The sequence below is a fragment of the Eubacterium sp. MSJ-33 genome (assembly GCF_022174665.1).
In the GTDB taxonomy this organism is placed as follows: Bacteria; Bacillota; Clostridia; order Lachnospirales; family Lachnospiraceae; genus Coprococcus_C.
In genome coordinates, this window is record NZ_CP076562.1 from 980415 (window position 1) to 1038085 (window position 57671).

The 57671-nt window shown below is 43.7% G+C and carries 50 protein-coding genes and 10 tRNA genes (2 of these 60 cut by a window edge); 16 read left to right on the plus strand and 44 right to left on the minus strand.

The window, feature by feature from the left end:
- The 3 genes from KP625_RS04515 to ispF form a co-directional block, all read right to left on the minus strand.
- Positions 1 to 218: the 5' portion of a sulfide/dihydroorotate dehydrogenase-like FAD/NAD-binding protein gene (locus KP625_RS04515; RefSeq protein ID WP_118670837.1), read on the minus strand. The gene continues 628 nt to the left of window position 1, outside the view; 218 of the gene's 846 nt are visible here — the first part of the coding sequence; the start codon lies at positions 216 to 218; its stop codon lies beyond the left edge, outside the window.
- Between the two features lie 124 nt (positions 219 to 342).
- The gene (locus KP625_RS04520; protein WP_177970323.1) at positions 343 to 1353 is read right to left on the minus strand and encodes a GNAT family N-acetyltransferase; all 1011 of its coding nucleotides are present in this window, start codon (positions 1351 to 1353) and stop codon (positions 343 to 345) included.
- 36 nt (positions 1354 to 1389) lie between these two features.
- Entirely contained in the window at positions 1390 to 1956 is a 567-nt protein-coding gene (ispF, locus tag KP625_RS04525; protein ID WP_238299567.1) for a 2-C-methyl-D-erythritol 2,4-cyclodiphosphate synthase, read from the minus strand.
- A gap of 213 nt (positions 1957 to 2169) precedes the next feature.
- Here ispF and KP625_RS04530 point away from each other — a divergent pair, with 213 nt between their 5' ends.
- Entirely contained in the window at positions 2170 to 3333 is a 1164-nt protein-coding gene (locus KP625_RS04530) for a TPM domain-containing protein (protein ID WP_238299568.1), read from the plus strand.
- A 79-nt stretch (positions 3334 to 3412) separates the two neighbouring features.
- On the opposite strand, the gene KP625_RS04535 is transcribed toward KP625_RS04530, so the two are convergent.
- The 4 genes from KP625_RS04535 to KP625_RS04550 all read right to left on the minus strand — a co-directional run bounded on the left by KP625_RS04535 (position 3413) and on the right by KP625_RS04550 (position 5625).
- Positions 3413 to 4075, minus strand: a complete 663-nt coding sequence (locus tag KP625_RS04535; RefSeq protein WP_238299569.1) for a hypothetical protein — start codon at positions 4073 to 4075, stop codon at positions 3413 to 3415.
- 289 nt (positions 4076 to 4364) lie between these two features.
- A tRNA-Met gene (locus tag KP625_RS04540) sits at positions 4365 to 4438 on the minus strand.
- Between the two features lie 7 nt (positions 4439 to 4445).
- A tRNA-Val gene (locus KP625_RS04545) sits at positions 4446 to 4518 on the minus strand.
- Positions 4519 to 4674: 156 nt separating this feature from the next.
- Positions 4675 to 5625 carry an AEC family transporter gene (locus KP625_RS04550; RefSeq protein ID WP_370641416.1) on the minus strand — a complete coding sequence of 317 codons (951 nt, stop codon included), beginning with the start codon at positions 5623 to 5625 and terminating at the stop codon, positions 4675 to 4677.
- A gap of 207 nt (positions 5626 to 5832) precedes the next feature.
- Here KP625_RS04550 and KP625_RS04555 point away from each other — a divergent pair.
- From KP625_RS04555 to KP625_RS04585, 7 genes are all read left to right on the plus strand, one after another.
- Positions 5833 to 5907: transfer RNA gene (locus tag KP625_RS04555), tRNA-Pro, on the plus strand.
- Between the two features lie 31 nt (positions 5908 to 5938).
- A tRNA-Gly gene (locus tag KP625_RS04560) sits at positions 5939 to 6009 on the plus strand.
- Positions 6010 to 6049: 40 nt separating this feature from the next.
- Positions 6050 to 6123: transfer RNA gene (locus KP625_RS04565), tRNA-Arg, on the plus strand.
- A 15-nt stretch (positions 6124 to 6138) separates the two neighbouring features.
- A tRNA-His gene (locus tag KP625_RS04570) sits at positions 6139 to 6212 on the plus strand.
- 44 nt (positions 6213 to 6256) lie between these two features.
- Positions 6257 to 6328 (plus strand) — tRNA-Gln (locus KP625_RS04575).
- A 16-nt stretch (positions 6329 to 6344) separates the two neighbouring features.
- Positions 6345 to 6417: transfer RNA gene (locus KP625_RS04580), tRNA-Lys, on the plus strand.
- A 100-nt stretch (positions 6418 to 6517) separates the two neighbouring features.
- A tRNA-Leu gene (locus KP625_RS04585) sits at positions 6518 to 6599 on the plus strand.
- A 34-nt stretch (positions 6600 to 6633) separates the two neighbouring features.
- Here the strand turns inward: KP625_RS04585 and KP625_RS04590 are convergent.
- From KP625_RS04590 to KP625_RS04670, 17 genes are all read right to left on the minus strand, one after another.
- The gene (locus tag KP625_RS04590) at positions 6634 to 7578 is read right to left on the minus strand and encodes a tRNA dihydrouridine synthase (RefSeq protein ID WP_238299909.1); all 945 of its coding nucleotides are present in this window, start codon (positions 7576 to 7578) and stop codon (positions 6634 to 6636) included.
- A 49-nt stretch (positions 7579 to 7627) separates the two neighbouring features.
- Positions 7628 to 8938 carry an MATE family efflux transporter gene (locus tag KP625_RS04595; RefSeq protein WP_238299570.1) on the minus strand — a complete coding sequence of 437 codons (1311 nt, stop codon included), beginning with the start codon at positions 8936 to 8938 and terminating at the stop codon, positions 7628 to 7630.
- 194 nt (positions 8939 to 9132) lie between these two features.
- A complete protein-coding gene (locus tag KP625_RS04600) occupies positions 9133 to 14967 on the minus strand; it encodes a SpaA isopeptide-forming pilin-related protein (protein WP_238299571.1) in 5835 nt (1944 codons plus the stop codon).
- Between the two features lie 292 nt (positions 14968 to 15259).
- Positions 15260 to 15514 carry a hypothetical protein gene (locus tag KP625_RS04605; protein ID WP_177970122.1) on the minus strand — a complete coding sequence of 85 codons (255 nt, stop codon included), beginning with the start codon at positions 15512 to 15514 and terminating at the stop codon, positions 15260 to 15262.
- 73 nt (positions 15515 to 15587) lie between these two features.
- The gene (gene pcrA / locus KP625_RS04610) at positions 15588 to 17870 is read right to left on the minus strand and encodes a DNA helicase PcrA (protein ID WP_238299572.1); all 2283 of its coding nucleotides are present in this window, start codon (positions 17868 to 17870) and stop codon (positions 15588 to 15590) included.
- 4 nt (positions 17871 to 17874) lie between these two features.
- A complete protein-coding gene (locus KP625_RS04615) occupies positions 17875 to 18558 on the minus strand; it encodes a PspA/IM30 family protein (protein ID WP_177970124.1) in 684 nt (227 codons plus the stop codon).
- Between the two features lie 133 nt (positions 18559 to 18691).
- Positions 18692 to 19180, minus strand: coding sequence for a 5-(carboxyamino)imidazole ribonucleotide mutase (purE, locus tag KP625_RS04620; protein ID WP_177970125.1), 489 nt, complete (start codon positions 19178 to 19180; stop codon positions 18692 to 18694).
- Between the two features lie 96 nt (positions 19181 to 19276).
- Positions 19277 to 20761 (minus strand): thymidine phosphorylase, encoded by a 1485-nt coding sequence (locus KP625_RS04625; RefSeq protein WP_238299573.1) that lies wholly within the window; start codon positions 20759 to 20761, stop codon positions 19277 to 19279.
- 24 nt (positions 20762 to 20785) lie between these two features.
- Positions 20786 to 21976: a phosphopentomutase gene (locus tag KP625_RS04630; protein WP_238299574.1), complete on the minus strand. Its 1191-nt coding sequence runs from the start codon at positions 21974 to 21976 to the stop codon at positions 20786 to 20788.
- Between the two features lie 25 nt (positions 21977 to 22001).
- Positions 22002 to 22841 (minus strand): formate/nitrite transporter family protein, encoded by an 840-nt coding sequence (locus tag KP625_RS04635; RefSeq protein ID WP_177970128.1) that lies wholly within the window; start codon positions 22839 to 22841, stop codon positions 22002 to 22004.
- Positions 22842 to 22939: 98 nt separating this feature from the next.
- Complete coding sequence (locus KP625_RS04640; protein WP_238299575.1) at positions 22940 to 25036, minus strand: aminopeptidase; 2097 nt, start codon at positions 25034 to 25036, stop codon at positions 22940 to 22942.
- 26 nt (positions 25037 to 25062) lie between these two features.
- A complete protein-coding gene (locus KP625_RS04645; RefSeq protein ID WP_238299576.1) occupies positions 25063 to 25386 on the minus strand; it encodes a hypothetical protein in 324 nt (107 codons plus the stop codon).
- Between the two features lie 6 nt (positions 25387 to 25392).
- Complete coding sequence (locus KP625_RS04650; protein ID WP_177970207.1) at positions 25393 to 26295, minus strand: dihydroorotate dehydrogenase; 903 nt, start codon at positions 26293 to 26295, stop codon at positions 25393 to 25395.
- Positions 26295 to 27059 carry a dihydroorotate dehydrogenase electron transfer subunit gene (locus KP625_RS04655; protein ID WP_238299577.1) on the minus strand — a complete coding sequence of 255 codons (765 nt, stop codon included), beginning with the start codon at positions 27057 to 27059 and terminating at the stop codon, positions 26295 to 26297. The genes KP625_RS04650 and KP625_RS04655 overlap by 1 nt, the downstream gene beginning before the upstream one ends.
- Before the next feature lie 54 nt (positions 27060 to 27113).
- On the minus strand, positions 27114 to 28040 hold the full coding sequence (gene pyrF, locus KP625_RS04660; protein WP_238299578.1) for an orotidine-5'-phosphate decarboxylase: 927 nt from the start codon (positions 28038 to 28040) through the stop codon (positions 27114 to 27116).
- 72 nt (positions 28041 to 28112) lie between these two features.
- Entirely contained in the window at positions 28113 to 29432 is a 1320-nt protein-coding gene (locus KP625_RS04665; RefSeq protein ID WP_177970204.1) for a dihydroorotase, read from the minus strand.
- 44 nt (positions 29433 to 29476) lie between these two features.
- The gene (locus KP625_RS04670) at positions 29477 to 30046 is read right to left on the minus strand and encodes a chorismate mutase (protein WP_238299579.1); all 570 of its coding nucleotides are present in this window, start codon (positions 30044 to 30046) and stop codon (positions 29477 to 29479) included.
- 172 nt (positions 30047 to 30218) lie between these two features.
- Here KP625_RS04670 and KP625_RS04675 point away from each other — a divergent pair, with 172 nt between their 5' ends.
- From KP625_RS04675 to spoVAE, 5 genes are read left to right on the plus strand one after another with little or no spacing between them, the layout of a single operon-like run.
- Positions 30219 to 30875 carry a stage V sporulation protein AA gene (locus tag KP625_RS04675; protein ID WP_238299580.1) on the plus strand — a complete coding sequence of 219 codons (657 nt, stop codon included), beginning with the start codon at positions 30219 to 30221 and terminating at the stop codon, positions 30873 to 30875.
- On the plus strand, positions 30865 to 31284 hold the full coding sequence (locus tag KP625_RS04680) for a stage V sporulation protein AB (RefSeq protein WP_238299581.1): 420 nt from the start codon (positions 30865 to 30867) through the stop codon (positions 31282 to 31284). The genes KP625_RS04675 and KP625_RS04680 overlap by 11 nt, the downstream gene beginning before the upstream one ends.
- A 26-nt stretch (positions 31285 to 31310) precedes the next feature.
- Positions 31311 to 31763 carry a stage V sporulation protein AC gene (gene spoVAC, locus KP625_RS04685; protein WP_238299582.1) on the plus strand — a complete coding sequence of 151 codons (453 nt, stop codon included), beginning with the start codon at positions 31311 to 31313 and terminating at the stop codon, positions 31761 to 31763.
- Positions 31764 to 31787: 24 nt separating this feature from the next.
- Positions 31788 to 32843: a stage V sporulation protein AD gene (gene spoVAD / locus KP625_RS04690; RefSeq protein ID WP_238299583.1), complete on the plus strand. Its 1056-nt coding sequence runs from the start codon at positions 31788 to 31790 to the stop codon at positions 32841 to 32843.
- A 24-nt stretch (positions 32844 to 32867) separates the two neighbouring features.
- Positions 32868 to 33227 carry a stage V sporulation protein AE gene (gene spoVAE, locus KP625_RS04695; protein ID WP_238299584.1) on the plus strand — a complete coding sequence of 120 codons (360 nt, stop codon included), beginning with the start codon at positions 32868 to 32870 and terminating at the stop codon, positions 33225 to 33227.
- Positions 33228 to 33307: 80 nt separating this feature from the next.
- On the opposite strand, the gene KP625_RS04700 is transcribed toward spoVAE, so the two are convergent.
- On the minus strand, positions 33308 to 36202 hold the full coding sequence (locus KP625_RS04700; protein WP_238299585.1) for a transglycosylase domain-containing protein: 2895 nt from the start codon (positions 36200 to 36202) through the stop codon (positions 33308 to 33310).
- Positions 36203 to 36441: 239 nt separating this feature from the next.
- On the opposite strand from KP625_RS04700, the gene KP625_RS04705 reads away from it, so the two are divergent.
- On the plus strand, positions 36442 to 37524 hold the full coding sequence (locus KP625_RS04705) for an FIST N-terminal domain-containing protein (protein WP_238299586.1): 1083 nt from the start codon (positions 36442 to 36444) through the stop codon (positions 37522 to 37524).
- Positions 37525 to 37551: 27 nt separating this feature from the next.
- Entirely contained in the window at positions 37552 to 38520 is a 969-nt protein-coding gene (locus KP625_RS04710; RefSeq protein WP_238299587.1) for a methyl-accepting chemotaxis protein, read from the plus strand.
- Between the two features lie 35 nt (positions 38521 to 38555).
- Here KP625_RS04710 and KP625_RS04715 read toward each other — a convergent pair whose 3' ends face one another.
- From KP625_RS04715 to mtaB, 15 genes are all read right to left on the minus strand, one after another.
- On the minus strand, positions 38556 to 39260 hold the full coding sequence (locus tag KP625_RS04715; RefSeq protein ID WP_238299588.1) for a hypothetical protein: 705 nt from the start codon (positions 39258 to 39260) through the stop codon (positions 38556 to 38558).
- The gene (locus tag KP625_RS04720) at positions 39245 to 39979 is read right to left on the minus strand and encodes a hypothetical protein (RefSeq protein WP_238299589.1); all 735 of its coding nucleotides are present in this window, start codon (positions 39977 to 39979) and stop codon (positions 39245 to 39247) included. The genes KP625_RS04715 and KP625_RS04720 overlap by 16 nt, the downstream gene beginning before the upstream one ends.
- A gap of 18 nt (positions 39980 to 39997) precedes the next feature.
- Entirely contained in the window at positions 39998 to 40633 is a 636-nt protein-coding gene (locus KP625_RS04725) for a TetR/AcrR family transcriptional regulator (protein WP_177970498.1), read from the minus strand.
- A gap of 124 nt (positions 40634 to 40757) precedes the next feature.
- Positions 40758 to 41495: a SigB/SigF/SigG family RNA polymerase sigma factor gene (locus KP625_RS04730; protein WP_238299590.1), complete on the minus strand. Its 738-nt coding sequence runs from the start codon at positions 41493 to 41495 to the stop codon at positions 40758 to 40760.
- A complete protein-coding gene (spoIIAB, locus tag KP625_RS04735) occupies positions 41496 to 41939 on the minus strand; it encodes an anti-sigma F factor (protein WP_177970500.1) in 444 nt (147 codons plus the stop codon).
- The gene (locus KP625_RS04740) at positions 41932 to 42282 is read right to left on the minus strand and encodes an anti-sigma factor antagonist (protein WP_238299591.1); all 351 of its coding nucleotides are present in this window, start codon (positions 42280 to 42282) and stop codon (positions 41932 to 41934) included. Before KP625_RS04740 ends, spoIIAB begins: the two co-directional genes overlap by 8 nt.
- A gap of 96 nt (positions 42283 to 42378) precedes the next feature.
- Entirely contained in the window at positions 42379 to 43518 is a 1140-nt protein-coding gene (locus KP625_RS04745) for a tetratricopeptide repeat protein (RefSeq protein WP_177970502.1), read from the minus strand.
- Between the two features lies 1 nt (position 43519).
- Positions 43520 to 43705: a hypothetical protein gene (locus KP625_RS04750; protein WP_177970503.1), complete on the minus strand. Its 186-nt coding sequence runs from the start codon at positions 43703 to 43705 to the stop codon at positions 43520 to 43522.
- Positions 43702 to 45021: a bifunctional folylpolyglutamate synthase/dihydrofolate synthase gene (locus KP625_RS04755; protein ID WP_238299592.1), complete on the minus strand. Its 1320-nt coding sequence runs from the start codon at positions 45019 to 45021 to the stop codon at positions 43702 to 43704. Before KP625_RS04755 ends, KP625_RS04750 begins: the two co-directional genes overlap by 4 nt.
- Positions 45022 to 45061: 40 nt before the next feature.
- On the minus strand, positions 45062 to 45556 hold the full coding sequence (gene queF / locus KP625_RS04760) for a preQ(1) synthase (RefSeq protein WP_238299593.1): 495 nt from the start codon (positions 45554 to 45556) through the stop codon (positions 45062 to 45064).
- A gap of 10 nt (positions 45557 to 45566) precedes the next feature.
- Positions 45567 to 49265, minus strand: coding sequence for a helicase-exonuclease AddAB subunit AddA (addA, locus tag KP625_RS04765; protein ID WP_238299594.1), 3699 nt, complete (start codon positions 49263 to 49265; stop codon positions 45567 to 45569).
- Positions 49235 to 52492: a PD-(D/E)XK nuclease family protein gene (locus KP625_RS04770; RefSeq protein WP_238299595.1), complete on the minus strand. Its 3258-nt coding sequence runs from the start codon at positions 52490 to 52492 to the stop codon at positions 49235 to 49237. Before KP625_RS04770 ends, addA begins: the two co-directional genes overlap by 31 nt.
- Before the next feature lie 53 nt (positions 52493 to 52545).
- The gene (locus KP625_RS04775; protein WP_238299596.1) at positions 52546 to 53358 is read right to left on the minus strand and encodes a zinc ribbon domain-containing protein; all 813 of its coding nucleotides are present in this window, start codon (positions 53356 to 53358) and stop codon (positions 52546 to 52548) included.
- A gap of 99 nt (positions 53359 to 53457) precedes the next feature.
- Positions 53458 to 53529: transfer RNA gene (locus KP625_RS04780), tRNA-Glu, on the minus strand.
- Between the two features lie 120 nt (positions 53530 to 53649).
- The gene (gene mtaB, locus KP625_RS04785) at positions 53650 to 54966 is read right to left on the minus strand and encodes a tRNA (N(6)-L-threonylcarbamoyladenosine(37)-C(2))-methylthiotransferase MtaB (RefSeq protein WP_370641417.1); all 1317 of its coding nucleotides are present in this window, start codon (positions 54964 to 54966) and stop codon (positions 53650 to 53652) included.
- 141 nt (positions 54967 to 55107) lie between these two features.
- On the opposite strand from mtaB, the gene KP625_RS04790 reads away from it, so the two are divergent.
- Entirely contained in the window at positions 55108 to 55341 is a 234-nt protein-coding gene (locus tag KP625_RS04790) for an HPr family phosphocarrier protein (RefSeq protein WP_238299598.1), read from the plus strand.
- Between the two features lie 56 nt (positions 55342 to 55397).
- Here the strand turns inward: KP625_RS04790 and KP625_RS04795 are convergent, their stop codons facing one another.
- The 4 genes in view from KP625_RS04795 to KP625_RS04810 are tightly spaced (at most 44 nt apart) and all read right to left on the minus strand, a layout consistent with a single transcriptional unit that may run on beyond the window.
- Positions 55398 to 55820 carry a GNAT family N-acetyltransferase gene (locus KP625_RS04795; RefSeq protein WP_238299599.1) on the minus strand — a complete coding sequence of 141 codons (423 nt, stop codon included), beginning with the start codon at positions 55818 to 55820 and terminating at the stop codon, positions 55398 to 55400.
- Between the two features lie 32 nt (positions 55821 to 55852).
- Positions 55853 to 56614 (minus strand): imidazole glycerol phosphate synthase subunit HisF, encoded by a 762-nt coding sequence (hisF, locus tag KP625_RS04800; protein WP_238299600.1) that lies wholly within the window; start codon positions 56612 to 56614, stop codon positions 55853 to 55855.
- Between the two features lie 21 nt (positions 56615 to 56635).
- Positions 56636 to 57241, minus strand: a complete 606-nt coding sequence (gene hisH / locus KP625_RS04805) for an imidazole glycerol phosphate synthase subunit HisH (RefSeq protein WP_238299910.1) — start codon at positions 57239 to 57241, stop codon at positions 56636 to 56638.
- A gap of 44 nt (positions 57242 to 57285) precedes the next feature.
- Positions 57286 to 57671: the 3' end of a hypothetical protein gene (locus KP625_RS04810; RefSeq protein WP_238299601.1), read on the minus strand. It continues 1138 nt past the right edge of the window; the window shows 386 of its 1524 coding nt (coding positions 1139-1524); its start codon lies off the right edge, out of view; the stop codon is at positions 57286 to 57288.

Sequence of the window (57671 nt, forward strand, 5' to 3'; positions counted from 1 at the left end):
ATTAATGTTGTAGAATATCCAACCACCTGGAAAATAATCTCAACCGTATTGCGCTCACGGTCAAAATCTGCAATCGTAAGAGGAATACGTTCACCGTCCTCATCCACTCTGACAATGACAAACTGTCCCGCCTCACAACGTGCAGCTACATAAGGAGCTTCAATCTCCATCATGACAACAACCGAATTTAAGACTTCTTTTTTTACAATCTTATACATGGTCTACCCCTATCTCTTAAAAATATACTTTATACATACGCATCACTTATCATGCGCCATTATCTGATAAATTATATCACATATACTTTCATAATCAAAGTTTTTCTTAAAAAATCTTATTTTTTTATACAATTTCATCAAAAAAGCTTCCATCATGCAGCATTGGCATCAACACATCCCTGTCCTTCAGGGTAAGTGCCATAAATCCGTGCCCTTCGTTCATCCGCACAGACACACCCAGCATATTCACGATATCATCACAGAAATGTTTCTCCGACATCGTCACAACCAGTCTTCTGCAAAATGCTTGTTCTGCCAGACGCACCGCTGCATCCAGGACATACCGCACATGCTCATCAAAGCTTTCAAAACGTTCCACATACATCGTATCATCATAGATATCATATGAGAACAATCCTGCCAAGCGCTCTTCTACCTGACCGTCATCCATCCGCATGCCATCCTCATAGACAGCCACCACATCACCATTCTGACAGCGATGTTCCTTGCACATTTCTTCCAGATACTGTGGTGTCCGATATGCATAAATCTGATATTTCTTTGCGAGAGCCGCATTTACCTCGCCAGATAAATGCTCCAGTATATCTGTGCGTTCCTCATGCAAATCCCTCAGATTCCTCGTATAATACCCTTCCTCACCGGACAGATCATCCGGTACGACATCTTCATCTTCCAGTTCTTCAATATCAATATCCAGTTCCAATGTATGAAACACCTTTTCAAATCCAAGGCTTTCATAATACTCTTCCCGTTCCGGCATCAAAAAAGTAAATTTTCTGCCTTCCTGTTTCATATCCGCAAGCACACGATGCATCATACTACGCATGATACCCTGCTCCCGATATTCTGGTTTCACAGCCACTCCGACTATGTAATAACACAGTTCCTTCTTCCCATCTATCTGCATCTCATACGGGTTCAGATGGATCATGCCGGCAAGCACACCATCCTTATATGCAAGAAGAATCTTATTTTTCCTGCATATCTCTGTAAAATAATAATCCGCAAACTCCTCTGGATCGTCAAATATTTCATCCCACATCTGCCGAACCTGCGCGAGCACCTCCGGTTCACCTTCAAAATATTTGAGCCTGCAACTGTCTCCGTCACTCATGAAACTAAAATATCCTCCTATTACTCTTTGTTTTCTTTATCTCTTCGCACAGCCCATACATCCCATACACGGACTTGTGGCATTTTGAGCATCATCGTCCACTACCCTTGAACTGCGGTAATCAAAATTATCGATTGTCTCCAGCAGACAGATCGCCTGTGCGCTGATTCCCTGTCCCTGACCGGTAAATCCCAGACCTTCCTCTGTGGTTGCCTTGACATTCACCTGATTCTTATCAATCTGCAAACGCGCCGCAATATTCTCCCGCATCGTCTCAATATACGGTGCAAGCTTCGGTCTTTGTGCAATCACTGTCGCATCCACATTTCCTATCATAAAATTATGCGCGTCCAAAAGCTTGTGCACTTCCTCCAAAAGCTTCATACTGTCCGCCCCTTCATATGCAGGATCTGTATCCGGAAAATGTTTTCCGATATCGCCAAGTGCCGCCGCACCGAGCAATGCATCCATAATCGCATGCACAAGTACATCTGCATCCGAATGTCCAAGCAGGCCTTTTTCATACGGAATCTCTACACCGCCCAGAATCAGCCGGCGTCCTTCCGTCAATTTATGCACATCATACCCCATGCCAACTCTCATGGTTATCCGCTCCTTCATATCTTCAAATATTAAAGTATCGTATCTTAATTTATCATATTTATTCCGCAGATGCAAACCATTCCTGCCAGAAGTTTTTCATAATTTTCTCCTTTTTTATATATACAAAACCGGCTTTTCATTGTAAAATATTGCCATGGTGTGTATTTACACAATACACCATGCAAATTTATACATAACGAGGAGGATTTTTATATGGGAAGATCTATGGGCGGCGGTGGCAGCCGCGGAGGTGGAGCCAGCCGTGGCGGTGGCCGAAGCAGCGGTTCACATTCCATGGGTGGAAGCCGAAGCGGAACCAGCCGTGCGTTTGGATCCGGACATTCCGGCGGCAACTCACTTCGTGGATCCGGCCGGAGTTATAGCGGTCAGTCATCCAGCGGTAATCCAATGATGGGAGGGTTCAACAACAGCTCTCACAGACCGGGTGGACCAGGATTCGGTGGTCCGGGATACGGCGGTCCGGGGCATATGCCACCACCACCTCCACCACCACATCATCATCACCATCACTACTATGGCAGAAGAAGATATTACGATGATTCACATGTCTATGTACATACCGGACCAAGCTCACCGTTATCTTCTATCCTTGCATTTTTAATCTTGCTGATTGCTGTTGTTTTATCATTCTTTACATATCGTCAAAACAACCGCATGTACTATGATTACAGTGCACCAAGCTATCAGGACAGCTATTCCAAAGAACCGAGAGACAAATTCACCGGTACAGTAAACCTGAATGGTTTCTACAGCGATCCGGATGGTCTGTTGTACAACGATGAGATTCCGGTTTTAGAAAAAGGTCTGGAGCATTTCTATAAGACAACCGGTGTATGCGCTTATGTATATCTTGTGAATGAACTGGACGAAGGCGTTGACGGTAACAAATATGCATCTGATTTATATGATGAATTATTCAACGATGAAGGTCATATTCTTCTGGTATACGATTATACGAATGCCTATATGTATGATGCTGAAGGCTATGCGATTCAGACAACGATTGACTCTGAAGCACTTGATATGATTTACGATTATGTTGAAGCCGAATGGGCAAATGACAGCGAAAACCTTGGTGCAATCTTTGGAAACGGGTGTGCCAAGGCCGCAGATCGTATGATGTACAAGGAAAAGACATTTGTTCAGAAATATCAGACGATCATCATTATCATCATTGTTGCAGTCGCTCTTATTATCGTTGTAAATGTATTATTCAAATGGTGGAAGAAACGTACCGCACAGAAAAACAAAGAACAGGAAGACCTTGAACGTACACTTAATACCCCACTTGAGACATTCGGTACAACGCCTATGAATGATCTAAAGGCAAAATATGATAATCAGGATGAAAAGTAATGTCCCATTACTCTTCTCCTTATAAGCAATGACATGCAAAAAGAGCTGCGCACTAATTAGTGCGCAGCTCTTTTTTCTCTTACCATGAAGTAGCAATATCCAACTGATTTGGGTTAGAAGCAGCAAAGCTTCCCGTATCTACGACAATTGCAGTTCCAAGACTGCTCTCTACCAGGGTTCCTCTCGGATATGTATTCAGATCTGCAGCAACCATAACATAGTCGCCATACATCTTCACACCATCTTCACGAACCCAATACTCTGCATTGTACCCCAGGTTCTGCATCGTATCTATGACACCACTCATATTCAGGTTGTAATATGTCTCTTTCCCTGTCGGTCCGTAATTTACACCCTTTGACGCTGTCAGTTTGCCATCCCCAGTTATATTCTCATATGTATATGTCTGTGCCGTCTGTGTTGTATTCGTTGTCTCTTTTTCAGCTTTACACTGCTCAACCTTCTGCACAAACGCTTCCTGATTCTCCTGAACAGCCAACGCTTTTTCCCGTTCAACCTCCGGCATCAATGTCGGATTTGCAACCTTTGTTACCTGAACATTGTGTTCTATTATTTGTTCGGATACCGGATCTACCGATGCAGGTGCCTCGGCAAGTACCTCTGTTACCTTCTCTTCTGCAGCTTTTGAGGACTTATTATCCTCTAACATTGTCGGTGCGTATAAACATACGGCTAAGATCATCACAAATCCAATCATTAGCTTATCGATGCTTCGTCTCATCCAATCACTCCTTTTCGAAAATGTGTTTGTACGCAACAAACTTCCCCTATTTAACCCCATGTTTGTTAAATTGTCAATACATTTTTGAAATTTTTTTGAAATATTTGAAACATTTTTGTAACATTTTTCGTCTTTTTGTTACATTTTGATATCTGAGTCAACAGGAAAAATACGCATTCTCCGGGAAAAAACAAAAAACGTCATTTCATTTCGACAAAAAATACCGGGAATAAAAAAAGACGCGCACAGGCATCTTAGAAAATTGTTGCTGAAAAAACAAATAAAAAAATAGCGGAAGGGGGATTTGAACCCTCGACACCACGGGTATGAACCGTGTGCTCTAGCCAACTGAGCTATTCCGCCATAAAAATGGGACCTATAGGGCTCGAACCTATGACCCTCTGCTTGTAAGGCAGATGCTCTCCCAGCTGAGCTAAGATCCCATTCGTTTGTGTGTTGTATGCTCAACACTCTTGCTATTTTACATACCTTGCTATCATTTGTCAAGCATTTTTTGAAATTTTTTACATCATTTTTTTCAATTCTTTTTTTACGTCCGGATTGCCATATATCTACATGCGGTTCATCATATATCACGCTTAGATACATCCGAGAGATCGCAGAACGAATATCCATAATGTAAGTGTCACAGAGGATAATAATGTCGTAAGCACAATCACATTGGATGTCAAAATTTCATCATTATCCATATTCTTCGCCATAACATAACAACTTACCGTTGTCGGGGATGCCAGCATGATCAGGATTGCTACCATCTCACTCGGTCCAAATCCCAGCTTATATGCAAACGGAAGGAATACCAACGGTAATCCGATCAGCTTGATAAAGGTTGCCCCTAACGCAGGCTTTAATCTCGCAATTGCTTGTTTCGTATCAAATCCGGCACCAACTGCAAGCAAAGCAATCGGTGTCGCGGTCTGTGCAATATAATTGAATGTCCGTGCCGGAATCGTCGGGATCGGCAGATGTATCACAGATGCAATCAATCCGAGTACAATTCCTATGATAATCGGGTTCTTCGCTATGTTGATACAGGCATTCTTTATCTTTCCATAATCTTTGTCCGCCTCCGTATTGGCATTAAACACAAGAATAATAACAGACAATATATTAAAGAACGGAACGGCGGCAACGATCATCAGCGGCGTCATACCTATCTCACCGCAGATATTCTCCACAAAAGCCACACCCAATATTGCTGCACTTCCTCTTGCTCCTGCCTGCGCAAATGCCCCTACCATCGTCTTGTCCTTCATCGTAATCTTCGCGATTCCCCAGACTCCAAAAAACATAATGATCGTTACGAACATACAGAATAAGAAGAATTTGATATTCATATCCTTTTTCACATCAGAACCCGCGATATCCCGGAACAACATAACCGGGAGTGCTACTACAAATACATATTTATTGGCAACACGTACAAACTCATCTGTCAGAAAATGAATTCTTCTTAATATATATCCTAATAAAATAATCAAAAAAATCGGTATCGTTACATTTACGCTAAATATAAAATTATCCATCATTTTATCCTTTCCGGGCAGATTACAATGCTTAGTGTATCACACCCACCGTCAATTTCCAACAAAGGATATCAGATTCCCATCTTTTTCGTCTGAAAAATACTGTCGGAATTTTTTGAAATTTTTTTCAAAAAAGGTGTTGACAACCCTCCCTGCTTTATGTATAATAGCACTTGCGTTGAGACGAGGCAAACAAAACAAATGCCTTATCGGGGTGTGGCTCAGTTTGGCTAGAGCGCCTGATTTGGGATCAGGAGGTCGCAGGTTCGAGTCCTGTCACCCCGACTAATACTTCTCTTCGCCAAGCTCAGATTAAGCGGGTGTAGTTCAATGGTAGAACACTAGCCTTCCAAGCTAGATACGTGGGTTCGATTCCCATCACCCGCTCTTTATTTTGCAAATACATCCCATGTATGCAAGATATTATGTGTCCGTAGCTCAGCTGGATAGAGCAACGGCCTTCTAAGCCGTGGGTCGGGGGTTCGAATCCCTTCGGGCACATTTTTATATTATATGGTGGGTATGGCGCAGTTGGCTAGCGCGCCAGATTGTGGCTCTGGAGGCCGAGGGTTCGAGTCCCTCTATCCACCCTTTTTCTTTTTAGATTGCAGGCTTTGCAAGAGCAGGTTTTTATTGGGCTATCGCCAAGCGGTAAGGCACAGGACTTTGACTCCTGCATTCGTTGGTTCGAATCCAACTAGCCCAGCTTTTTATTTTTATATGGGCCACTAGCTCAGTCGGTAGAGCACTTGACTTTTAATCAAGTTGTCGGGGGTTCGATTCCCCCGTGGCTCACTTTTGGCAGATGAGATCATCTGCTAATTTTTTACTCCAATACATGGATATGGACGCTATATCACCGCTCCTCTTCCATCGTATATATAATTTTATACATGCGGGTGTGGCGGAATTGGCAGACGCGCTAGATTTAGGTTCTAGTGGGCACCCCCGTGCAGGTTCAAGTCCTGTCACCCGCACTCCACAAAAAAAGCAATCAATTGATTGCTTTTTTTATCCCCGAAATATACTTCTCACCGCAGCCAGATACTCCTCCGGTCTGTCCGCCTTCTTCACCTTCTTAAGCTCACGCTCTGCATCCGGGAACATCTTCCCAAGATAGAACCACACTTCCTTCATCTTGAATAATGCATCCCGCTCACAGTCCATCTCTTCCCGGTAACCGGCATACAACCGATCATGGTACTCCCTTAACTCTGCCATTGTTACAGACTGTCCTGTCCGTATCTCACGTACCAGTCCCGGATTCGCGATAACACCTCTGCCAAGCATGATTCGGTCTACCTGCGGGAACTTTTCACGGAACACATAGTAATCTTCCACTGTAAATATATCTCCATTGTAACACACCGGATGTACACACTGTTCCAGTGCTTCCGCAAATACCGCAAGATTCGGATGATTGTTGTAAAAATCCTTCTGCAGACGTGGATGGATGATCAGTTCGGAGATCGGATACCGATTATAGATCTGCAGGATATCCTCAAACTCTTCCGGGAATTCCATCCCGATCCGTGTCTTCACTGAGATACTGCATCTGCGATCCTCCGGCAGTCCGGACATCCCCTCAAACACCGCATCAAAGAACCGGTCTAACCGCTCCGGATCTTCTAGGAATCCACTTCCCTTTTTCTTCGATACGACCGTCGCCATCGGACAGCCCAGATTTAGATTCACTTCGCGATAGCCAAGCTCCGACAGCACATTACACGCCGTAAGAAACTGTTCTGCATCATTTGTCAGAATCTGCGGCACAACATACATGCCTTGGTTATTCTCCGGTGCTACATCCTTCCGTTCTCTTGTCTTCAATACTTTCTTCTTCGATGGCGCAATGAACGGCGTCACGTATTTATCCATATCTCCAAACATCGCATGATATACATTTCGATACACATACCCTGTCACGGATTCCATCGGTGCCAGATAAAATTGTATCGGATCAGATTCCATAATATTCACCGTAATTCTCCTTTATCACTTGCATTTATTCCACATGTTTCGGTCGAAATATATACAGCAAAACAGCCTTGCATATATTATCTGCTATCATACAAAGCCAGACTGCTTTTAATCCCAATCCAAATACATTTACACATAAAAATGTTCCTAATATCCGAATACCCCACATACTGAACGCCTCACAGGCAAAAACATGTTTTGTGCGCCCCATACCGTAGGAAATACCCTCCAAGACAATCATAAGACCAAAAAACGGCTCCGAGAACGATACCAGTCGCAGCATCTCGCTTCCGATCCTTGCTGCATGGACAGAATTCGTAAATAGACGCATAAACGGATAGGCAAATAGGTAAAGTCCGATTCCGTTTACTGCCATAATCAATAACGTGATCAGGATTGACACCTTCTCTGTTGCTTTTAACTTCGGAGTATCCTTCTCTCCAAGTGCATTTCCAACCAATGTGCTTGTTGCCACACGGAGTCCATACCCCGGAATATAGACAATCTGCTCCGCTGTAATGGCAATCGAATGCGCTGCAAATATCGTTGTTCCCATCCCGGATACCATCCGCGCAAATGCAATATAGCCAAAGCAGCTTACAAAGGTTGTTCCAAGTGCCGGCAGTCCGATTGTAAATGTCTCAGATAGGATCTCCCGGTCAAGTCTCATATCTTTTCCCGACGGATGCAGCTTTGTCTTACTGAGCATCAACAGAAACATGGCGATACCACCAATTCCAAAGCTGATGCAGGACGCGATTGCCGCACCTGCCACACCCAGGTCCAATCCATATATAAATACCATGTTCAACAAAATATTCAACACATTTTCACCCACACTGATAAACATCGGCGATTTCGTGTCCTTGATAGACCGTATCATAGCAGAAAAAATTCGGGAAGATGCCCGAAAGACAAGCGAAATACTTGTAATCATAAAATACACACCTGCCGGTCTGACAATATCCGGTTCCACTCCCATCCAGACCGGAATATATGGAGACAATATAAGCGCGATTACTTCCAGCAATGCACCAATTGTAAATGCATATAATATTGATTGTCCCGCCAATCTTTTCAGTTTCGTTTCATCCCCGGCTCCATTTGCTTTCGATGCAATTGCCAGCACAGCTACAGCAATTGCACTCGGAATTGAATGAAGCAGCCAGCCGACGGTTGTCGTCGCGCTGACTGCTGCTGTCGCTTTCTCGCCCAGATGTCCAACCATCGCTGTATCCACATATTGAAGCAAGGTTGAGAGGATTTCTTCCAACACTGTCGGAATTGATAATGTGATCAGCGACTGAAACGCTTCCTTATAATATGTTTGTTTCATCTATCATAAATCCTTCTGTTTCCTTTTGTCTCATATGCACAATTTCTATTTATTACAAATTGCACATACAAATCATGTTGTTATATTTATTTCTATTATACCTGCAAATATCACAGCCAGCAACCATACATTTTCCGTCCGTTATTTTGTATAAAAAGAAGGGCTTATAAAAAGCCCTTCTTCGAAACACTCATTTACTTATCATGTCTCTTCTTTCTGGAAACACCCAGAATCATAATTCCTGCCGCTGCCACAAGCATTATCACCGTAATCGGTGCAACCGGTGTTGCATCGCCAGTCTTTGTTGCTGTGTTCGTTGATGTTGATGTCGTTGTCTCCGTCGTCGTAGCGGTTGTAACTTCTGTGGTCGTAATCTCTGTGGTTGTAACTTCTGTGGTTGTATCAGTTGTCTCTGTCGATTCAGAAGTTTCTGACGAAGTAATATCTTCGCGCGCATCCTTCATTACAATCAAACGCTGATTTATATCACTTCCATATGCAAACTGAACATCAACCAGATTTCCATTTTTATCAATCTTAAATAAAATATCTCGAGCCAACTCATATCCTTCCGGAGCCAGTTTCTCATGAATTCGATAACTTGTTCCAATCTTAAGCGTTTTACCGGAGATAACTTCCGCGTTACTCGTTGATATCCACATCTTTATTGGTGACATATTATTTTCTTCATACAACTCCATGCTTGCGCCAGGAAGTTCATTTGCACTACCATTAGATATCTCAACCTTACTAATAGTTATAGACGAAATTACAGCATCTTTAATCGTAATCTCATTATCAACAGAATTAGCCATTGCCGTTCCTGTGGTAATTGCACTATTTGCATCACTTGCCAGAACTTCTATTGTTCCATCATCTTTAATTTTAAATGAAATATTTTTGGAACACAGATATCCATCTGGTGCTATCGTTTCAACCAACACATAAGTCTCTCCAAGTTTGATTTTCGAGCTAATATCGTAGGAGGCGTTCGTTGATACCCAGCTATCCAATGCAACGGCACCGGATTTTACATTTCCACTTCCATCAATATCCGTATTCCGATAAAGAGCAATCTTTGCACCAGGAAGGAAATTATCATCCAAATCCGTCTTATTAACCAGAACTTTAAATTTCTTATCTGTCATAGTCACCGTTTTGGATATATTATCCACATTTCCATCATTTCCCGACTTGGTTATGGATCCATCCACTGCAATCGTAAAAGCTATACTGTTCGCCTTCGTATATCCTGTTGGTGCCTCTGCTTCATCCAAGCGGTATTCCCCTGCTTCCAACGTAATGGACTTTTCATTTGCAGAGGATGTCCATTCTGATTTTAAAATAGCATTTGTTCCTTCTATTTTATATAATCGAAGCAAAGCCCCCGGCAACTCTGTCAAAGATGTTATATCCTTTTTACTGATTTTTACCGTTGTTCCAGAAGTATACGTATTTGTATATGCAATTTCTGAAAGTGCTCCATCTCTGACAGAAATCTCTGCACTTACTCCATCTTTTGCTGTCACTCCAAAACTATAAGAAGTTTTCACCGCCGCGCTGGTCAGAGTATTTTTCTCCGTAACAATATAATCGCCAATTGGAACATCAGCATCCAATTCCTTATAATATCGCCCATCTGCCAACTGGCTCATAGCAGCACCATCAATTGACCATAGAACCGTTTCAGGATTTGTTTTTTTAGCAATCTCAAATTTTAAATTCCGAACCGCATTTTCTTTCGTCAATCCTGTTATACCTGTCACATCAATTGTCTTATAGACAGCAATTCTTCCAGTTTTTACTTCATACTTATTTGTATATGTAATTGTAGAATCTGCATCATTGGCTATAGTTATGACACCACTGTCACCCGCAGTCTCTGCATTCGTTCCTACGTGATATGTCGTTTTCCTTGTGTAATTTGCACGATCAACATCACTTTCTATTACCGTATAATCACCGGCCTCCAAATTAGAAAGAACACACTCATATTTTCCACCATTATTAAGAGAAAAATCATTTGCTGTATATTCTCCAACAACCGTTGTCCCCTTCTTTACAGTGAATTTGATTGTATCTTTTATATCGTTCCAGCCAAGTGCAGAATCCGTTGGTATTTCCTTGACAATTTTCAGGCTTCCAAGCTTCTCATCAGTCATGATCAGAGTTTTTTGATCTGGTGATACCTGCCCGTTGCTTCCTGTTAATGTGATTTTTCCATCTGCACTCACATCAAAAGTTATCGCATTCGCTTTATCATAACCTGCCGGAGCAATCTTTTCTTTCAATGTATATCTGCCAGGGTTAATTGTTATTACTTTTGTTGCTGCATCCTGTGCAGGAGTTGTCACAGAATCATCCACTGCAATCTGTTGCGTTGCAGACTGGGAAGTCCACGACGCAAATGCGCTTCCAGTTGTTCCATCTCCTTTATATAACTCCAAAGAAGCCCCTGTCAGATTTGCACCAGCCGTCGTCCTCTTACTAATCGCAATAGTGGAAACTGTTGTATAGGTATTTTTAAACTCAACATTAGTTGTAGTTTCTTTTACAACATCAATATCCAGACTTTTTCCAGCAATCCACGTGGTTCCCGCATCTGTTGAATATTCTACTTTCTGTGCAATTTTAGATGTCGTATTTGATACAGTTTCTTCAACAGTGTAATTTCCCGCTTTCAGATTATCTAATGTTAATGTCCAGGTTTGCGTAGTCGGATCATATAGGAAGTTCGCATCGCCCAGCTTGTATGTTCCAATCAAATTTCCTGTTGTCTTATCCTTGACCTGAAACTCTACAACACCTTCCACCTCTGCCTTCGTTATAGAACCTGCGACTGATTTTTTGACAACCAATATTCCGGCTTTTTCATTTTCATAACCTAACACCGTGTTATTTTCATCGAATTTCTTAGTATTTGCTGGCACATCGAATGTACTATTTGTATCTCCTACATAGAAATAATAAGGTTCACGGTTCAATGCAAAACTGTCATCTGCATCAATTTCATATAATGCATACAACTGATTAACAAGTAAATTATCAATCACTACTTTTCCATCGTTTCCAAGCGTTATATTATCACGAACAATCGAATTACTATTTCCAGACAAAGTCACCGGTGATACAACATTTGTTAACTTATCATACTTAACAGACTCTAATCTGAATTTTGAACCGTGCAGTGCAAGCTGCTGATTTCCATCTGTCCAGAATTTTCGTATTGTAATACTACTGATATTACTTTCCGCTGTTCCAGTCGGTGTAAATGACATCTGATTAAAGGAAAATGAATCCTCCATATAATTATTGGAAAATCCACTCAATGTGAATTTATTTGTCGAATTTTCCGTGGTAAGCTGGGTTTTCTTCGGAGCAATCGCACTATACTTTATAATTACACATTTTCCGTCTGGTATAGTAAATGTAATCGTATGTTTATCTGAACTAATAACATAACTAGCACCTAATGGAGTCCCATTTTTATCTGTAACCACAATCGGGCACTTATCCTTATCAAACTGACTTTCATAATCATCCGGACTTGTAAATGTAAGCGCACTTCCAATCGTATCAACCGCTGTTAATGGATTTCCATTATTAAGCGTCAATCCATTCTCGTTCACCTTAATCGTATAATGGATAAACGGAGCTGAAATCTGCGTATACTCTGCGCTTTTAGAAACTATTTTCTTCGGTGTTAATGTCTTCTTATCCGAGGCAGTTCCTATTGATTTACTATCATAAGTTGCAGATGCAGTATTTGTAAATTCCTTTGCCTGTCCACCTTTTACAAAAGCTGCTTCATCCGAAATTTTAGCACTATATTGCAAATATACATATATCTTCTGATTTGCCGCTGCATTTTTCATTGCTTCCGTATATGGGACCGTAATAGAAAAGTCCTTATCGCCAGCCTTTGTTGTATTCGAACCAGTACCTGTCAAATCAGTAATAGAATACGTATATGGTCCATATCCTACTTTCACTGCATCGGTCAATTCCATGCCCTCCGGCAAAGTATCCTTAAATTCAAAATTCTTTCCAGATTCAAGTACATTTACCAGCGACGAAACAGTATAGTTTATAGTATTGCCACTATCATTTACCTCACCTGTCTTCGTAAGCAAATTAGATGAATCTTCAAAATCTGCTGTAACTTCACCAATTGTTTGTGTTTTATTTCCTGATGTATACTCAAGCGTAGCTCCATTTCTATATACTCGTCCCGATGTACTTGTATCAGTTATCTTCGTTGTTACAGTTGCCACAAAAGATTTTACATCTGAATTAGTAAGTACATATCTTCCGTTTGCAAATACGCCATTCTCCGTAAAGTCATTTTCCAAATAATTTTTTCCATTCAAGGTAATCGAAGATTCCAAACTGTGTTTTCCAACAGTTGCCCCTTGAATCCAATAATATACTGTATTTTCAACTAATGTTATGTTTGTTACACCTTGTGGTATATCCTTAGCAGTTATTTCCCAGGTGATTGTTTTTGTATTCGGATCATAAGACTTGAAAGTTTTTTCAATTGATGCTTTTGTTGCACTTATTGTATAGGTTGCATCTTTGGATAGTTGATCTCCATTTTTCAGAGTAGTTTTTACTGTATTTTTTACAGTTTGATCCACCAAAGAATTTTTTACATCATCTGTAACTGTAGTTGTATATGTATAAGTAAATGTTCCGTTTCCATCTGATATCCAATTTGGGTCATTTACACCAATGGTCGGTGCCGGATCTTTTAATCCTTCTCCTAATATATCTTCTATGTTAGTCACATAATTAGACAAGACAGGTTTTGAACTATCATACATATCTCCCACTTTAATCTCAATCTTCCACGTCACGTTTCCTGTAGACGAATCATAACTGAGCGCGCTCTTATTTACCTCCGGTTTTGTTAAATTCAATGTAACTTCAGACGGGTTTGTATTTTTTGTCTCATCTGAACGATTACTTGTATATGTACCACTTAATGTGTTTTTATAATTACTGCTTGATAATATAGCATCATCTGATACTGTGACCTTATACTCTATCGTTACATAGCCGTCTTTATAGAATGTTGCCCCCTTCACTGCATCCACTGCTTCACCCCAGGAATTATAATCGGTATTATTGTTTAATGTGTTTCCTGATGATTCTACAATTTTTACATCTGTAACAGCGCCAAATTTCCCAGCAGGTGTTGGTGTATCTTTCAAATTGATATTTGTTACAGTTCCGTTTGATGCTGAAACCCTTGCCCGATATGTTATTTGATATCCTGCATCCGTCCTTTTCTTTGCAGACTGATATTTTTGTACGCTTGCGCTGCTCTCCGTATCAGAAACATAATATTTCGGAGAAGAACTATACTCTCCAAAAATTAAATTTTGTTTTGTATTATCCTTCTTACTATCATTCAGGTTTTCTATTGTTCCTGAAAAAGATACCGTTCCTATTCGTCCATCTTTTGATGTAAGATATTCGGCGTCCGTAAATGTAATTGTAATACTTCCATCATTATTTACAACATAATATCCAACACTCTTTCCTTGCTGTGTATTTCTCGAATCATACAATCCGCCCGTTGCATTTGGTGGAATGTTTATACCACTTTTGTTTGTTGTCGCTGAAATTGTATACTGACTGTTTGCAGGAATTGCACCATTCTCCAATTTCCAGTTAAAAGTTAATTGAATGTCTTGTCCGGCATAAATACTATCTGAATCTTTAATCGACTCATACTTATTTCCTTTTTTTACTTGTATATCATATCCAGTTACCGAAAATTTATTTTCTCCGGATGTCATATTATTACCGGTTCCCTGCAATTCAATATCATTTGATTGCACAGCAATCACTGAATCTTCCTGCAATAACTGTAATGTTTCTGCATCGCTCTCCGATGCAACACTCTCTGTCTCCCCACCTTCCGCAACCGGTGTGTAGCTGATGTTCTGGAATAATGAAATTAACATCAACATCGAAAGCAGAAATGCGATTACTTTTTTCTTGTTTTTTTGCTTGTTCATAAACTCCATCCTCCATTTTTTTATTTTCAAATGCATCCTCGCATTTATGCATTTGAACGATTTATGATAAACTCTGACATCCCACTGTGCAGAGAAAAATTAAGAATAATTACCATCTGATATCTATATCGACAGTAACCCATTATTAACATAATATTTTACATGATATAGTCTGTTTTTTCAATATTTCGTACCTATAAAAGAATGCTTTTTTTGACTGTTTAAACGCAAAAAACCTGCCACACCGTTTCTGGCGTAACAGGTTTTTGTAACCATCTTTACGAAGTATGTTTTATTCTTCGTCCTTCTTCTCCTCTGTGGATGCCTCTGCATCGTCATCATCAAAGAAGCTATCATCAAAGTCATCATCGTAATCATCGAAATCATCTAAGTAATCCGGTGTCAGATACTTATAAACTGCTACGCAGATACCTACGATAATTGTCAGAATACCAACGATCAATGCAACAGAGAAAAACGCATTTTTAGCTTCTGTTACGCACTCGTCTTCTTTTACAACTTTTACTTCGTCACAACACTTTCTCATAGTTTTCTACCTTCCTTTCATCGCTACTGATAAATTAATTTTACCACAGCTTATCTGATATTTCTACCGTGATTTACAACTTTTTCATTTTTACAAGAGATGCAAATAAATGTTTTGCACCGACACGGTCAAAATTCACGACAATTTCCTGATCGCTGCCGGATGGGATTACATCGATAACTTCACCATTGCCAAATTTGATATGGCGCACTTTGTCACCTACCTCATAGCTTGTCGGAGCAGACGCTGTAGATCCGCCCATCGGAAATGCTTTGCCAAATCCCGGATTAGCACTCGGGTTCGCATTTGCTGTGGCAGATCGTGTATACGGATTATTCTTTCCATATGCTTTCAGTTGAATCACCTGTTCTGCCGGTTTCTTTGATGGAATCCGATCCATATTCGACGGTGCATAGCCAAAAGCCTTCTCTTCGTACTCCAGATAATGTTTCGGAATCTCCTTGACAAAGCGCGATACCTCTTCAAAATTCGTCGAACCATGTACCATACGCTGTCCGGCAGCCGTCATATACAGCTTCTCCATCGCACGTGTGATTCCGACATAACACAGTCTTCGTTCCTCTTCTAATGCATCCGGATCATCGGAATCAAGTGCCATTCCGCTCGGGAATAACCGTTCTTCCATACCTGTCATAAATACATACGGAAACTCCAATCCCTTTGCACTATGCAACGTCATCAACGTCACCTTCGCGGTTGGCACACCATCTTCGTCTTCCTCCTCAGTGTCTGCCACAAGTGCAATATCTTCAAGAAGACCGGTCAGCGTCGGCGCTTCTGCGCTCTCCTCGTAAGTTACAATCTTATTTTTAAGTTCTTCTAAGTTATCTAATCGGGTACGTGCTTCATCCGTTGCCTCAGCGGTAAGAGCTTCACGATATCCACTTTCATCCATGATTGCATCGAATACTTCACTGATGAATTCACCCTGCACCAGACGCGCCTTAAAGCCTTCTATCATGTCCGTAAACTTGCGGATCTTCTCCACGTTTCGTGTCATGCCCGGTACTTCTTCGATATCTAACAGTGCATCATACAGATTATATCCATTTGTCTGCGCATACATATCAAGCTTATCCACGGTTGTCGCACCAATCCCCCGCTTCGGCACATTGATAATACGCTTGATTGCCTGATCGTCAATCGGATTTGCAAGCACCTTCAGATAGCTTACCAGATCCATAATTTCTTTTCTGCCATAGAAATTCTGTCCACCATAGATCTTATATGGAAGATTCTCATACAGAAGCTTTTCCTCAAGCACACGCGACTGTACATTTGTACGATATAAGATTGCGATATCATCCAGCGATACCCCTTGATTCTTCAAGGTTTTGATTCGGGATGCAACACCATTTGCCTCCTCGTACTCCGTACCATAGCGCGTAAATGTTACCTTCTCGCCATCCTCCTGCTCTGTCCAGAGGCGTTTATCCTTTCTGCCCTCATTGTTCGCGATCACCGCATTCGCAGAATTTAAGATATTTGCCTTGGAACGATAATTCTGCTCCAGCTTTACGACCTTGGCGTCCGGATATTCTTCCTCAAAATTCAGGATATTGTAGATGTTCGCACCCCGGAACTTATAGATACTCTGGTCGTCATCACCCACGACACATAAGTTCCGGTATTTCGCTGCCAGCATCTTCACCAATATAAACTGTGTATGGTTCGTATCCTGATACTCGTCAACCATGATGTACTGAAACCGTGTCTGATATTCGTCAAGCACATCCGGATTCGTCTCAAAAAGAAAGATTGTCTTAAAGATCAGATCATCAAAATCAAGCGCATTGTTGCTCTGCAGACGCTTCTGATACTCCCGGTAAACCTCTGCAATCTTCTGATCCCGGAAACTTGCCGCATGTTCCTTCTCGTAATCGTCCGGTGTCATGTACCCTTCTTTTGCCTTCGATATAGCTGAAAGCATCGCCCGCTCCGGATATAACTTCGGATCTAATTGCAGATACTTCAACACTTCTTTTACAACCGTCTTCTGTTCGCTTGCATCATAGATTGTGAAACTGCTTGTTCCACCGATCTTGTCAATATGTTTTCGTAAGATTCGAACACACATCGAATGGAATGTCGATACCCATACACTCTCTGCGCCAAACCCTACCAGATTGTCTACTCGTTCCCGCATCTCTGCCGCAGCCTTGTTTGTAAATGTGATTGCCAGTATATTGTATGGATTGACTGACATCTCATCAATCAGATATGCGATCCGGTGCGTGATCACTCTGGTTTTTCCGGAGCCCGCACCAGCTAAAATAAGTAAAGGCCCGTCGGTTGTACAACAGGCCTCTAACTGTTTGTCATTTAATCCCGGCATCGGTTTACTGTAAACCTAACTTTGCCTTCATCGCTGCCAGTTCATCCTGTACAGCTGCATTTGGAGCTGCATCATACTTGGCTGCTAAACTGTCGATGCCACTCTCCTGTGTTGTCTGATTTAATTCAGTCATAGCATTTGCCTGATCAAGCATTGCATTTGCCTTTGCTTCCATACGATCAAAAGCTGCCATGCTACTTGCAGAATCTGACAGATTGTTTGTCATCTTGTTCAGACGATCCTGAGTCTTAGCAACTTTCATCTTTGCCTTGATTGCATCACGGCGGGAATCAAGCTGATTGATATCTGTCACAAGTTTGTCATGCATCTGACGCATCTTCATTGCATTTGCGGCAGCAACATCATATGTCTGCTGTAAACTTGCCTGCTTCGCTGTAAGCTGGTTCTTCTGCTCTAAGAACTTCATAGCATCTGCTTCATTACCCGCAAGAAGCGCCTTCTCTGCATATGCCTGCATCTTTGCAATCTCTGAATTCACTTCATCAAGCTCACGCTTACATCTCTGCTCGTCTGCCATAACAGCTGCAGTCTCTTTCTTAACCTCTGCAAGATCCTTTGTCAGGTTGCGGAGTGTCTGATCAATCATCTTCTCCGGATCTTCTGCCTTATCGAGAAGTGCATTGATATTTGAAGCCATAATGTCTTTAAATCTCTGTAAAATTCCCATTGTAATAAAACCCTCCTATAATTCTCATCTTCATACCGTGAAATCCACGTTGCTTTTATTATACTTGATAAAGATAGTAAAGTAAAATGGATTTTTGTTAAAAATTGGTATTATCACTGCAAGTTACCGGTTCCTAGTTATATTTCGCGATAACCTCTTCGTTTGCCTTCAAAGCATTTTCTTCCATCTGTTTTCTCTCTGCCAGAAGCTTTTCCTGTACCTCCTTATGCTGCACACCGATAATCTGCAATGCGAGATATGCAGCATTCTTTGCACCGTTGATAGCTACGGTTGCAACCGGAATTCCGGATGGCATCTGCACGATAGAGTAAAGCGCATCCTGTCCATCAAGTACGGAACCGGAGATTGGTACGCCAATGACAGGAAGTACGGTCTGGCTTGCAACAACGCCCGGAAGTGCGGCTGCCATACCTGCGGCTGTAATAAACACTTCTGTGCCGTTTCCGTTTGCTTCCTCGATAAATGCGGAAAGTCCTGCATGTGCACGGTGTGCTGACAGGCACCGCACATCAACCTGTACGCCATAATCCTTCAGAATCTTGATTGCCGGTTCTACTTTCGGAAGATCACTTGTGGATCCCATAATCACTGCTACTCTCATTTTGTTCTGCCTCCTTGATGTTAAATATATTGTATTGTATCACTATCTCCCGATAAAGGAAACAGTATTTGTTGCTGTTATGTTATCGTATGTTCCTTACATCACTACATCTTTCACAAGTTTCTCTGGTTTTATTTGTTTTTGCTCCACCGTATATGCACCGAGAAGCCGATTCTTCGCTTCTTCCGATACACCCATGTCATCAATATACATATAGGCAAGCACGTCACCCTTTCGCACCGCATCCCCCAGATGCTTTCTGATATCAAGCCCGACACCTAAGTTGATCGTGCTGTCCTTCGTCGCACGTCCACCGCCCAAAATCAGATTCACCATTCCAACCTCACTTGTGTTACAGGCTGCCAGATATCCATCCGCTTCGCAGATGATCGGCACACAGTTTGCAGCAAGCCGGAATTTGTTCACATCGTCGATGTATGTGCCATCACCGCCCTGTGCTTCCACGAACTCTTTGAACTTGGCAAGTGCCGCACCGCTCTCGATTGCTTTTTCACACTGTGCCTTCGCATCTTCAAAATCATCGGATTTTCCTGCTGCCATATACATATATGCCGCCAACGTGAGTGACACGGTAAGCAGGCGGTGAATCCCATGCATGTCGTAGCCTGCACGATTTTCCATGCACGCACAATCTGCCATGTCTGTGCGGTCCGCACCACATCCCTGTTGCGCTATATTTTCGCTTGTACTATAGGTATCACACCAGCTCTGCACGTCTGTATCCCCGCTTGTGCCATGCGTGTCATATGTGAGATAAGGTTTCACATTCTTCATCGACAACACCTGCACCGCTTCGATTACTTCAAGTGCATTGCCAACCTTGCAGCCAAGAGGTTCGTTCATATCGGTGATCACACCGTAACACGTTCTGCCTGCGGTTTTACCGATATCGACCATGATCTGTGCCAGCGCATTTGCATCTGCTTCATTCTTCATAAATGCCCCGCTGCCACATTTCACGTCCAGCACGATTGCATCCGCACCTGCTGCAAGCTTCTTGCTCATAATCGAAGATGCAATGAGCGGCAGACTGTCAACCGTCGCTGTCACATCACGCAGCGCATAGATCTTCTTATCTGCCGGTGCCAGATCACCAGTCTGTCCGACAAGTGCCAGCTTCATGGAATTGACGTGTTCAATAAATTCTGCCTCCGGGATACTCACGCAGAAACCCGGAATTGACTCTAGCTTATCTATCGTACCGCCCGTGTGTCCGAGTCCTCTGCCGCTCATCTTTGCAACCGGCACACCCAGACTTGCAAGGATCGGTGCCACGATAAATGTTGTCTTGTCCCCGACCCCTCCGGTACTATGTTTATCCACCTTCACACCGTGGATGGCTGCAAGACTGAGCTGGTCGCCGCTTTGTGCCATCGCATGTGTCAGCGCGCAGGTCTCGTTGTGCGTCATGCCTTTGTAGTAGACACACATCAGCCACGCACTCATCTGATAATCCGGGATTTCTCCCTTCGTAAACCCTTCCACGATAAAACGGATTTCATCTGCAGTATGCTCTGCACCGCTCCGTTTCTTCATGATCATATCGTACATTCGATACATCCAACGTCACCCCCTGTGTCGTAGCTACCTGATATCCTGCAGAAAACTCTTCCCAATTGCCTCCGCATCATCCACGCAGCTTCCAAGCAGATACTCTTCTACCGTCTTTCCAATATCCGCAAAGGTCGGTCTCGTGCCAAGATCCGTTCCCTGCTTCAATCCCTTTCCATACATCAAAACCGGAATATATTCCCGTGTGTGGTCGGTTCCCTTGAAAGTTGGATCACAGCCATGATCGGCATCCACAATCAAAATATCCTCGTCCGTCATCTGCGCATACAGCTTCGGCAGCCATGCATCGAATTCTTCAAGTGCATTCTTATAGCCAAGCGTATCCCGGCGGTGTCCGTATTTCATATCAAAATCAACCAGATTCGTAAAAATCAACCCTTCCGGTTCTGTCTGCATATAGTCAAGCGTCTTCTTCATGCCATCGGTATTCCCGGTCGTATGCACCGAAGCGCAGATACCGCTGCCATGGAAGATATCGTTAATCTTACCGACTCCGCATACCCGCACGCCCGCATCTGCCAGATGTACCAGCACGTTGTGCTTCGATGGCTCTAACGCATAATCACGCCGGTTGCTCGTACGCTCGAAGCCATCGCCTTTTCGTACAAATGGTCTTGCAATCACGCGTCCGACACCATGCTTGCCAACTAAAATCCTTCTTGCAATCTCACACATCTCATACAATCGTGGAAGTCCGACCTTCTCCTCGGACGCCGCGATCTGGAATACCGAATCCGCCGACGTATAGACGATCGGATATCCGGTCTTCATGTGCTCCTCTCCATATTCCGCGATAATCGGGATACCGGAAGCGACTTTATTTCCATAGATGGCTCCACAATCGGTCTGCTCGATAAATGCATCGATAATCTCCTGCGGAAATCCATTTGGATATGTCGGAAATGCGTGCTTCGTATAAATCCCAATCATCTCCCAGTGTCCGGTTGTCGTATCCTTTCCGTTGGATAGTTCCCGTGCCTTTCCATACACACCAATCACATCGCTCTTTGTTGCTTCATCATAAAACGATGTCTTCTCAATCGCCCGAAGTCCAAGCTTCGTCAGATTATCGAATTTTGCATCCGGATATGTCTCTAATATATGTCCGAATGTGTCAGAACCTACATCACCGAACTTGTCTGCGTCCGGCTCCGCTCCGATTCCTGCACTGTCAAGTACGATCCATATTACACGTTTTGCCATATTTCACGTCCTTTCTGCAGAAGATTTATGCTTCTGCCTTGTTTTTATTTCTGTAAATCAGGTACAGCGGTAACGCTACAAATACAACGCCACCGACGATATTTCCAAGTGTGACCGGAAGCAGGTTGTTCAGGAAGAACTTACCAACCGTCATAGAGTCAAGCTGTTCCACTGTCATACCTGCGGAAATTGCCGCATCATAATATGCCTCACCGTGCTTTGCAAGAAGTCCTGCAGGAATATAATACATATTTGCCACACAGTGCTCATAGCCTGCAATCACAAACGCCCAGATTGGGAAGAAGCATGCAAAAATCTTTCCGATTGCATCCTGACACACACCTGCCAGAAGCACTGCCAGACATACAAGGATGTTACACATGATTCCGGATGTAAATGCTTTCATGAAGCTTAAATTCATCTTATTATAAGCGGTCTTAATCGTTGCTGCTGCAAGCGCGCCGTTTCCATAATCAAGCTGCCCACAGCGGTTCACCAGCACAACCACGATACACGCACCAATCAGATTCGTGATAAATACAACTACCAATACACGAATCATATCGAGAAGCTTGATCCGCTTATCAAATACAGCAAATGACATCAGGCAGTCACCTGTGAAAAGCTCTGCACCGATCAGCACAACAAACATCAATCCCACCGGGAAGATTGCACCTGCTAATGACTTCGCAAGTCCTGTATTGCTAATTCCGTAAACTGCCGCACTACTGCTCGATGCACCAATCGCAATAAAAGCACCTGCAAGCATACCGAGCAATACCAGCTTTCCGAACGAAAGCTTTGTTTTTCCCTCATATACCCCCATATTATCTGTAATCAGATCACCGATCTTTTTCGTACTCATTTTTTCTTCCTTCCTGTATCTTTTATTTTTGTAATTTTTCTATAACTTCCATCAGGAATCCATGACTGATTCCTGACAAATTTCCTATCATAAAGCACTTACCGCAATGCTTCATTCAACGCTTCCGTACCCGGGAGCACGAATCTTCCGTCTTCAATAATTGCCGTCTTCGTGCCATCCGATTTTACTGCATAGATTCCGCCGATCTCCTCATATGGAATCGTGATATCGGTATGGCAGTTGAAATACGCGCCCGCCCGTGCCTCTTTGTCCCCGGAATTTCGGAGTGCGGAGCATTCATTTTCTTTGGCTACGATCTCCCTGCCATCCGGATTATACAGGCGGCTGTCCTCGCTGTAGCTGTAGCAGGTATCACCGACTGCAAAATGCGGTCCCATTTTCTCTACGATGAGAATCGGAAGCTTATATAAGATATCGTATTTTCTTGCCATCGCATATGCTGTCGTATTCGTACCGATCGCAAATTCTCCGATCGGGAGCGTCTCATGATGGAACAGCAGATTCTCCTTGATAAACCGTTTATTTTCTGTCTCATCCGCGAAGTTCTTACATGTATAATCCACGACCTTTCCGTTCTTGAAGATGAGTTTCAGGTCTGTGTATTTTAATTCATTCAGATATACCCGGCTCACATGCAGCGTTCCCTCCGTACCGTTGAGTACCGGAGAAGTAAATACCTCTCCGAGCGGGATATTCACATCTGCCAGACAGTTCTCGAAGTTTGTCTGTGTTCTGCGGTTGATCTTGTGCAGCATCACCTTCATGTCCGTCTGATTTCCACCCTTGCCGAACACCTGCACATATTGTGCGTCATCTAGGCAGTCAATCATGGTCTGCTGGATGGATTTGTATTTCTCATTATCAAGCGTATTGACTTCCACAACAGCATCGAAGATTTCCTCGAAATCCGCACCAATCTCCGGGATTGGATATGCGATGATCGTGAAGCTATACTGATCGTGCGGAATGTAGCGGTTTGTGATCTCCGCTACCTTCGACCCATATTCCACAGACATCTTCTGCTGCTTGTCGGATAATTTCCATACTGTTGATTTTGTCTGTGGGCTGAATGGTTCTTCACCGAACACTTCAATGACCGCAGGTCCTGCATAGACACGGGCAGCTTCTTTCTCCTGCTCATAGGTCTGCTGCATGACTTCAAGCTTGCGCTCCATATATGCACGGTCGAAGAATACCGCATCATCCCCTGCATGGTCATACTCATACTGCTTGTTCGCCGGTGTCGCAGCGTATCCGGTGCGGATCGTTCCCTTCCGGTTCATACGGCTGACCGGATACCTGAATAAAATCGCAGACAATCCTTCCTGCTCGAACATGCGGATTGCCGCTTTCACCATACGCTCCTGTCCAATTGCATAACGGATATTCACAGACTTCTTCGGGCTGATATCAATTCGCATCGTCTCAAAGCCCTTGATAAAGCCCTGCACGTACGTGTGTGCCAGACTTTCGATTTTTTCCTCCGGAAGCTTCGCTAAATACTGCGCCATTCGAAGCTCATTTTCACCGATATATTCACCATAAGCATACAGATAATCCGGTGTCATAAGATCACTCTGCATGACGATGTCATATGCAAATGGGTTCACGCATGTAACCGTCTCACGGATCCTTCTTGATACAAGCACATCAGCATAATCATACATATAGTAATAGATAGCTTCCTTGATTTCCTTCTCGTCCGGAAGCTTCTCATCCCCGGATGCGGTAAAGATTCCATACACCTCTAAGAAAAGCTCCATCAGGGAAACCATCGCCTGCATCTCATTCTCATATGCGTACACAATCATAGCGCGGATTTCCGCGTATAACATGCATAAATATTGACCATATACACCAAGTTTTTCCACCGCATAATCCGGATTTGCAAAGCTTATGTCATAATGCTCCGGCAAAATATCCGCATATAAATTGTGATTGATCTCCTGTAATTTTGAAAGCGGAAGGTCGATCCTGCCCGGCTGTGACACAATCTCATACACATCATACACATACAGAATAAATTCCGCCACACTGTCAAAATACATTTTAAGATCCTTCACGCCTGCATCCATCTTGGCAAGTGTGTCCCAGATTGGCTGATCCTCTTCCTTTATTTCACTGATTCGTTCTATCGCAAGCTGCATGCGCTCCTGCAAATCTGCATCGTTCATAGTTTCCTCCTACCTCGTCCGAAGACTTAAAATCTGGCTAATAAAATGATTATGATCGGAACAACAAAGGATACAATGTTTAACCAGATGGAGATCCGCTTGCCACGCACGCCACCCTTCTGGGACTGCAGACCCATACGGGCAAAGATTCCGCCCACGATTGACAACAGCATGGCGATGATGTAAAGCATCCCGAACACCTCGGGTACATGTCCCGCAGTCGCAATGGATACGATCACACTGACAACCTCAATCGCAAGCGCGATGCCACCCATGCAGTCTGCGATGATCGTGTCACCTGCAAACGATGAATCTGTAAAATAATATCTTCGTTTTTTGAACAAACCCATAATCATTTATTTTACACAGCCAATCAGGGTGTTGATATCTTCTACCCCATTTGCCTGCATATATTCCTCAATTCCTTTTATAATCTCAACGGTTGCATATGGATTGTGGAAATTCGCTGTTCCAACCGCAACGGCAGTCGCACCGGCCATAATCATCTCCAGTGCATCCTCGGTATTCATTACACCGCCCATACCGATAATCGGCAGTTTCACGGCATTTGCCACCTGATATACCATACGCACCGCAATCGGATGGATCGCCGGACCGGACACACCAGCCGTCTTGTTTGCCACTGCAAATGCACGGCGTTTTATATCAATCTTCATACCGGTCAAGGTGTTGATCAGGGAAAGTGCATCACTTCCGGCTGCCTCGGCTGCCTTCGCCATCTCTGTAATATCTGTGACATTCGGAGAAAGCTTCATGATGATTGGCTGTTTTGCCTTCGCCTTGATTGCCTTCGTGATATCATACAGTGCTTTTGGATCCTGTCCAAATGCGATACCTCCCTCTTTCACGTTCGGACACGATACGTTGATCTCCAGAAGGTCAACCGGCTCATCGCCAAGTCGCTCTACAACGTCCAGATAATCTTCGGTGCTTTTCCCGCACACATTGACGATAATCTTCGTATCCTTCTCCTTCAAGAATGGGATATCCCGCTTCACAAATGTATCAATTCCCGGATTCTGCAATCCGATTGCATTCATCATGCCACCATAGGTCTCTGCAACACGCGGTGTCGGGTTGCCCGGCCACGGAATATTTGCTACGCCCTTTGTCGTTACCGCTCCAAGGAGATTTAAATCTACGAACTCATCGTATTCCATACCGGAGCCAAATGTGCCGGATGCAACAGTGATCGGATTCTTAAGCTCCACACCTGCAATACTTACCTTTGTATTCATCAAAGCTCCACCTCCTCAGCATAAAATACCGGACCATCCTTGCATACGCGTTTGTTCTTTACCTGCGAATGGTCATCTATTTCCTTCGATTTGCACACACAGGCAAGACAGGCACCCACGCCGCATGCCATGCGCTCTTCTAAAGATAACTGTGCTTCGATGCCATGTTCTAGTGCATAGCTCTGGATCGCACGGAGCATCGGTGTTGGTCCACAGGCATAGATTTCTGTGCCTTCGATGCCGTACTCACGAATCGCATCCATAACCGTTCCTTTGACTCCGATGGCACCATTGTCGCTGGATTTGTAAACTGTACCATATGGTTCAAATTCTTCTGATAAGAATTCCTCATCGCGGAATCCTAGCACGATTGACTTCTCGCATGTAAGTTCCTTCGCAAGCTGCAGCATCGGTGGAATACCGATTCCGCCGCCGATCAGGATTGCCTTCTTATCCTTCTTTGTAAATCCGTTTCCAAGTGGTCCGAGTATCGTGATCGTGTGATCGGATGTGAGCATCGAGAATTCCTTTGTGCCTTTTCCTGCAATACGATATACAATTCGGAGTGTGCCTGCTGCACGGTCAATCTCACACAGACTGATCGGTCGTGGAAGCAATTTGCTTCCATCTGCAGAATACACATCGATAAATTGTCCCGGTATTGCCTGACTGGCAATCTCCGGTGCCTGTATCACCATTGAGTATATATCTGTGGCGATCTCATCCTGACGGACGATCTTCGCCTCCATCTTTATCTTTCCCATTTTCGACTCCTCTTATCTTCTAAATGCATCGATAAATCTGCTGCCTTGTATTTATTAGTGGCCTGCTCTTGCTCCATTGATGTCGGCAATCATGTTCTTGACTGCCTGACGGCTTGCATCTGCATATCCGGTCTCACCGAACGATGCATACTTATCCTGCTTATAAGCAGCGATGATGCCGCGGGAAGAGTTGACGATTGCACCAAGTCCGTCTGGATTGAAATAATGTACAAGATCTGCGGCCTTACCACCCTGTGCACCATAACCCGGTACAAGGATATATGTCTTCGGCATCAGCTTACGAAGTACCTTACCCATTTCCGGGTATGTAGCACCAACAACACAGCCGACATTGCTATAGGTATCACCCATGCAGGCTTCGCCCCACTCAACGACCTTCTCAGCGACAAGCTCATACAATGGACGGCCACCCACAAGCTGATCCTGAAACTCACCGGAAGATGGATTGGATGTCTTTACAAGTACGAAGATCCCCTTATTGTACTGCTTACATACATCAACAAACGGCTTCACACCGTCTGTTCCAAGATATGGATTGACTGTTACGAAATCCTCATCAAAACCAGCGTATTCCTTGCTTCCAACCTGCACCTTGCCGAGATGTCCGACTGCATATGCAGTTGATGTAGAACCGATGTCGCCACGCTTGATATCACCGATGATCACAAGCCCTTTCTCCTTTGCATATGCACACGTCTTATGGAATGCAATCAGTCCTTCAATTCCAAACTGCTCATACATCGCAATCTGTGGCTTCACTGCCGGAATCAGATCATAAGTTGCATCGATAATTCCTTTATTATATTCCCAGATTGCCTCGGCTGCACCCTTCAAAGTCTCGCCATACTCAGAAAATGCTTTCTTACGGATGTACTCCGGTACATAGGAAAGCATTGGGTCTAACCCAACAACAATCGGCGCGTCCTTCTTCTCAATCTGTGCTACTAACTCGTTAATCATTTATTTGTCCTCCTAATAATAATCTAATATTCGGTGTCATTCTAATTATGTGCTATACACATATGCATGATCCTACTGATCCTCTATAATTGCTCCATTATAACGAAGCTCACCATCTACGATTGTTGTCATAACCTTTCCAACCAATGTCTGACCGGTATATGGGGTATTGTGTCCCTTCGATTCAAACTTGACCGGATCGACAACCCATGTCTCTTCCGGATCAAAAATCACGATATCCGCCTTTGCACCCGGTGTCAATCTGCCATACTTATCATCGATGCCGATAATCTTCGCCGGGTTGTAACTCATCTTCGTTGCCATATCCATGATATCCATCAGCCCCGGTGCAACAAGCGCTGTATATGTAAGTGCAGCTGATGTCTCCAGACCCACGATTCCAAATGGTGCTTTGTCGAAGAACTGACTCTTCTCCTCGTCAGAATGTGGTGCATGATCGGTCGAGATCGCCGGCATTGTTCCGTCTACCAGGCCTTCCACCAACGCCTTTACATCCTTCTCCGTACGGAGTGGAGGATTCATCTTATAATTGCTGTCTGCTTCCTTGATATCTGCATCTGTCAATGTGAAATGGTGTGGGCATACCTCTGCAGTAACATTCGCCCCAAGCCGCTTTGCCATCCTCATGAGTTCCACCGTTCCAATTGTGGAACAATGACAGATATGAAGCTTTGCTCCTGTCTCATGTGCAAGGAAAATATCACGCGCTGTGATGACATCCTCCACTGAATTCGGAATGCCCGGCACACCAAACTTCTCGGATGCAACACCTTCATTTAATACGCCTTTTCCAACGAGATCCTTATCCTCGCAGTGTGCCATAATCACTGCTCCAAGCTCGGCTGCTTTCTTCATTGCCGCGCGATAAACACGGATATCCATGACACTCTTACCATCCTCGGAAAATGCAACCGCACCTGCCTTTAACATTGCTTCCATATCGACAAGTTCTTTTCCCTCCATGCCTTTCGTGATAGAGGAAAGCTGCTTCACATGCACATAGGCATGCTCTGCCCTCTGTAAGATATCCTGCAGTACTTCCACATTATCGACAACCGGTTTTGTGTTTGGCATCGCACATACAGTTGTCACACCACCGGCTGCCGCTGCACGCGAACCTGTGATGATATCTTCCTTGTATGTCAGTCCCGGATCCCGGAAATGTACATGCAGATCGATAAATCCCGGCATCACATATTTGCCCTTTGCGTCGATCACAAGATGTCCATTTTCCTGGGCTTCGTTGTAATCCGCCTGCTCGCCGCGGCTTCGCACATAAATTTTCTTTATACAATCCTGTTCAATCAATACGTCTGCAATCTCATGCAATCCGGTTGCAGGATCAACGACGTGTCCATCAGTAATGAGCATTGTGTTCCTCCTAATATGTTAAATAATCGTCCTCTTAATGCATCTTATATTTTATACATATTATACGTTACACTTTCTTTGTATAACATGTAAAATAACCTTCGTTGTGATTCAAGAGTTTCCGGTCCGCGAATACGGAATGTCACACACATCTTTTCTTCTTCGTGCTGTAGGGCAGTTACTTCGGTTCCAAAGTCTCCAAGCAGGGAAAGCATATCCTGCACAGACATTCCCTGTTCCGTCTGCGCATCCGGTGTCATCTCAATCCTTATAAATACCTCTGCATGGCCGGCTTCCTTCACATCTGCTGCCACAGCATCATATTGTGTCTCAAATTCTTCGTCTGCAATTCCTTTTTCAAGAAAGATCCCATATTGGTGATACCGCGATAACTGCATGACTTTCCGCACATACAACCGATACAGTTTTTCTTCATCCCGGTCTCCCGGAAATCGTGCATACACCTGTTTCTCCCGCTCCGGCTTATAGACACTGTCTCCGGTTTTCAGCTTCGCCTCCGCCACGTCTTCTGAATATCCCAACCGATCTGCGAAATAATGGTGCATATCGTCATCTACCATATTAATCCGTTTTCGTATCTGCTCTAATTCCATATTCTGATTCGTTTCCCTTCATGATTCCTGTTTCTAAACATAATCATTGTTTATTTTACCATAACTCGACAAAAAATGAAATGTTCTTGCTAGAATTTAACAGGATATACCTGCAAAAAATTCTCATACTATCCATATATATCAAATAAACAAAAAAGAAGGGAAACAAGCCATGAATCATACAGGAGCGCCTGAAATAACGGTTTATATTTCTCTGGATGCAAGCACTATGGTTTCATCTAAACTGGTTCACATTGAAGATATTTCTTCTGTGTTTTGCAGTTCACCCGACATTGCGCATGCTGTCAAAAATATAAAGCTATTTTCTTTCTCAGACAATGAGCAGGGACAGTTAGTTGTAAATGCACTTGCCGTTATTGGTGAAATACTGAAATACAACAAACAGCTCACCGTGCAAAATGTCGGGAGTCCGGAATGCGTTGTCTACTACCGCAACTTAAGCGATGGTCATAAAAGAACCGGAAAAATAAAAGCATTCTTCTTATTGCTGCTCGCCTTTTTTGGCACCGCCTTTTCCATCATGTCCTACAACGGAGATGTCGGAGCCATCGGCCTGCTGCAGGATCTGTATCAGATGTTTACCGGAACGGAAGCAGTCACAACAAACGCGGGATATAAATTCGGGATTCTCTTTTACTGTGTTGGTTTATTCTTTGGCATGCTTTTATTCTTCAACCACGGACTAAACCACAAAAAAGTCGATGACCCTACCCCTTTGCAGGTACAAATGCGATTATACGAGCGGGATGTGAACGACACGATTGTCGTGGACAGCGCAAGGGAAGGGACGAGTCTGGATGTTGATTAAAACCTTCGCTTACTGCCTTTTCTGTATCTGTGCCGGAAGTGCGGTTTCTGCCGGTTTTGTCGCTTTTATCACCATGCTTGGTATCTTTGATAAGCTTGGCGAACAAACCAAGTCCGGCAGACAGATTCACATAATTGAATCCATGATCATATCTGGTGTGACTGTCGGAAATGCGGCGTATCTGTTCGGGCTTCGGGTTCCGGTGGGACTTGCCGGTTTTTGTATCTTCAACCTGTTCGGCGGACTATTCATCGGTTGTCTGGCAGGTGCCCTGGCAGAGACACTGCAGGTTATGCCGATTCTGTCACGGAGGCTAAATATAAGAACCTGGTTACCTTATGTGATTGCAGCAGCCGCACTTGGAAAAGCACTTGGCTGTGCCTGGCAGATTTTATTTTTCCCTTCTTAAAATCATAGAAAAAGGAGTCGATTATTATGAAAGTAAAACAAAACGACCAAGACTACAACCGTTATGTGGACGCCATCACGCCCAAACATAGTTGTTTTAAAAACTGTCTTCACGCCTTCCTCGTAGGTGGTTGTATCTGTCTTCTCGGACAGGTAATCTTCAATATCTGCACCATGCAGTTTCATTACGAAGAAGCAGATGCCATGAGTATCTGCTCCATCATTTTAGTATTTTTGTCGGTTCTGTTCACCGGATTTAATCTCTATAAACCACTAGCGAAATACGGTGGTGCCGGTGCACTGGTTCCGATTACCGGTTTTGCAAATTCCGTTGCTTCTCCGACCATTGAGTACAAAAAAGAAGGAGAAGTGTTCGGAAAAGGTGTAAAAGTATTCACCATTGCAGGTCCGGTCATCCTGTTCGGTATTGTCGTAAGTTTTGTTGCCGGTTTTATCTATTGGATTTTCAAATTATTATAAGCAAATTTATAGAAAGGAGTTCCTATGAAATCAATCGAACAAGAAAAAACAAATCAAGCCATCGGAAAACAGACAATCCGCTTTGACTGTCCGCCGGCTATCCTGAGCTGCGCGTCCATCGTAGGAGAAATGGAAGGTCAGGGCCCACTCGCCTCTTATTTTGACCAGATTGAGCCGGATCCTGCCTTTGGTATGGATTCCTGGGAAGAAGGCGAGTCTGAAATGGTCCGGCGCGCCGTCCAGACAGCTATCACAAAATCCGGTATTGACAAAGAAAAAATACGTTATATCTTCGGTGGAGATCTTCTCGGACAGTTGATCGGCTCCACTTTCGGTCTCAAAGATTTTCAGATTCCGATCTTCGGTCTGTATGGTGCCTGTTCGACCTGCGGAGAGGCGCTCTCCCTGGCAGCCATGACTGTAAACGCCGGTTATGCGTCCCATGTCATCGCCGTCACAAGCAGTCATTTCGGCGGTGCGGAAAAGCAGTTCCGTTTTCCTCTGGAATATGGCAACCAGCGTCCACTCTCCGCCACCTGGACGGTCACAGGCAGTGGTGCATTTCTTGTATCTGCTACAACAAAGGACCAGCCGATGAAAGAATATCCTCGCATCACTTCCGTTACAACCGGGAAAATTGTAGACTACGGTGTGCGGGACAATATGAATATGGGCGCCTGCATGGCACCGGCCGCAGCCGATGTCATCTACCAATGTCTCGAAGATCTCGGTGTCAAGCCAGCTTATTTTGATAAGATCATCACCGGTGATCTCGGAAAAGTCGGCAGTGAAATTCTGATCAAACTGCTTCGGGATAACGACTATGATATCGAACCCCAACACATGGACTGTGGTGTGGAAATCTTCTATAACGAAGAACAGGACACGCACAGTGGAGGAAGCGGCTGTGGCTGTGCGGCTGTAACACTTGCCGGCTATATCCTGCACCAACTGGATCAGTCTGAATGGAAACGTATCTTATTCGTTCCTACCGGTGCTCTGCTATCCACCGTCAGTTTTAACGAAGGACAGACGATCCCCGGTGTTGCCCATGCTGTTGTGATCGAACATCTTTCATAATCTTATCAGAGAGGAGATTTTTATATGGATTATATTCTTGCTTTTGTGATTGGCGGCATCATCTGTGTCCTGTCTCAGATTCTGATGGATACAACAAAGCTTATGCCGGGAAGAGTCATGGTAATTCTGGTCTGTACCGGTGTCATCCTTGGAGCCATCGGTGTCTATGAACCGTTCTTAAAATTTGCCGGTGCAGGTGCATTCGTTCCGCTTACCGGCTTTGGATACAATCTGTGGAACGGGATCAAGGATGCTGTCAACGAAGATGGTTTTCTCGGATTGTTCCGGGGTGGTTTCACCATGGCAGCGGTCGGAACATCCGCAGCGCTTATATTTTCTTATTTTGCATCCCTTATTTTCTCACCCAAAATGCCAAAGAACTAAAAAACCGCAATCTTTATATCCGCTGGATACACGAAAAAAGAAGTACCGGAATCATCTTCCGATACTTCTTTTTTATATTTTTATTGTTGTGGTGGCGGTGCTTGTGTCGTCTCCGATGCCGGAGGTGGTGCCTGCGTCGTCGCCTGGGTTGTATCCTGTGTGGTTGGTATCGGTGCCTGTGTTGTATTCTCCGGCGGTGGCGTTATATTTCCCCCCGTGCTTTCAAACGTAACACTGATACTTCCATTTTCCTGTACATTGTTGAATGTATAGCTTGATATCGCTCCCTGACTCTGTCCGTTCACGATAACATCCTTAATCCGGTATCCATTATGAGGGGTGATATAGAATGTAACATTCGCACCCTTTGCTACATTTACGGAAGGTGAAATCGTTCCACCTTCACCTGCCGAAGAAGAAAGTGAAATTTCTCCCTCCTCCAACGGTGTATGAATATCACAGATTTCATCGGTATATACATAGCCATCTGCATCCTGACCCTCAGAGCCAACCAATACCTGGTTTCCATTCTCATCTGTCTCAATCATAAATGAAACGGTCTCCGGACAGCCGCTGTTTGCACGCTTCTTGGATTCCGTACAGAACTCAATTGCCTCATGTCCATTACATCTCTTCGTCGGTACATCTGCCGTTGCGTAATAATCCGTTGCTGTCGGGCATCCTTCTCCAGGAAGAAGTCCCGTAATCTGACATAAGGAAACGGTAGTCAGTCCATCCGGCTTATCGAAATCAGCCGATGTATCCTGTCCCTCGAGTTCTACAACCTGATCCATAATATCTCTCCACATATATTTATGTGTATTCGATCCACCCATATCGACATTCATATCATATCCCATCCAGATAGATGCAGTATAATATGGTGTCATACCACAGAACCAAAGATCATATGTGGATGATGTTGTACCGGTCTTACCGGCAGCTGTCATACCTGTCTGCAGGCTTGCAGCACCACCGGTACCGCTTGTGATAACAGACTTCATCGCGTCAATCAACTGCCATGCAGTTGTCGGACGGATAACTTCATGAGAAGTTGGTGTCGTATTGTCAATGATTACATTTCCATCATGGTCAATTACTTTGGAATATAATACCGGTTCGTTATAAACACCGCCATTTGCAATGGATGCATATGCGGCTGTCATCTCATAATTTGTAACACCATGGCTCAGACCACCAAGTGCACATGCCTGTGTCTTATCTGTCAGAATCGTACCGTTGCTGTCCACCTTCTGATCAACCAGTGTCGTATATCCAAACTTCAGCAGATATTCAAATGCTGCATCCGGTGTCTCCTCTGTGATTGCCTTTACCGCACAGACATTGATGGAACTCTGAATACTTTTACGTATCGTACAATATCCACTGTGTCCGCCACCGGCGTTACGCACATCGTTACCATTCGCATACTGGTATGGCTCATCATTGAAAGACTTTGCCAGACCTCCCTTTCCGCTATCAATCAGCGGTGCATACGCAGCCACGATCTTAAATGTGGAACCCGGCTGTCTCGTTGCATCTGTCGCACGGTTAAATGAACGGTTTACTTCCTTTTCTCCACGTCCACCAACCATAGCCTTCACATACCCGGTGTGCTGATCCATAATCGTAAAAGAAAACTGTGGCTGTGGTGAAACTTCAAATGCTTCTGCCACATATGTTCCACCTGTTTCCTCGAGCATAGCTTCTTTAAACTCATCAGCAGCCGCCCGCGCAGCATCTTCACTACTATAAATATTGTTGTACTTGGAATTACCCGTCTGTGCTACATAATAATTAATCAGATCTCCAATTCCATAATTATGGTTTGTCTCCTTATCCGGATCTAATATTGTTAATTTATAGCTTAGTCCAACCTTCGTACTGTTACTTACATAATCCGGATTGTTGATTACATCATCACAAATCTTCTGGATTGCCTTATCCTGTACAGAATAGATGCTATATCCACCTGTATAAATCATCGTCTCAGCTTCTGCCTTCGTGCAACCATACATGTCCATAAATTGACTTGTAAGTTTATTCAGGATTGCATCCTCATAGTACGTATTTACATCTGATTCTGCAAGCTGCACTTCATGTTCTTCGCTGATTCTCGCATATACATCGTCTGCAAGTGCTTCATCATACTGCTGCTGTGTGATATATTCCAGCTCCAGCATCTTCTTTAAGACTTCTTTTCGACGGTCTGCGTTCTCATCCGGATTGGCAACCGGATCATACCGGCTTGGGTTCTGCGTGATTCCGGCGATAACCGCAATCTCAGAAACCGTAAGTTCTTTCATATCCTTGCCGAAATATTTTTCTGAAGCAGCCTGAATTCCGCTGACGCCCCGTCCAAGATAAATTGTATTTAGATAATACTCTACAATCTCTTCCTTTGTATATTTCTTTTCCAGTTCAATCGCAAGGTACTGTTCCTGAATCTTTCGCTCTAACTTATCCATAAAAGTCGTCTCACCAAGACCGACATTAAAGACCTGGTTTTTGATCAGCTGCTGCGTCAGAGTGGAAGCACCTTCGTTAAAATGTCCGCTTGCCGCACCCTTGGCAAACGCACGGAAGATTCCTCGTACATCAATACCATTATGTGTCCAGAATCGCTGATCCTCGATTGCAACAAAAGCATTGACATAATCCTTCGGAATCTCATCGTAATATACGTAGACGCGGTTTGAATTGATCGTGGAAATCTCTCTATCCGAATTCCCATCTTTGTCATAGATTGTTGACCTGAATCCTTTCGGAACGATGCTGATGTTCGATACATCCGGTGCATTATCCAGAATACCTTTCATCATACCGAATCCGGCTCCGGCTCCGGCTATGATCACGGCAATAATCCCAACCAGAATGACTTTAAAAAATATAACCAAAACTTTTCTCGTATTTCGCTGTGTTTTGGAAACAAGCTTTCTTTGTTTTTTCTCTGTTTCTGCTTTTGAATAGCCCATCGAGCTACCTCCCTTTGTTCGTGCATATAAATATCCAGATAAACGTGATTATAGCAAACTTTTACCACAAATACAAGATATTACCTATTCTAAACATTTTTCTTTTTCTCTATTCTTTTTCTCTATTCTTTTTCTCCATTTTTTGGTAGAATAGATTTAGGTGCCGCGGAATTGTCCGCGTGTAAATTCACTGCGCAATTTACATGCCCTACAAGTATAGTCGCAGTTGGAGGCTTAAGATGAAAGGTTTTGTAGGCATCGGTCGCTCAGACCAGGTAGAAACCGCTATCAACGAAGCAACCGAAGGATTAAAGAAAGCAGACTTTCTGATCCTCGTTGCCCCTTTTTCAAAATTAGAAACGGCTGCCGACCTGCTCGGTGAAAAATATCCGGGAACCCCGATGATTGGCACCAGCGGTGAAAGCATCGCCAGACAACTTGTTTTAAATCATGCGATTCTTGTAATTGGATTTGCCGGTGTGGAGGTATGTACCGGAGTCATATCCGATGTACGCACAGTTCCCGTCAGATCCATGCGCAGCTTCCATGCAGATATGGAAGCTATTGATGCCGGCGACTCTGACACGATCTGTCTGGAGTTCATGACCGGGTCGGAAGAACGTGTCCTGTCCACAGTCCATGATTCCTTAAAAGAAGCTGGAATTCCACTGATCGGAGCCAGTGCTTACGGTGTACTTCTCGGAGAAAAACACTGCGTCATTGTGGACGGAAAACTATATAACCGAAGCTGTGCTTATGCATTCGTAAAGAACAAGCATGGCAAGATCCATCTTTTCAAAGAGAATATTTACAAACGCCAGAGCCGGCGTGCCCATTTTGCAAATCTGGTAGAACCCGGAACGAAAACCCTGTTCCAGTTAGACGGAGTTCCGGCGCTCGAATTATATCAGGAAGAAACCGGAACTGCATTGGAAGATATTATCGCTGCTATGCCAAGACACCCGCTTGGACGTGCACTTGGCGATGACACCTGTATCATCCAGACGATGTCTGTCGATCGAAACGGTGTCATGTTCAACGGCAAATCGATTTACGAAAACGACAGCATCTATATTATGGATGTCGATGATTACAGACAGATTCACACCGATCTGTTGGAAGAACTCCAAAACCTTCCTATCTCATTTATACTTGGTTTTGACAGTGCAAACCGATTACGTTTATTTGCGGAGGATGATTATTTGACAGACTATGCTGCATCCTTTGATACTGTTGCGAATTCTGCCCTGTTTGTCGGAGACGGTCAGCAATACAACAACCAGCATATGAATCAGACACTTGTCATCGCAGCATTCGAATAATCTATACACGCAGGAGGTATTACTATTATGTTCAAAAAGAAAAACGAAGTACACGCAGTCCCGACCGAAACAGCAACCGGGCGTGCGTTAAAAGAAAGCCTGGAGCCAATCACCCAGATTACGAAGAGTTTAAAAGAAAACCGTAAATCGCTGATTGAAGAAGAAATGCAGACCGCAAGCCAGATCTCTGATATTCAGGGTTCGTTCGACACAATCCTGGCACAATCCGATCAGGTTGCATCCGGTATGGATGCTATCAAGCAGGAATTCTCGAATATCGTAGATGTCTCATCCCAGATTGAAACGAGTGTCAGCGGTGTTTTGTCTGCGACCGATCAGGCAAATGAAAATGTAGACAGCCTGCAGGAAAGTTCTTCCAATGTACTTAAGGATTTCCAGCATGTCGTCGAAGTCTTAAACAAATTTCAAAGCAGTTTTGATGAGATTCAGGAGACCATGTCCGGCATCATCGGCATTGCCAACCAGACCAATATGCTTTCCTTAAATGCGTCTATTGAAGCTGCACGCGCCGGCGAACACGGTCTTGGCTTCGCAGTCGTTGCAACCGAGGTCAGCACGCTTTCCGCAGAGATCAAAAAGCTTGTCGATACGGTCAACGCCAACATGGCACTGCTTCGCGAAGATGCTTCGAATCTGAATGCATCAATGGAAACAGCCAACAAGATGCTCTCTCACGAACAGGAGCAGGTAAAAAAGACGACCGAGCTTTTCGGCAATATCAAAGAATCCGTCAACGGTGTGATCGAGGTACAGCAGCAGATTGCCGCAGCCGTAGACACCTGTAACGAAACCGCAGATCAGATTCAGGAAGATATCTTAAATGCCAAAGATGGCTATATCGGTGTATCTGAGACAGTCAACCAGTTATCCGGTGATATCACACGAAAGAATCAATTATACGAGAATATGATCAATCTTTTAGAGCAGGTTGACCCGATTGTTGAAGATATCCAGCATACCCATATCAATATCTGATTTTTATATCCAATCAATCAAAAAGGTGGCAGAAATCATCTGACTTCTGCCACCTTTTTAGCGGTTTCTTTCATCAATGTATCTAATTCTTCCAGATCAAAAACCTGCAACTGTGGTTTTGTATCCATATGATTTTTTTCTGCCGCAGCGACGCTTACGTCAAGCAGATTTTTCGTCCGATTCATCGCCTCCGGTGCGTAGGACCAGTCAATCTCCGTGATACGATGTACCTGCTTCCACTCTGCATCACCGAATTCTAATCCCGGGAATTGAATTTTATATTTTCTCGCAAAATATGCATTCATCCGGTCATAATCGCCATAATACCATTTCTTAGAGAAAAAATCATAACGATCATAGAGTCTCTGCTGTTCAAGCACCTCCACGTATTTTACTTCGTCATACAGAATGTTCGGTTCCCGATTGGCTCCATAGAACCGGAAATGTTTCTCCCAATATACATCTAAAAACCGGTAATCCAATAACAGATGTGCATAATATCCAAGCACATAAGGTTCGTGCAGTGCATCTCCATACTTTTTCAAAAACCAATTCAGATCCGGCCTTCTCACCAGCATCGGATACGTTTCATCGTTCCAGAAATGTGTGTAATGCTTATCCGCACTCATATCAGCAATCATATTCCCAAGAAAAAATAGATTCCTCTGCGCATCGTCCATCGGCGCTAACAGCTCACAGGCACATTGCGCGCAGGACAAATGAATCACATAGCTCGGCATATACGAACCTCCGACAACAGATCATCATCCAAAAATACATTCTTAATATTCGGCATCGGCAAGATTTTCGCCTGTACATCCTGCTTCTGCTTCTTCTCATCCACTTCCTTCGGAATCTCCACACGTGTGCTTCGCTCTGTCACAACCTGCAGTTTCTGTTCCTTAACCGCTTTCACACTGTAAAACAAAAGTCCTTCCATCACATCAGCTATACATTCGGAGATTGATACCGAACGAAGAAGCTTCTCTTCCGTCGTAGTAAAAGCACGCTTGTAATCAATACAGCGAATATAAATATCAGAGATACTACCCAGCTTCCGCCGTTCAAAAATATCCTGAAACTGTCCCAGCGTCTGCATCCGCACATCCGCAGTTCCATTCACCTCCGCAGACAGCACTTCTCCCATCGCGACTGCATATACATATGTATCCGAAGAGACTTTCAGATTCTGCAAAAATGCATACACCGCCAGAGAGATGCCCCACATTTTAGATGGGAACAAAATTCCCACACTGTCCGCATGCAGGCGTTCTCCATGATACTCCGTATATTTCATCACTTTGCATCCCGGCAAAATAGTCTCCATCTGTTCTGTCATCGCCTGCCGGCAATCCATCTTCCATGCATGTCCCGCAGAGACATCAACATAATCGGACACATAGAATATATAATTCTGTGTCTCCTCTGTTTCATTCTTAAATTCCATACCCCTCTTCATTCGTATCCTCCCTCTACTTTACAAAAGCTTTTTTCGCACAAGTGAATCATACAGCGTATGAAACGCAAAGCTCCGATATTCTTCCATCGTCATCCCGGTACTTTTCTGAATTTCTTTCTTCTTCCGTTCGGAAATCTGGATGATGCCACTTAGCGATGACCAAAGATATAAGACTGTCGGTTTCGTATCCAGTTTTTCCTGTAATACCTTACTTTTCTTTCCTTTCTGGATCAGCGATTCCATGAGTCCATATAAATCCTGCAGAATCTCTGGCAGGATATTCGCACCGGGTTTCCGGCTGTTCGTCGCCTTCTCCTCAATCATCAAGGACGCATAATACTTTGGATATCGTTCACAAAATGCAACCAACCGATCACACAGCTTATAATAGCTGTCCTCAAAAGACGTATCTCCTTCGATGTAGACCGTCATCTCGCCAATCAGTACATCCAGATAATCAACTACGATGGAATTATAGATATCTTCCTTGCTCCGAAAATACACGTAAATCGTCGACTTACTGTAGTCTGCCTGCAGGGCAATATCATCCATCGTTGTGTCCTGAACACCCTTGGTCTCGAATAATTCTCTTGCCGCAGTCAAAATATTGTCGCGATTAAACTGTTCCAGTGCAAGCTTCTTGCGTGCTCCCATATACTCTCCCGCCAAATACAACTATTGTTGACATTATACAACGCAGAGTTTGTTTTTTCAACTATAAGTTTATTTATTACACTTTTATTTCTATCTTTATACTTTTTATCTGTTTATCATACTTTTAGTTCGATTTAGAAAAATCGAGATTTTGACGCATTCGAACCAGTATTTTCTTCTCCAGCCTGCTTACCTGCACCTGACTGATTCCAAGTACTCCGGCGACCTCCGTCTGTGTCTTATCTTCAAAAAACCTGAGCCGTATCAGCTCCTGCTCCATCTCATCAAGCTTCTCCATCGCCTGCCCGACTAAAATCCGATTCATGATATTTTCCGCTGCGACCTCCGACTCCGCCTCATCAACCAGCCGGTCAACCAGACTTACCTGTGTTCCATCCTTCCCACATATCGTCTGTTGAATAGATTCCACTTCCCGGTTTGCTTCCGTTGCCATCACGATATCTTCTACGCAGATACCCGTATATTCTGCCAGCTCATCCAAAGTTGCTTCTCTTCCATATTTATGAAGCAGTGCTTCTTTCGCCTTACTGATCTGATAACCATTCTGTTTCAGAATCCGCGAGACCTTAATCGCTCCGTTATCACGCAAAAACCGCTTGATTTCCCCCGATATCAGTGGAACTGCATATGTAGAAAACTGAACTCCATAGCGGCTTTCGAACCGGTCACAGGCTTTCAGCAGACCTATACAACCAATCTGATACAGCTCCTCCAGATCATATCCACGGTTTGTAAACCTCCTTGCAATACTCCAAACCAATCCGGTGTTGTCCGAAACTATTTTTTCCTTTGCAGCCTTACTTCCCATCTGTGCCTGTTGAAATAGTTCCCATTCATTCATTTAATCATAATGGGGTGCCGGTGCACCGATCTCCTTCCACATTTTTACAACTGTTCCTTTACCCATCTCAGATTCCACTTCCAGCCGGTCCATAAATGCTTCCATAAACGAAAACCCCATTCCAGACCGTTCTTCCTCCGGTTTTGTTGTAAAAAGTGGTTCCATTGCCTGTTTGATATCTCTGATTCCAACTCCCCGATCAATCACCTCTATGTATACCGAACGGTCTTTTACGACTGTCCGAATACAGATTTTCCCCTGCTTGTTTTCATATCCATGGATAATCGCATTTGTAACCGCCTCAGAGACCGCCGTTTTGATATCTGACACTTCCTCCAATGTTGGATTCGTTGATGTGATAAACGATGCCACTATCACACGGGCAAAGCTTTCATTTTTTGCAATACTGTCAAATTCCACATTCATTTCGTTTGCGCTATTCATAATATCCTCCCTTTACCATCTCCTTTTTTATCGCATCCAGTGAATCCATCTTTTTTAAGATTCGATAGATTCCAGACATCAAAAGCACCCGGTCAATCGTCTCATTTACATGTACAGCAAACACGCACCCTCCCTTGTCATGTACCATCCGAAATCTCCCGGTGATAAGTCCGATTCCGGAACTATCCATAAACTGTGTTTTGGAAAAATCAAAGATCAGATATCGAATTTCTTCCTCTGCAAATACATGTGCCGTCTTTCGCTTCAGCATATCCGCCGCATAATGATCCAATTCTTCAGGCAGATAATAGATCAGCACCCCATTTTCCACTTCATACAACATAAACTGCCTCCTGTTCCCAAATACTCTGAAAAAATGCAAACAAAAAAAGAAAGTGAATATCATTCACTTTCTTTCGTAATTTTGAATAACCAGTGATTACTCTTTGTCTATCATATTTTGTAGATCTGTATCTGACATTCCGGATACAACATTGGAATAATCCGGCAGATTTTCTCCGGCTTGCGCCGCTCCATTCTCCAATGTTTCAATCTGCTTGTTCAGACTGTCCACTTCTGCACTCAGACTGTCTATCGTTGAATTCTTGCCAGCCAGTTCTTCACTGTAGGTTTTGATCAGTTGTTCATTCTCCACTCGAAGCTTCTTTTTCTGTCCCGGTAAAATAAAGAAACAGAACAAAAGCACACCGAACACCAGTCCAAGCAGCATATACAATCCCGAATACTTCGCCAGACTGACCTGTCCGAACTGACCTGTCCGAACAACACTCGTATCCTTCTTTGCCTTGATCTCCTGAAATACATTTTTCTTCTCTATCTTCTTTGGAGCCCTGCCATCTTCCGTCACAACGATCTCTTCCAGATAGTCGTCATCTAACAGTCCGTCATTATCGACATTCTGTTTGCGCATCTCGATAATATTTTCCTCTGTATCTCCCATCTCCCGCAGATAATGTACTGCCAGAGAATTTGCCTTGTCAATCTTCAAAACACGCCGCAGTGTCACTCTCGCCTTCTCATAATTATCCGTTCCGATATAAAGCAGTGCTAAAAGCAGATAGCCTTTCACGAAATGCGGATTATCAGAAAGAGCACTTTTTAACTGCAGGATTGCAAGATCATAATCTTCGCTGTGTGCATACTGGATTGCCATGTTAAATTTTCTGGCAAGCTGATCCACACTCTCCAGACGTGCAGGGTCTTTTTTCAGTTCCTTCAGATACTTTGCCGCAAGGTTGTTCTCCGGCTGATAGTTGATACTCATAACCCATTCAGCCATCGCCTGTACCGCTTCTCCCATCTCATAATAGATCAGTCCCAGGAGATTTCTCGCCTGCACATTCCGCTTGTTGTACCGAAGTGCCTGCAGCAGAGATTCGATTGCACCGGACAGATCTCTGGCAGATGCCCGGTCATATCCAATATTATAATAATAATTGGATGTATTCTGTGCCTTCTTCAACATCGACAACGGAAGGTAACATTCCGAACAATATCCATTTTTCCGAACCTGTGCACCACAATGTGGGCATAACACCGGTCGCATTGTTGTTGCCATCTTATCTTCTCCTTGTCCGAACCGCTACGGCATTATCCAAAATACTGCCTGTATTTCTCAAATCCTGTGTCATCTGCAATACAATATCACTGATGTCCTTCAAATCATTGCTGTAAATTGCTTCCTCCGCCTGATTCACTTCCGGAATCGGCGAGAAACGCTTCAATTCTTCTTCGAAATTTATCATACGGTTTCCTCCCATATGTCTTTTATCTTTCCAATCAAATACAACGAACCAACGCAGAGCAGCATGCTGTTTTCTGTTTCCAGTGACTGATACGCCTGTGTAAAACAGGTCCTGATATCGTCCTCCGCATACACATGAATCGCACGTTGCGACTTCTTCGCATACTGTCGGAACAATGCGGCAATATACTCTGCCGAGATTGCCCGGTCGGAGTCAAGGGATGTCACATACACCGATCCAACCTCTAAGTTCTGCACCAGATACGCGATCATAGGTTCATAGTCTTTGTCACCGGCAACAGCAAATAACAGTGTCTTCTTCCGATCCGGGTATCCTGCGTTTACACTCTCCACGAATCGTTCCATTGCACTCTCATTGTGTGCGCCATCAATTACCAGATTATCTGCCAGCAGTTCCATGCGCCCAGGCCAGACGAACGCATCTAATGCAAGCTGTATATTCTCCTGCGCAAGCTCCGTGCCGAGCAGTATATGACACGCAGTAATTGCAGTCACAGCATTGTCTACCTGATAGGCAGCTACGCCGGATAGCCGCAAACCATTGTAACTATAATAGCGGCTGTGCATAGAAAAATCAATGGTTTTATCTGTAAATCCATCGATATTATACTCCACATTTGCGACATTAATTGCTTCTGCCGCAAGCGACTCTGCCCGATTTTTTACAACCGCATCCGCCTCCAGACTTCCCGTATGATACACTACTGGAACACCGGTTTTTATGATTCCTGCTTTTTCTCCGGCAATCGACTCTATGGTATTGCCCAGATATTTCATATGGTCAAATCCAATCTGCGTAATCACAGTCAGCACCGGAACAAGCACATTGGTTGCATCCAGTCTGCCTCCAAGCCCGGTCTCATAGATTACAAAATCCAGCGGGAGACTTGAAAAATATACAGCGGCCATAGCAAACAAAAATTCAAAATACGATAAATGCTGCAGGTTCTGCTGCACAGCTTCCTCGCATGCATTTCGCACGATCTGATAGCTTTCCACGAATTCCTCATCTGTGATTCCCTCGATCCGCTCTGTAATCGAAACAAGATGTGGCGATGTAAAGGTTCGAACACGATATCCCTCCTGCGTCAGAATAGATCGGACAAACTGCACGGTAGAACCTTTCCCGTTCGTTCCTGCAACATGAATTGCCTTGTGTTTTAAATGTGGATTGCCAAGCAACGCAAGCACGGCCTCCAAATTTTCATTTCCTGATTTATTTCTCCCCTCTGTATGCGGTCCAAACAGCGGGATCTGGTTAATATATGCTTCTGCCTCTTTTAATCTGCTCTTCATAACCAATTACTTCCTTTTATAACCTTATACCCTTGATGTCTTAACGATTGTCTACCTTTTCCGGATACAGATCATGATGCACCAGACGGTCATATGCGACCTGTTCCCAATTTGTACCCAGACGTCCATAATTACAATATGGATCAATAGAGATTCCTCCACGTGGTGTAAATTTACCCCAGACTTCAATATACTTCGGATCCATCGCCTTAATCAGATCTTTCATGATTGTATTTACACAGTCCTCATGAAAATCTCCATGATTCCGAAAGCTGAACAGATACAGCTTCAATGATTTACTCTCCACCATGCGCACATCCGGCACATAAGAAATATAAATCGTTGCAAAATCCGGCTGTCCAGTAATCGGACAAAGACTTGTAAATTCCGGACAATTGAACTTTACAAAATAGTCATTGTCCGGATGCTTGTTCACAAATGTTTCCAAAATATCTGCCGAATAATCCGATGGATATGCGACATGCTGATTCCCGAGAAGGGAGATTCCATTTTTTTCGTCTTCTGTTCTAGACATTTCTATCACCTCATAATCGTATCATTTTATTCAGGTGAAACGAATAAAGTATCTGCTCTTTCACCTTTTTTCCTGTCAATTGTTCTATCACTTCTGCATAAGAAGCAAGCTGTGCCTTATAACGCCCAATCAGTGTTTCTTCATCTGCTGCATCGGTCTTATAATCCATCACGACAGCCTCTTCGTCCTCATAAAAATACGCATCAATAATACCCTGCACTATAAGCATATCGTCTTCGTCTACATTATAAACCTCTGATACTGGAATTCCTGCCGAAAACTGCCGTTCCTTGTACAGATTCCCAAGACGCGCAGCCTCTATCATACGGCATCCAAGCTCAGATTGCAACATCTTCGTGACTTTGCTCTCCGAGATTGCCCGAATCTCCCATGCATCCATAATTTCTTTTTTTAGCAATTCTTCTTTTAACCGCGCAATATATGCAATCAGATCCATATCCGGTTCCACTGTCTCAAAGGGAAACAGTTCCATGAATTTATGAACGATTGTTCCCCGTTCTGCACCAGATAATGGCATGTCCTTATCTGGAATCTGCTGTTGTTTCTCTTTTCGCATTTGTTTTCTTTTTTCCTGCTCCGGCTGTTCAAACTCCGTATTGATATCATAGCCTTTTCCATCGTAAGCTTTCATCTTCTTTATATCCGAGATTGAGAGTTTCGCACCATAGGTTGTCATCGCTGCATGCGGATATTCATACGAATAGCTCGCCTGATTTTTCTCATAAAATGCCCCTTCTTCTACCTTCATAGCAAGCTGTCGGATATCAGCAAGCGCCATCCGCTGCCTTATCTCTTCCGGCTGAATTGCAGTCAGTATCTGTTCCTGATTCTGAATCTCCAGGCAGATTGCATTCTCCACTTCATACATTCCGGCAAGCTGATCATAGCGTTCCATGCAGGCGACCAGATGCTTCACATAGCTGTCCGCATTTTTCCGTATATTATACGGCAAAAGGGCCGGTTCCATATCCTGTACATACGCGTATTTTTCAAATATCTGCTCTGCTCCCCGCACACTGGCTGTCAGTATAAGCTTTTCTTTGGCCCGCGTCATCGCCACATACAGCACACGCAGATTTTCTGCCATCATTTCCTCTGATTCCAGAGCTGCATAGATGCTTCGGATTGCAGTGTTATGCTTATATCGTCCCGTCGGATGCATCGCCATTGCCGCAAGATAATAATCCGGGTGTACCTGAACATTTTCCGCAAGCTCTGACCGGTTAAACTGTCGTCCCATACCGGCAACGAATACAACCGGATATTCAAGTCCTTTGCTTTTGTGTATACTCATAATCCGGACAACATCCGCATCCTCACTTAACGTACTCGCTTCCCCTTCTTCCTGCTCTATCAGCTTCAGCTTATCCACATAACGAAGGAAGTGGAATAACCCCTTGTAATAACCATTTTCAAACTGCACTGCCTTCTGTAAAAGCATATCCACATTGGATCTTCGGATATTTCCTGCCGGCATAGCCGTCACATATTCATAATATCCTGTCTTGCGCAGCAACTCCCATATCAGCTCCGATACAGATATGCGTTGTTTTTTCTCCTTTAGCTCCCCGATCAGATCAAGTATGCGTTTTATCTTCTGTCCAAGTGGGGTATCTTCCTGGTCTTCCGCATAATACGTGCAAATATCATACAGACAGAGCTTTTCTGTCACTGCTGCCCGCACCGTCGCACAAACATACGCAAGTTCCGATTCATCCAGACCACCGATCGGGGACAATAAAACCGCGGACAACGGGATATCCTGTCTGCTGTTATCAATCACCGCAAGCATCGCCATGATGACCTGAATCTCAACCGCCTGAAAATATCCCTTCGCCTTCTCCAGATACACAGGAATCCCCTGTGCGGTCAGTGCATTATACAGGATATCTCCATAATCCCGTACACTTCTTGCTAAAATTACAATGTCCCTGTACTGCACGCTTCGATACTGTTTTTCTTCTTCATCATAGATCTGAATTCCATGCTTCTCATCCATCAATGCACGAATCCGGTTTGCTATCATATAGCCTTCCAGTGTATCCTTATCCGGAGAACCATATGCACGGATCTGTTCATCCGTCAATTTTCCCGCGTCATCTACGTCGGCAAGCAATATTTCCACCTGATCGGAAATCTGTGCCCCCTCTGGCGGTGCTTCAAATATCTTTCCCGGGACAAGTGCCTGTTTTTCGTCATAGTCGATTCCTCCAAGATCACTTCCCATCAACTGATAGAAAAAATAATTGATCGCATTCAGCACAACCGCCCGTGAACGGAAGTTATGATTGAGTTCGATCTTGATCTCGCTGCCCTCTTCCTTGTAACGGTTATATTTTTTCACGAAGATCTCCGGTCTTGCCATCCGGAATCGATAAATGCTCTGCTTCACATCGCCTACCATAAACATATTGCAGACACCGCGCCATTTTCCGGATACGGCTGACAGAATATCCTCCTGCAGATAGTTGCTGTCCTGGTACTCGTCGATATAGATCTCTGTATATCGGTTTGAAATCGTCTTTCCTATCTCTGTCGGAACCGCACATCCGTCTTCATCATAACCGGCACATACAAGCTGGTATGCCATATGCGAGATATCTGAAAATTCCAGCATTTTACGTTTTTTCTTCTCCTGCATAAACAACGCAACAAACTCTTCCGTAAGAGAAAGAAGCGGAAGCAGATAGGTTTTCAGAAGTTTCATATCCGCAAGCACCTGCTCATCCGTCTGACGGAAATAATCCAGTTTCTTAGGATCAAATTCATCCTTGTACTCTTTTCGAAGTGCTTTACAACGCTCCTGAAGCTCTTTGTCTCCTGTGAATTTCTTTCTGGATAACGCTGCCCATTTCGTCTCTGTCGCAAGCTTCATCGCACTGTAACAGTCTGCCTGTTGAATCGCACACAGCTTCTCCATATCTGACACGATCTGCTCCCGGTAATGCGCCGGTCCGTCCGCCATATCACAGATATCAAGACACTGACCGGCAAGCTGTTTTGCTGCCGCTGCCTTTTTATGCAGGACCGACAGAATTCCCTGCATCCATGCAGTATGATTCAGATCAACCACCGATGATATCTGCAATGCTTCTCTTGCCTCTTCGAGAAACCTCTGCGGATCCGGAAAACTCGACATCTGCATATAAATCCGATTGATGATTTCCTTCAGTTTGTCATCTTTTTTTCCATCAGAAAACAATTCCAGCAAATATGCAAACTCTGTGTTTTCCTGCACCTGCAGTTCTTCGTATTTTTTCTCAAAAAGCTCCGTCAAAACATCGTATTTTAACAACTCAAGCATTCCCGGATCTCCGATTCCAACCGAAGGGTCCAGATCCAAATAGCTGAAATACTCTTTCACAATATTCAGGCAGAAGCTGTCTATAGTAGTAATATCCGCACTCTGTATCAGAAGATTCTGTTTTGCTATATGTTCTGATTCCGGATATTCATTCAACGCTTCTTCCATCTTCCTGCGTAATTTTTCCTTCATCTGTGCCGCCGCTGCCTTTGTAAATGTCACAACCAGGAACGAACTGATATCCACCGGATGTTCAAGATCGATTACCTTCTGATAGATACGCTCGACCAATGTTGCAGTCTTTCCAGAACCTGCAGCAGCAGACACAAGAATAGTCTTATCTCTGTCTTTAATTACTTTATCTTGTTTTTCTGTCCACGGCATACGTTTCGCATCTCCTCCAACAACTGCTGTGTGTCCTTTGCACTGTGCTTTGTATTATGATACCGGTTTTTTCCATATTTTTCATCGAAACGGCAGACGTCCTTATATGCACAATATTCACAGGCTTTCCCGTTCGTATCCTGTTTTGGATTTTTATCTATCACGCCTTTTTTTATCTGTGCTACAAGATCAACCGCTTTGTACTCCGCATAAGAAAGCACCGTCTCAAACTCATCATCTTCTTCTCGCTGCATCCCTTTATATCCAAGTTTCTTCTCACGCAGTTCTTCCGCCTGCGCCACGGAATCCGCCTCCACATAAGGATCCTGCATATGATAGTAATACATGCTTTCTGTATTGATCTGATACTGATCTTCTTTTTCACGGTTTTGGTTCCACTCCTGATCAACCATCTCCCGCATCACATTTGTATAGATTGCGAGTTGCAATTCCAGACCCTCATATAACTGCCCAATATCAAAATCATGCGCACCGGATTTGTAATCAATCACACGCAGACCTATCGTCTGGTTGTCTTTATCCACATACAGATCCCCACGATCCACGATGCCCGCAAGCGTCATTGTCTCTTTTCCCACTGTCAGTTTCTTTTTAAATGCGTACTCAAAATACACCGGCTGATACGCATCATCCATCATGGACTGCAGTTTCTTCACGGTTCTTTTTCCGATTCGGATCAGGCTTTTTTCAAGAACCGCATATTGTCCATTATCAATCTCCTGTCCTTCATACTCCTTGTTAAAATTCTCCCGCACAAATTCTTCTATCTTCTGATCCCGCAAAGCATCTCCGACTTTATCCCACTGATTGCCCATCTGATCCCGTACGTAGCAAAACATCTGCTCCATCGCACCGTGAAGAATCATACCGACATTCCGGTTATCAATCTTTGCTATCTGCCGCTCCTCGAGATGAAGGATATATTTTAAGAAGAATGCATACGCACAGCTCGCATACTGTTCCAATTTTGAAACCGACATTGCCATGCGCTGAATCTGAATCAATTTTGCGACATCTTCTGCAAGCGGCTCAGGTAAATTCTGATAACGCATTGCAGCAAGCATTGACTCAATCCGGCTCGTGTCTCTATTTTTCAGATATAACTTATAAAGTTGCAATGTCTCCGATTCGTGTATATGATTGCCCGCGAGAAGCTCCCTGATTCCGATAATCAGAGTTTCAAATCCCGCCTGTCTGGTCACAATCCGGTTTGTCAGACTATTTCCATGCTGTTCCTTCAAATCCGGGAAAATCCGATGAATCCGATCTAAGATATAAGATGGACGCATAGTCTCATTTGATGCACTCATATTCACATAAGACAGATAGAGAAGGTCCTTCGGCTTCGTCATATTCTGGTACAGATAAAAATGCTCCGTAAAGCTATTTACCCGCTCGGTTGGTGCCATGTGGATTCCAAACTCCAGCAGCCGTTCTTTCTCCCGATCGTTAATGATCTGGCTTCGTTTTGCACGTTTTGGGATCACACCATCATTTACACCGACAATAAACAAAGCTCGTATGTCATCCAGTCTCGTCCGGATAATATCTCCGACAACAAGCATATCCAGTGTCGGGGGAATCACTCCCAGACTGACATCCTTCATACCAACCGCAAACAATTCTTCAAGCTCTGCTATCTCAATGTCATCCTCCGGCATAATCTCTACCATCTTATCGAAAATCTGACAGATTTTCTCATATAATCCATCATCCTCAAACCGGTGTTCCATCGAGAGCATATCCATCAGCACATACACCGCCTCTACCATCTGGGATACGGTTTTCTTTTTTCCAGAGCAAGCCTTATAAAATGGCCCAAGCACCTCCATGACAACCTGACGGAGTTCCTCCATCGTCGTATCTTCCCCATCCTTAAATGCCTGGCTCCAGCTCCGAATACCCTTTTTCCCCCGCGCAAGAACATAGTTTTCCAACGCTTCGATTTCTTCCTGCTCCAGATCCTTCATCACTCCGGATTTCAGGAACGCAAACACACTGTCATAACTGAAATTTTCCTCTACAATTCGAAAAGCATGTGTCAGTGCATCTACACACGGATGATTTTTCACCGGCATTGTCATGTCGATAAAATACGGAATATCATACAACGGAAATATCCGCTGAACAAAATCAGCCGTTTCTTCCAGATTTCCACTCACAACTGCGATATCCCTGTAACGGTAACCCTGATCCATCACAAGACAACGGATCTGCTCTGCAACCCCTGTTACCTCCTGCGCCGGATTATCGTAACTTATTATACGGATTGCCTGCTTATCATCTGTTCCTGTATGATATGGATAACGAAACAGATTTTGTTCCAGATGTGCAAGCGGATGTCCTTTCTCCCAGCGTCTGCAGCCATCTTTTCCAATAAAGATCGTATCCGCGACTACCACATGTGCTTTCTCCGCTGTAAGCAACAGCTGATCAATCGTCTGTCTGGTAAGTGCAAATAGCTCATGTTCTCCAATATGTTTCTTCGCATAGGCTGCCACATCCATCGTCAACACAATTGTCACTTTTTTCGCTCTTCGCAGCAAGACGGAAATCAGCTTCAACTGAATCGGGGTAAATCCGGTAAATCCATCTAAGATAATCTCACTTTCCGCAATCAACTGTGACTTCTCCGCCGCTGCAGTCAAAAGCTCCAGCATCTGTTCTGCCACAATAAATGCATTCCCCTTCTTCTCCTCAAAGGTCGCAAATATCAACAGCATATCCCGCAGTTTTTCTGAGAGCACTTTATCCTCTCCGGTATCTCCCAGACTCCGCAAAGCCTCCGCTAACCGTTCCCGTGAAATATCATACTGATATACTTCCGACATCAGAGACTTCGCCTCATCGATAAATCCTGCCTTATCCAGGCTTCCTGCATACAGGGATAACTGGTCTTTCTTTTCCTGTGCTGCCTTACGCAGTAACATAGATTTTCCAAAATCCTCCAGCACTTTCTGCGGCTTGATGTGAAGCTCATCGAAAATACGATACGCCAATCGGTTGAATCCGATTACATCAATCTGAAAACTGCCTCCCCGCGGATGTTTTTCAACTAATTTTCTTTGGATTTCCAGAGAATACTGCTCCGGAACCAGAACAATCATATTTTTACGCTCGTCCTGCATCGTCTGCCGGATGATATCTTCATATATATATTCGGATTTACCTGCCCCACTCGAACCCAATATAAGCTGTAATGCCATGTGTTCCTCCGTCAAAATGAAAAGCCGGAAGTTTTTCGCTCCCGGCTTTTTGATTACTGTTGTTTAAATAACTGATCCTTTACCTGATCCATATCCGGATACCAGACGCCTTTGATCTTAATGAAGTCAATATTCACTTCCATATACTGCCGTCTCACGCCATTTATATCCTTCATTGTTCCACGAAGTCCAAGTTTTAAGGTAACCCCTTCTTTTGCATCCGCGGTCTTTCCATGTTCCACCTGAATCCGGTCATTGAATGTATCCACATCGGAACTGCTCCATTCCTGCGTGTCAATAATCTTAATGGATGTATAATTTGTTTCCTGCACATATGGGAGAATATCTTCTACCAATGCCTTATTCGCCGTAATATAGGAAGGTACCAGATTCTGCAGTTTCTCACTGTCGTCTTCGTTAACTGCTGTCTGAAATGCCGTAACAGCTTCTTTATAAGTCTCAGGTCCATTCGGTTTTAATACAACCTTCGTAACAAAAAAATAGATTCCTACAACAATCGCGATAAAAATAACGAATTTGAAAATCGTTCCGAACACCTTACCTATACCGCTGCCACCACTCTGTTTCCTGTTCAGTTCCTTATATTCCTTTACTTCTTCTTTTGTAATTGTAACCGGTTCTGAACCACCAACACTGTTACCATCAAAAATATCTCCATAATCATCAGTTGGTGTATATGCCCGTTGTTTCTCAGCTTTCTTTCCGTTCTCACCTTTCAATTCCAGACTTGTCTTCATCTTGACAACCGGACGTCCACATTCCGGACAGATCGTAACCCCGTCCTGCACATGTGCTCCACATGATTCACATACAGCCATACTACTTACCCCTTTCTTCTGTATCATATATCATATAGTATATCTCACAAAAACGCGTAATTCAAGAGATTCTTTCTTCCAGATAAAAAAGGCAAAAAAAAAGGATACAACCTGTATCCCTAAAAGCAGTTCGTAGGGGAATCGAACCCCTGTTTTCGCCGTGAGAGGGCGACGTCTTAGCCGCTTGACCAACGAACCATCTTGAAACCTTTGTTACTATAACAAACATATAGAAGTTTGTCAACAACTTTTTTAATTTTTTTTAAATTATTTCGATCATGGCATATTTTTGTAAAGATATGCCATGACCAAACAGCTTTATTTCGACTTTTCTGGCCGATACAGAATATCCACAAATGTATTAACACTCTGCTCACAGATATCTCTTGTCGTCTCCTGCTTCACAAGTATGTAGCGGTCGGTATGTCCCTTCATCACATAAACCGGCTTCCCATTCTTATCGATGCAGTCATACTCTTCCATCAACACTGGTAACAGTTCACCGGAGAACTGTGCTTCATACGCCGCCTTCTGGTTTGCTGTCAGTTCCAATAAAACATTACTGCGCTTTTCTTTCACCGCATCACTCACCTGATGTTCCATCGTCGCAGCAATCGTGCCGCTCCGCTTCGAATATTTAAACACATGCATCTCATAGAGATTCAGTTTCTCCAGATTTGCCACAGTTGTTGTAAACTCCTCTTCTGTCTCACCAGGGAAACCAACGATCACATCCGTTGCCAGTGCCGGACGGTCATATGCTTTGCGGATCATCTCACATTTTTCCATATATTCTTCAATCGTATATTTCCGGTTCATCCGCTTTAATGTCTCATTACATGCACTCTGCAACGACAGATGGAAATGCGGACACACCTTATCCAGAGCTGTGATACCATCCAAAAATTCCTCTGTAATCACACGCGGTTCCAAAGATCCCATCCGGATACGCCGGATTCCTTCCACTTTTGCAACTGCCTGCAACAGCATAAGAAGCGATGTACCATCCTCATCCTCATAAGAAGATAAATTAATACCTGTAAGCACAACTTCCTGTACACCTTCCGCGGCCAGTCCTTCTACTTCCCGCACAACATCTGCAAGCTTCCGGCTTCGAATTCTGCCCCTCGTATACGGGATGATACAATACGTGCAGAAATTATTGCATCCATCCTGCACCTTGACATAAGCACGGCAGCGCTCATTTGGTTTTACGAGTGTCATCTCCTCATACTCATTTGTATGGTTGATATCAATGACAACTTCATGCATGGAAGTATCTTCATAATATTCACTTAAAATATGTGCCACATCTTTTTTACAGTTATTTCCAATCAATATATCAATGCCAAGGTCTTTCGCCAGAGCCTCCTCTGCTGCCTGCACATAACATCCCGCCGCCACGATCACAGCATCCGGATTCTTCTTTTTAGCACGGTGCAGCATCTGTCTCGACTTTCGCTCTGCCATATTTGTGACGGAACATGTATTGACGATATATACATCCGCGAACTGTGAAAATGGTACAATCTCACAACCGTTTTTCTTCAATATATCCATCATACTGTCTGACTCATATTGATTCACCTTGCAGCCGAGTGTACAAACTGCTACTTTTTTATTCAAAATATTCACATACATTTTACGCAAATTTCTCCTGCTGATTCTTGACTTTTATAGTGTAAACTTTTATTATAGTAACATAGATAAAAAAAGTGCGAAAGATATTTTTTTGAGATTATTTTTCGCTTTCATAATATACAAGGAGGTTACAATATGTTAAAAGTTAAAATTTCTCTCAACTCTATTGATAAGGTAAAAAGCTTTGTAAACGACATCAGCGGTTTCAATGCAGAGTTCGATTTGGTTTCCGGCAGATACGTTATTGATGCAAAATCTATCATGGGTATCTTCAGTCTGGATATTTCAAAGCCAATCGACCTGAATGTTCACACAGAGAAAAATACTGAGGACATCATGGCAGCTTTAAAGCCATATCTTGCTGAATAATTCACATTTGTTCCGAAACGAAAAAACCTCCCGTATGGGAGGATTTTTTTTCATTATTATTCTGTCAGATATTGAATCATACCTGGTCCGAGTGTATCGGTTGGACGCTGTATAAATCCATGCTTCTCATAAAATGGTTCTCTTCCCTTTGCGCACATCAGGCAAAGCATCATGGTACTTTCTTCCTCTCGAATTGCCTCCACATACGCCTTCAGTTTCTGAATGAGCATAGACCCGATCCCAAGCTTCTGCACCTGCGGGATCACGATCAGATCCTGAATATAACAGACTACCGCACCGTCTCCGACAACACGTCCCATACCAACAACCTGTCCGTCCTCATCGACCGCTTTTACCTTATACAGACAATTCGCAAGCGCCTGTGTCGCCTGCTTGTCTGTGAGTTTCTTCCATCCAACCTTCTCCCGAAGCGTCAAATATTCTTCCAGAGAGATCTCATTTTCCACGAGTGTTATCATGTCTTCGTCCTTCTTCTACCGTCATTCATACACTACATCCGCATAGGAATGCCGCGTTCCGATAAATACGCTTTGAGATCCATGATCTCAAGCTCCTTGTAGTGGAACAGTGATGCTGCAAGCGCAGCGTCTGCCTTTCCTTCTGTCAGTGCATCATAGAAATGCTCTTTTGTTCCTGCACCACCGGACGCAATCACCGGAACCGATACGTTCTCTGCGATCAGTCTGGTCAACTCCACATCATAGCCTGCCTTCGTTCCATCACAGTCCATGCTGGTAAGCAGAATCTCACCGGCGCCAAGCTTATCTGCCTGCATCGCCCACTCGATCGCATCAAGTCCTGTATCGACACGTCCACCGTTCTTAAATACATTCCAGCCACTTCCATCTTCTCTTCTTCGTGCGTCGATCGCAACGACCACACACTGACTGCCGAACTTATCTGCGGCATCACTGATCAGACGTGGTGTATTAATGGCTGATGAATTGATACTAATCTTATCGGCACCCTCACGCAGGATTGCCTTGAAATCATCAACGGTACGGATACCGCCTCCAACTGTGAACGGAATAAATACCGTCTCCGCTACCTTGCGCACCATATCGATCACAATATTTCTCGAATCTGAAGATGCTGTAATATCCAGAAATACAAGCTCATCTGCCCCCGCCTTATCATAGGCTGCACCAACCGCAACCGGATCACCTGCATCCTTTAAATTCACAAAATTGATACCCTTTACAACCCTGCCGTTATTGACATCCAGACAAGGAATAATTCTCTTTGTATGCATACTCTCTTCCTCCCTCGTCTCTTATAAGTGTATAAAGTTATCCAATATTTTAAGTCCTACCGTCGAACTCTTCTCCGGATGGAACTGACATGCAAATACATTTCCTTTTTCCACAGAGGCATGGATGTCCACGGAATAGTGTGTCCGCGCAGCAACATCCGCTTCATCCTTCGACTTCAGATAATAAGAATGCACAAAATACACATAGGAATTTTGTTCCACACCTGCAAATAATTTCGCCCCTGGTGTGATATCCAGCGAATTCCAGCCAATCTGTGGCACTTTCAGATCTGGTGCGTCCGGAATCCGAAGTATCTCACCATCTAAGATCCCCAGTCCGGTTGCCCCTGGACTTTCCTCACTCGTCTTATACAAAAGCTGTAATCCAAGGCAGATACCAAGAAATGGTGTATTCTTGTCTACCACATCGTAGATCACCTGATCCAGTTTGTATTCCCGAAGTTTGCCCATCGCATCGCCAAAGCTTCCCACACCTGGCAGGATCACCTTGTCACACGATAAAATCAGATCCTTATCCCGCGTGATCACAGCTTCTTCGCCCAGATAATGTACTGCTTTTTCTACACTTTTAATATTACCTGCATCGTAATCTAAAATTGCTATCATCGTCTCATCCTCTGTCTCATTCATACTGTCAATAGTTACATTTATTACTGCCCCTGTGCATCTGTCGGTGTCTCCATCTCAGCGATTCTCGCACCAAGCTCTGACAAGGTTTTCGTATATTCCTGTCCTTCCATCGCCAGAATCTGATATGCCGTATCCTCGGTGATACCATATGTATTCCACAGTGCATTGATGATCTTATCCCGACAGGAATCAATATCTTTTACGATATCCAGCTCCACCGCCTCGTCATAATGCTCATCATATTTTTCAATTCCACGAAGCAACGCATCGAGTGCCTTGTCCGCTCTGCCAAGCTTCATGTTATTCTCATAGGACTCATACAGCCGTTCCACATACATAACCGTATAGATCCGGTCTTTTAAATCCTGATCTTTTTCTTTGACTTCGACACCAGATACCTCGTCAT

Excerpts from the sequence above, each read along its gene's own strand:
- KP625_RS04520 (WP_177970323.1), bottom strand. The coding sequence starts at position 1,353 with ATGAGTGACGGAGACAGTTGCAGGCTCAAATATTTTGAAGGTGAACCG.
- ispF (WP_238299567.1), bottom strand. The coding sequence starts at position 1,956 with ATGAGAGTTGGCATGGGGTATGATGTGCATAAATTGACGGAAGGACGC.
- KP625_RS04530 (WP_238299568.1), top strand. The coding sequence starts at position 2,170 with ATGGGAAGATCTATGGGCGGCGGTGGCAGCCGCGGAGGTGGAGCCAGC.
- KP625_RS04535 (WP_238299569.1), bottom strand. The coding sequence starts at position 4,075 with ATGAGACGAAGCATCGATAAGCTAATGATTGGATTTGTGATGATCTTA.
- KP625_RS04550 (WP_370641416.1), bottom strand. The coding sequence starts at position 5,625 with ATGATGGATAATTTTATATTTAGCGTAAATGTAACGATACCGATTTTT.
- KP625_RS04595 (WP_238299570.1), bottom strand. The coding sequence starts at position 8,938 with ATGAAACAAACATATTATAAGGAAGCGTTTCAGTCGCTGATCACATTA.
- KP625_RS04600 (WP_238299571.1), bottom strand. The coding sequence starts at position 14,967 with ATGAACAAGCAAAAAAACAAGAAAAAAGTAATCGCATTTCTGCTTTCG.
- KP625_RS04605 (WP_177970122.1), bottom strand. The coding sequence starts at position 15,514 with ATGAGAAAGTGTTGTGACGAAGTAAAAGTTGTAAAAGAAGACGAGTGC.
- pcrA (WP_238299572.1), bottom strand. The coding sequence starts at position 17,870 with ATGCCGGGATTAAATGACAAACAGTTAGAGGCCTGTTGTACAACCGAC.
- KP625_RS04615 (WP_177970124.1), bottom strand. The coding sequence starts at position 18,558 with ATGGGAATTTTACAGAGATTTAAAGACATTATGGCTTCAAATATCAAT.
- purE (WP_177970125.1), bottom strand. The coding sequence starts at position 19,180 with ATGAGAGTAGCAGTGATTATGGGATCCACAAGTGATCTTCCGAAAGTA.
- KP625_RS04625 (WP_238299573.1), bottom strand. The coding sequence starts at position 20,761 with ATGTATCGAATGTACGATATGATCATGAAGAAACGGAGCGGTGCAGAG.
- KP625_RS04630 (WP_238299574.1), bottom strand. The coding sequence starts at position 21,976 with ATGGCAAAACGTGTAATATGGATCGTACTTGACAGTGCAGGAATCGGA.
- KP625_RS04635 (WP_177970128.1), bottom strand. The coding sequence starts at position 22,841 with ATGAGTACGAAAAAGATCGGTGATCTGATTACAGATAATATGGGGGTA.
- KP625_RS04640 (WP_238299575.1), bottom strand. The coding sequence starts at position 25,036 with ATGAACGATGCAGATTTGCAGGAGCGCATGCAGCTTGCGATAGAACGA.
- KP625_RS04645 (WP_238299576.1), bottom strand. The coding sequence starts at position 25,386 with ATGGGTTTGTTCAAAAAACGAAGATATTATTTTACAGATTCATCGTTT.
- KP625_RS04650 (WP_177970207.1), bottom strand. The coding sequence starts at position 26,295 with ATGAATACAAAGGTAAGTATTGCAGGTGTGGAGCTTAAGAATCCGATC.
- KP625_RS04655 (WP_238299577.1), bottom strand. The coding sequence starts at position 27,059 with ATGGGAAAGATAAAGATGGAGGCGAAGATCGTCCGTCAGGATGAGATC.
- pyrF (WP_238299578.1), bottom strand. The coding sequence starts at position 28,040 with ATGATTAACGAGTTAGTAGCACAGATTGAGAAGAAGGACGCGCCGATT.
- KP625_RS04665 (WP_177970204.1), bottom strand. The coding sequence starts at position 29,432 with ATGCTCATTACTGATGGACACGTCGTTGATCCTGCAACCGGATTGCAT.
- KP625_RS04670 (WP_238299579.1), bottom strand. The coding sequence starts at position 30,046 with ATGGAATTAGAGCAGATACGAAAACGGATTAATATGGTAGATGACGAT.
- KP625_RS04675 (WP_238299580.1), top strand. The coding sequence starts at position 30,219 with ATGAATCATACAGGAGCGCCTGAAATAACGGTTTATATTTCTCTGGAT.
- KP625_RS04680 (WP_238299581.1), top strand. The coding sequence starts at position 30,865 with ATGTTGATTAAAACCTTCGCTTACTGCCTTTTCTGTATCTGTGCCGGA.
- spoVAC (WP_238299582.1), top strand. The coding sequence starts at position 31,311 with ATGAAAGTAAAACAAAACGACCAAGACTACAACCGTTATGTGGACGCC.
- spoVAD (WP_238299583.1), top strand. The coding sequence starts at position 31,788 with ATGAAATCAATCGAACAAGAAAAAACAAATCAAGCCATCGGAAAACAG.
- spoVAE (WP_238299584.1), top strand. The coding sequence starts at position 32,868 with ATGGATTATATTCTTGCTTTTGTGATTGGCGGCATCATCTGTGTCCTG.
- KP625_RS04700 (WP_238299585.1), bottom strand. The coding sequence starts at position 36,202 with ATGGGCTATTCAAAAGCAGAAACAGAGAAAAAACAAAGAAAGCTTGTT.
- KP625_RS04705 (WP_238299586.1), top strand. The coding sequence starts at position 36,442 with ATGAAAGGTTTTGTAGGCATCGGTCGCTCAGACCAGGTAGAAACCGCT.
- KP625_RS04710 (WP_238299587.1), top strand. The coding sequence starts at position 37,552 with ATGTTCAAAAAGAAAAACGAAGTACACGCAGTCCCGACCGAAACAGCA.
- KP625_RS04715 (WP_238299588.1), bottom strand. The coding sequence starts at position 39,260 with ATGCCGAGCTATGTGATTCATTTGTCCTGCGCGCAATGTGCCTGTGAG.
- KP625_RS04720 (WP_238299589.1), bottom strand. The coding sequence starts at position 39,979 with ATGAAGAGGGGTATGGAATTTAAGAATGAAACAGAGGAGACACAGAAT.
- KP625_RS04725 (WP_177970498.1), bottom strand. The coding sequence starts at position 40,633 with ATGGGAGCACGCAAGAAGCTTGCACTGGAACAGTTTAATCGCGACAAT.
- KP625_RS04730 (WP_238299590.1), bottom strand. The coding sequence starts at position 41,495 with ATGAATGAATGGGAACTATTTCAACAGGCACAGATGGGAAGTAAGGCT.
- spoIIAB (WP_177970500.1), bottom strand. The coding sequence starts at position 41,939 with ATGAATAGCGCAAACGAAATGAATGTGGAATTTGACAGTATTGCAAAA.
- KP625_RS04740 (WP_238299591.1), bottom strand. The coding sequence starts at position 42,282 with ATGTTGTATGAAGTGGAAAATGGGGTGCTGATCTATTATCTGCCTGAA.
- KP625_RS04745 (WP_177970502.1), bottom strand. The coding sequence starts at position 43,518 with ATGGCAACAACAATGCGACCGGTGTTATGCCCACATTGTGGTGCACAG.
- KP625_RS04750 (WP_177970503.1), bottom strand. The coding sequence starts at position 43,705 with ATGATAAATTTCGAAGAAGAATTGAAGCGTTTCTCGCCGATTCCGGAA.
- KP625_RS04755 (WP_238299592.1), bottom strand. The coding sequence starts at position 45,021 with ATGAAGAGCAGATTAAAAGAGGCAGAAGCATATATTAACCAGATCCCG.
- queF (WP_238299593.1), bottom strand. The coding sequence starts at position 45,556 with ATGTCTAGAACAGAAGACGAAAAAAATGGAATCTCCCTTCTCGGGAAT.
- addA (WP_238299594.1), bottom strand. The coding sequence starts at position 49,265 with ATGCCGTGGACAGAAAAACAAGATAAAGTAATTAAAGACAGAGATAAG.
- KP625_RS04770 (WP_238299595.1), bottom strand. The coding sequence starts at position 52,492 with ATGGCATTACAGCTTATATTGGGTTCGAGTGGGGCAGGTAAATCCGAA.
- KP625_RS04775 (WP_238299596.1), bottom strand. The coding sequence starts at position 53,358 with ATGATACAGAAGAAAGGGGTAAGTAGTATGGCTGTATGTGAATCATGT.
- KP625_RS04790 (WP_238299598.1), top strand. The coding sequence starts at position 55,108 with ATGTTAAAAGTTAAAATTTCTCTCAACTCTATTGATAAGGTAAAAAGC.
- KP625_RS04795 (WP_238299599.1), bottom strand. The coding sequence starts at position 55,820 with ATGATAACACTCGTGGAAAATGAGATCTCTCTGGAAGAATATTTGACG.
- hisF (WP_238299600.1), bottom strand. The coding sequence starts at position 56,614 with ATGCATACAAAGAGAATTATTCCTTGTCTGGATGTCAATAACGGCAGG.
- hisH (WP_238299910.1), bottom strand. The coding sequence starts at position 57,241 with ATGATAGCAATTTTAGATTACGATGCAGGTAATATTAAAAGTGTAGAA.